At 72.7% G+C, this 57,671-nt stretch carries 44 protein-coding genes and 1 tRNA gene (2 of these 45 running past the window's edge); 20 read left to right on the top strand and 25 right to left on the bottom strand.

All coding sequences use genetic code 11. The features are described 5' to 3' along the window. The 3 genes in view from ACFWUZ_RS25530 to nth are tightly spaced (at most 58 nt apart) and all read right to left on the bottom strand, a layout consistent with a single transcriptional unit that may run on beyond the window. On the bottom strand, positions 1-290 hold the beginning of the coding sequence (locus ACFWUZ_RS25530) for a MarP family serine protease (protein WP_384377261.1). Its footprint begins 913 nt before the window's first position; the window shows 290 of its 1,203 coding nt (coding positions 1-290); the start codon lies at positions 288-290; the stop codon falls past the left edge of the window. A 13-nt stretch (positions 291-303) separates the two neighbouring features. Further along, the gene (locus tag ACFWUZ_RS25525) at positions 304-1,044 is read right to left on the bottom strand and encodes an NUDIX hydrolase (RefSeq protein ID WP_384377258.1); all 741 of its coding nucleotides are present in this window, start codon (positions 1,042-1,044) and stop codon (positions 304-306) included. A gap of 58 nt (positions 1,045-1,102) precedes the next feature. Further along, the gene (gene nth, locus ACFWUZ_RS25520) at positions 1,103-1,888 is read right to left on the bottom strand and encodes an endonuclease III (protein WP_384377341.1); all 786 of its coding nucleotides are present in this window, start codon (positions 1,886-1,888) and stop codon (positions 1,103-1,105) included. Positions 1,889-2,220: 332 nt separating this feature from the next. On the opposite strand from nth, the gene ACFWUZ_RS25515 reads away from it, so the two are divergent. Together ACFWUZ_RS25515 and ACFWUZ_RS25510 are read left to right on the top strand one after the other, a co-directional pair. Beyond that, entirely contained in the window at positions 2,221-2,895 is a 675-nt protein-coding gene (locus ACFWUZ_RS25515; RefSeq protein WP_003981529.1) for a Crp/Fnr family transcriptional regulator, read from the top strand. 141 nt (positions 2,896-3,036) lie between these two features. Then, positions 3,037-3,846 carry a nucleotidyltransferase gene (locus ACFWUZ_RS25510; protein ID WP_384377255.1) on the top strand — a complete coding sequence of 270 codons (810 nt, stop codon included), beginning with the start codon at positions 3,037-3,039 and terminating at the stop codon, positions 3,844-3,846. A gap of 63 nt (positions 3,847-3,909) precedes the next feature. Here the strand turns inward: ACFWUZ_RS25510 and ACFWUZ_RS25505 are convergent, their stop codons facing one another. From ACFWUZ_RS25505 to ACFWUZ_RS25485, 5 genes are all read right to left on the bottom strand, one after another. After that, positions 3,910-4,209 carry a hypothetical protein gene (locus tag ACFWUZ_RS25505; RefSeq protein WP_384377252.1) on the bottom strand — a complete coding sequence of 100 codons (300 nt, stop codon included), beginning with the start codon at positions 4,207-4,209 and terminating at the stop codon, positions 3,910-3,912. Further along, on the bottom strand, positions 4,206-5,051 hold the full coding sequence (locus tag ACFWUZ_RS25500; RefSeq protein ID WP_384377249.1) for an MBL fold metallo-hydrolase: 846 nt from the start codon (positions 5,049-5,051) through the stop codon (positions 4,206-4,208). The genes ACFWUZ_RS25505 and ACFWUZ_RS25500 overlap by 4 nt, the downstream gene beginning before the upstream one ends. Continuing rightward, entirely contained in the window at positions 5,048-5,974 is a 927-nt protein-coding gene (locus ACFWUZ_RS25495) for an NUDIX hydrolase (RefSeq protein ID WP_384377246.1), read from the bottom strand. The genes ACFWUZ_RS25500 and ACFWUZ_RS25495 overlap by 4 nt, the downstream gene beginning before the upstream one ends. A 320-nt stretch (positions 5,975-6,294) precedes the next feature. Further along, positions 6,295-6,768 (bottom strand): RidA family protein, encoded by a 474-nt coding sequence (locus tag ACFWUZ_RS25490; protein ID WP_384377243.1) that lies wholly within the window; start codon positions 6,766-6,768, stop codon positions 6,295-6,297. After that, positions 6,765-6,926 (bottom strand): DUF4177 domain-containing protein, encoded by a 162-nt coding sequence (locus tag ACFWUZ_RS25485; RefSeq protein WP_007264966.1) that lies wholly within the window; start codon positions 6,924-6,926, stop codon positions 6,765-6,767. Before ACFWUZ_RS25485 ends, ACFWUZ_RS25490 begins: the two co-directional genes overlap by 4 nt. A 72-nt stretch (positions 6,927-6,998) precedes the next feature. Between ACFWUZ_RS25485 and ACFWUZ_RS25480 the strand changes: the two genes are divergently transcribed. Together ACFWUZ_RS25480 and ACFWUZ_RS25475 are read left to right on the top strand one after the other, a co-directional pair. Beyond that, on the top strand, positions 6,999-7,982 hold the full coding sequence (locus ACFWUZ_RS25480; protein ID WP_384377240.1) for an ArsA-related P-loop ATPase: 984 nt from the start codon (positions 6,999-7,001) through the stop codon (positions 7,980-7,982). Beyond that, a complete protein-coding gene (locus ACFWUZ_RS25475; protein WP_384377237.1) occupies positions 7,979-9,283 on the top strand; it encodes an ArsA family ATPase in 1,305 nt (434 codons plus the stop codon). The genes ACFWUZ_RS25480 and ACFWUZ_RS25475 overlap by 4 nt, the downstream gene beginning before the upstream one ends. Positions 9,284-9,313: 30 nt before the next feature. On the opposite strand, the gene ACFWUZ_RS25470 is transcribed toward ACFWUZ_RS25475, so the two are convergent. Next, entirely contained in the window at positions 9,314-9,664 is a 351-nt protein-coding gene (locus ACFWUZ_RS25470) for a WhiB family transcriptional regulator (protein WP_030648100.1), read from the bottom strand. 476 nt (positions 9,665-10,140) lie between these two features. Between ACFWUZ_RS25470 and ACFWUZ_RS25465 the strand changes: the two genes are divergently transcribed. Then, positions 10,141-10,851 (top strand): hypothetical protein, encoded by a 711-nt coding sequence (locus ACFWUZ_RS25465; RefSeq protein ID WP_384377234.1) that lies wholly within the window; start codon positions 10,141-10,143, stop codon positions 10,849-10,851. Between the two features lie 5 nt (positions 10,852-10,856). Here the strand turns inward: ACFWUZ_RS25465 and ACFWUZ_RS25460 are convergent, their stop codons facing one another. Further along, complete coding sequence (locus ACFWUZ_RS25460) at positions 10,857-12,095, bottom strand: IS110 family transposase (RefSeq protein ID WP_384377231.1); 1,239 nt, start codon at positions 12,093-12,095, stop codon at positions 10,857-10,859. A gap of 491 nt (positions 12,096-12,586) precedes the next feature. Here ACFWUZ_RS25460 and ACFWUZ_RS25455 point away from each other — a divergent pair, with 491 nt between their 5' ends. After that, positions 12,587-14,911: a transglycosylase domain-containing protein gene (locus ACFWUZ_RS25455; RefSeq protein ID WP_384377228.1), complete on the top strand. Its 2,325-nt coding sequence runs from the start codon at positions 12,587-12,589 to the stop codon at positions 14,909-14,911. Between the two features lie 181 nt (positions 14,912-15,092). On the opposite strand, the gene ACFWUZ_RS25450 is transcribed toward ACFWUZ_RS25455, so the two are convergent. After that, a complete protein-coding gene (locus ACFWUZ_RS25450) occupies positions 15,093-15,557 on the bottom strand; it encodes a GatB/YqeY domain-containing protein (RefSeq protein WP_384377225.1) in 465 nt (154 codons plus the stop codon). Between the two features lie 68 nt (positions 15,558-15,625). Here ACFWUZ_RS25450 and ACFWUZ_RS25445 point away from each other — a divergent pair, with 68 nt between their 5' ends. From ACFWUZ_RS25445 to ACFWUZ_RS25400, 10 genes are all read left to right on the top strand, one after another. Continuing rightward, on the top strand, positions 15,626-16,564 hold the full coding sequence (locus tag ACFWUZ_RS25445) for a metallophosphoesterase (RefSeq protein ID WP_384377222.1): 939 nt from the start codon (positions 15,626-15,628) through the stop codon (positions 16,562-16,564). A 113-nt stretch (positions 16,565-16,677) separates the two neighbouring features. Beyond that, a tRNA-Pro gene (locus ACFWUZ_RS25440) sits at positions 16,678-16,751 on the top strand. Positions 16,752-17,416: 665 nt separating this feature from the next. Then, complete coding sequence (locus ACFWUZ_RS25435) at positions 17,417-18,424, top strand: NaeI family type II restriction endonuclease (protein ID WP_384377219.1); 1,008 nt, start codon at positions 17,417-17,419, stop codon at positions 18,422-18,424. Between the two features lie 142 nt (positions 18,425-18,566). Continuing rightward, the gene (locus tag ACFWUZ_RS25430) at positions 18,567-19,643 is read left to right on the top strand and encodes a DNA cytosine methyltransferase (protein ID WP_384377216.1); all 1,077 of its coding nucleotides are present in this window, start codon (positions 18,567-18,569) and stop codon (positions 19,641-19,643) included. 369 nt (positions 19,644-20,012) lie between these two features. After that, positions 20,013-20,729 (top strand): siderophore-interacting protein, encoded by a 717-nt coding sequence (locus tag ACFWUZ_RS25425; RefSeq protein WP_384377213.1) that lies wholly within the window; start codon positions 20,013-20,015, stop codon positions 20,727-20,729. Between the two features lie 112 nt (positions 20,730-20,841). Then, entirely contained in the window at positions 20,842-21,507 is a 666-nt protein-coding gene (locus ACFWUZ_RS25420) for an isochorismatase family protein (RefSeq protein ID WP_384377210.1), read from the top strand. A 75-nt stretch (positions 21,508-21,582) separates the two neighbouring features. Beyond that, the gene (argC, locus tag ACFWUZ_RS25415) at positions 21,583-22,623 is read left to right on the top strand and encodes an N-acetyl-gamma-glutamyl-phosphate reductase (RefSeq protein WP_384377207.1); all 1,041 of its coding nucleotides are present in this window, start codon (positions 21,583-21,585) and stop codon (positions 22,621-22,623) included. Continuing rightward, on the top strand, positions 22,620-23,771 hold the full coding sequence (argJ, locus tag ACFWUZ_RS25410; protein WP_384377205.1) for a bifunctional glutamate N-acetyltransferase/amino-acid acetyltransferase ArgJ: 1,152 nt from the start codon (positions 22,620-22,622) through the stop codon (positions 23,769-23,771). Before argC ends, argJ begins: the two co-directional genes overlap by 4 nt. A 182-nt stretch (positions 23,772-23,953) precedes the next feature. After that, complete coding sequence (gene argB, locus ACFWUZ_RS25405) at positions 23,954-24,781, top strand: acetylglutamate kinase (RefSeq protein ID WP_384377336.1); 828 nt, start codon at positions 23,954-23,956, stop codon at positions 24,779-24,781. Beyond that, positions 24,778-25,956 carry an acetylornithine transaminase gene (locus ACFWUZ_RS25400; protein WP_384377202.1) on the top strand — a complete coding sequence of 393 codons (1,179 nt, stop codon included), beginning with the start codon at positions 24,778-24,780 and terminating at the stop codon, positions 25,954-25,956. The genes argB and ACFWUZ_RS25400 overlap by 4 nt, the downstream gene beginning before the upstream one ends. A 62-nt stretch (positions 25,957-26,018) precedes the next feature. On the opposite strand, the gene ACFWUZ_RS25395 is transcribed toward ACFWUZ_RS25400, so the two are convergent. The 6 genes from ACFWUZ_RS25395 to ACFWUZ_RS25370 form a co-directional block, all read right to left on the bottom strand. Beyond that, complete coding sequence (locus ACFWUZ_RS25395) at positions 26,019-26,537, bottom strand: GNAT family N-acetyltransferase (RefSeq protein WP_384377199.1); 519 nt, start codon at positions 26,535-26,537, stop codon at positions 26,019-26,021. Positions 26,538-26,688: 151 nt separating this feature from the next. After that, on the bottom strand, positions 26,689-26,976 hold the full coding sequence (locus ACFWUZ_RS25390; RefSeq protein WP_384377196.1) for a hypothetical protein: 288 nt from the start codon (positions 26,974-26,976) through the stop codon (positions 26,689-26,691). Then, on the bottom strand, positions 26,973-28,550 hold the full coding sequence (locus ACFWUZ_RS25385) for an amidohydrolase (RefSeq protein ID WP_384377193.1): 1,578 nt from the start codon (positions 28,548-28,550) through the stop codon (positions 26,973-26,975). The genes ACFWUZ_RS25390 and ACFWUZ_RS25385 overlap by 4 nt, the downstream gene beginning before the upstream one ends. Positions 28,551-28,586: 36 nt before the next feature. Next, entirely contained in the window at positions 28,587-29,453 is an 867-nt protein-coding gene (locus ACFWUZ_RS25380) for an ABC transporter ATP-binding protein (protein WP_384377190.1), read from the bottom strand. Beyond that, positions 29,450-30,556, bottom strand: a complete 1,107-nt coding sequence (locus tag ACFWUZ_RS25375) for a FecCD family ABC transporter permease (RefSeq protein ID WP_384377186.1) — start codon at positions 30,554-30,556, stop codon at positions 29,450-29,452. The genes ACFWUZ_RS25380 and ACFWUZ_RS25375 overlap by 4 nt, the downstream gene beginning before the upstream one ends. Beyond that, positions 30,553-31,629 (bottom strand): FecCD family ABC transporter permease, encoded by a 1,077-nt coding sequence (locus ACFWUZ_RS25370; RefSeq protein WP_384377183.1) that lies wholly within the window; start codon positions 31,627-31,629, stop codon positions 30,553-30,555. Before ACFWUZ_RS25370 ends, ACFWUZ_RS25375 begins: the two co-directional genes overlap by 4 nt. 264 nt (positions 31,630-31,893) lie before the next feature. On the opposite strand from ACFWUZ_RS25370, the gene ACFWUZ_RS25365 reads away from it, so the two are divergent. Continuing rightward, positions 31,894-33,591, top strand: a complete 1,698-nt coding sequence (locus ACFWUZ_RS25365) for an ABC transporter ATP-binding protein (RefSeq protein WP_384377180.1) — start codon at positions 31,894-31,896, stop codon at positions 33,589-33,591. Then, positions 33,588-35,468 (top strand): ABC transporter ATP-binding protein, encoded by a 1,881-nt coding sequence (locus ACFWUZ_RS25360; protein WP_384377176.1) that lies wholly within the window; start codon positions 33,588-33,590, stop codon positions 35,466-35,468. The genes ACFWUZ_RS25365 and ACFWUZ_RS25360 overlap by 4 nt, the downstream gene beginning before the upstream one ends. Before the next feature lie 259 nt (positions 35,469-35,727). Here ACFWUZ_RS25360 and ACFWUZ_RS25355 read toward each other — a convergent pair whose 3' ends face one another. The 4 genes from ACFWUZ_RS25355 to ACFWUZ_RS25340 all read right to left on the bottom strand — a co-directional run bounded on the left by ACFWUZ_RS25355 (position 35,728) and on the right by ACFWUZ_RS25340 (position 52,854). Continuing rightward, on the bottom strand, positions 35,728-35,937 hold the full coding sequence (locus ACFWUZ_RS25355; protein ID WP_384377173.1) for an MbtH family protein: 210 nt from the start codon (positions 35,935-35,937) through the stop codon (positions 35,728-35,730). Next, a complete protein-coding gene (locus ACFWUZ_RS25350; protein WP_384377334.1) occupies positions 35,934-50,207 on the bottom strand; it encodes an amino acid adenylation domain-containing protein in 14,274 nt (4,757 codons plus the stop codon). Before ACFWUZ_RS25350 ends, ACFWUZ_RS25355 begins: the two co-directional genes overlap by 4 nt. A 127-nt stretch (positions 50,208-50,334) precedes the next feature. Beyond that, positions 50,335-51,384: an iron-siderophore ABC transporter substrate-binding protein gene (locus ACFWUZ_RS25345; protein ID WP_384377170.1), complete on the bottom strand. Its 1,050-nt coding sequence runs from the start codon at positions 51,382-51,384 to the stop codon at positions 50,335-50,337. A gap of 117 nt (positions 51,385-51,501) precedes the next feature. Then, positions 51,502-52,854: a lysine N(6)-hydroxylase/L-ornithine N(5)-oxygenase family protein gene (locus ACFWUZ_RS25340; RefSeq protein ID WP_384377167.1), complete on the bottom strand. Its 1,353-nt coding sequence runs from the start codon at positions 52,852-52,854 to the stop codon at positions 51,502-51,504. A gap of 260 nt (positions 52,855-53,114) precedes the next feature. On the opposite strand from ACFWUZ_RS25340, the gene ACFWUZ_RS25335 reads away from it, so the two are divergent. Both ACFWUZ_RS25335 and ACFWUZ_RS25330 read left to right on the top strand, forming a co-directional pair. After that, complete coding sequence (locus ACFWUZ_RS25335) at positions 53,115-54,062, top strand: methionyl-tRNA formyltransferase (protein WP_384377164.1); 948 nt, start codon at positions 53,115-53,117, stop codon at positions 54,060-54,062. A 292-nt stretch (positions 54,063-54,354) separates the two neighbouring features. Next, positions 54,355-55,860, top strand: a complete 1,506-nt coding sequence (locus tag ACFWUZ_RS25330; protein WP_384377161.1) for a SulP family inorganic anion transporter — start codon at positions 54,355-54,357, stop codon at positions 55,858-55,860. Positions 55,861-55,962: 102 nt separating this feature from the next. Here ACFWUZ_RS25330 and ACFWUZ_RS25325 read toward each other — a convergent pair whose 3' ends face one another. The 4 genes from ACFWUZ_RS25325 to codA form a co-directional block, all read right to left on the bottom strand. Further along, positions 55,963-56,241, bottom strand: coding sequence for a hypothetical protein (locus tag ACFWUZ_RS25325; protein WP_384377158.1), 279 nt, complete (start codon positions 56,239-56,241; stop codon positions 55,963-55,965). Between the two features lie 100 nt (positions 56,242-56,341). Continuing rightward, positions 56,342-56,854, bottom strand: a complete 513-nt coding sequence (locus ACFWUZ_RS25320) for a hypothetical protein (RefSeq protein WP_384377156.1) — start codon at positions 56,852-56,854, stop codon at positions 56,342-56,344. After that, positions 56,851-57,387, bottom strand: coding sequence for a DUF5956 family protein (locus ACFWUZ_RS25315; protein WP_384377153.1), 537 nt, complete (start codon positions 57,385-57,387; stop codon positions 56,851-56,853). The genes ACFWUZ_RS25320 and ACFWUZ_RS25315 overlap by 4 nt, the downstream gene beginning before the upstream one ends. Positions 57,388-57,477: 90 nt before the next feature. Further along, positions 57,478-57,671: the end of a cytosine deaminase gene (gene codA / locus ACFWUZ_RS25310; protein WP_384377150.1), read on the bottom strand. It continues 1,129 nt past the right edge of the window; 194 of the gene's 1,323 nt are visible here — the last part of the coding sequence; the start codon falls outside the window, past its right edge — the gene reads right to left on this strand; it ends in the stop codon at positions 57,478-57,480.

Here is a 57,671-nt window from a genome sequence, read left to right as displayed (position 1 = left end):
GGTGACCAGGTGATCTGGCGGCGGAGCCTGCTGCCCAGGTGGGTGGTGAGCGCCTGGCCGATCGAGGCGCAGACGATGATCACGACGACGGCGAGGACGACGACCGTGGAGGACGCCTGCTTCCCGTTGTCCGTCACGCGGTCCCAGATCAGCGGGATCAGGGACACGGCGATGAGACCGCCGCCGAGGAAGCCGATCACCGACAGGATGCCGACGACGAAGCCCTGGCGGTAGCCGATGATCGCGAACCATACGGCGGCGAGCAGCAACACGATGTCCAGCACGTTCACGTGGGTCACCGTCTCACGAGCGCCAGTCGAGCGGGACCTGCCGGGAGCGGTCCCAGGGGACCTCCCATCCCGCGAAGTGGAGCAGGCGGTCGATGACCCCGGCGGTGAAACCCCAGACCAGCGCCGATTCGACGGTGAAGGCGGGACCGTGGTGGCCGCTCGGATGGAGCGCGGTGACGCGGTGCCGGGGGTCCGTGAGATCGGCCACGGGCACCGTGAACACGCGGGCGGTCTCGGCCGGGTCCACCGCGCCGACGGGACTGGGGGCGCGCCACCAGCCGAGGACCGGGGTCACGACGAACTCGCTGACCGGGATGTAGAGCCGGGGCAGCACCCCGAAGAGCTGGACCCCGGCGGGATCCAGCCCGGTCTCCTCCTCGGCCTCGCGCAGGGCGGCCCGCAGCGGGCCCGTGGTGTGCGGGTCGCCGTCCTCGGGGTCGAGGGCGCCGCCGGGGAAGGAGGGCTGGCCCGCGTGCGAGCGGAGGCTGCCGGCCCGTTCCATCAGCAGCAGCTCGGGGCCGCGGGGGCCCTCGCCGAAGAGGATCAGCACGGCGGACTGCCGCCCGCGGCCGTCCTCGGGCGGCAGGAAGCGGCTGAGCTGCGTCGGCCGGATGGTCCGTACGGCCTCGACGACCGGGTCGAGCCAGCCGGGCAGGCCGTGCGTGCTCAGGACGGTGCTGCCGCCCGAGCCCGCGCGGGCCTCCGTATGCGCGCCGGCATCGGCCGCCGGGCGGTTCTGCGTAGCCCCAGTCATAGGCACCCCTGTCCGTGTTCCCCCGCACGGCAAACGCGGTACGGGTACCGATTCGTTCCTAAGGCCGGTCAGGCGCTCCGCCCAGCGGCTGGGCCGGGAGGCCCGGGTAGTCGGCCGGCGGGGTCAGCCGCTGGCCGGGCCGGCCGCCCTTCTCGTACTTGAGCAGCTTGCGCGCCTTCTCCGGGTCGGTCTCGCCCTCCCCGTACGCCGGGCAGAGCGGGGCGATCGGGCACGCCCCGCAGGCGGGCTTGCGGGCATGGCAGATCCGGCGGCCGTGGAAGACCACGCGGTGCGAGAGCATCGTCCACTCGCTCCTGGGGAAGATCGCGCAGATCTCCGCCTCGACCTTCTCCGGGTCCTCCTGGTCCGTCCACTTCCAGCGGCGGACCAGCCGGCCGAAGTGGGTGTCCACGGTGATCCCCGGGACGCCGAAGGCGTTGCCGAGGACCACGTTCGCCGTCTTGCGGCCCACTCCGGGCAGGGTCACCAGGTCCTCGATGCGGCCCGGCACCTCTCCGTCGAAGCGGTCCCGCAGGGCCTGCGAGAGGCCGAGCAGGGACCTGGACTTCGCCCGGAAGAACCCGGTCGGCCGGATCAGCTCCTCCAGATCCTCGGGAGCGGCCGCGGCCATGTCCTCGGGGGTCGGGTAGGCGGCGAAGAGGGCGGGGGTCGTCTGGTTCACGCGCAGGTCGGTGGTCTGTGCGGACAGCACGGTCGCGACCAGCAGCTCGAAGGGATTCCGGAAGTCGAGTTCCGGATGGGCGTACGGATAGATCTCGGCCAGTTCCCGGTTGATGCGGCGGGCCCGTCGCACCATGGCCAGACGCGATTCCGCCTTCGGCACCTTCGGTTTCTTGGCCGAAGCTTTGCCCTCGGGGCGGGGCGGGGCCTTCCGGGACACCTCCACCGAGGTTTGTTCGCCCACAGCTGAATCGGAGGCTGCCGTCACTCCCACGGACCCCTTGGCCTGTGCTCTCACCGGGTTATTGGACACCCGGCCAGCCTAAGGCCGGGCGCTGACACCCGCCCGGACCTCAGGTAACACCACTCCGATTGGCCTCTCGCCGCACAGCACACCCGTACGTCCGGCATCCTTGTGACTGATCGCACTGTTTGAGCCGTCCGGCAAAATGGGGACCACGGTCCCCTGAGCAGGTCGACATAGGAGAGAGACTCGTGGACGACGTTCTGCGGCGCGCCCCGCTCTTCGCGGCGCTCGATGACGAGCAGGCCGCGGAGCTCCGCGCCTCCATGGGCGAGGTGACCCTCGCACGCGGTGACGCCCTGTTCCACGAGGGCGACCCCGGAGACCGGCTGTACGTCGTGACCGAGGGCAAGGTGAAGCTGCACCGCACCTCCCCCGACGGTCGCGAGAACATGCTGGCCGTCCTCGGCCCCGGCGAGCTGATCGGCGAGCTGTCGCTGTTCGACCCGGGCCCGCGCACCGCCACCGCCACCGCGCTGACCGAGGTCAAGCTCCTCGGCCTCGGCCACGGTGACCTCCAGCCGTGGCTCAACGCCCGGCCCGAGGTCGCGACCGCGCTGCTGCGCGCCGTCGCCCGGCGCCTGCGCAAGACCAACGACCAGATGTCCGACCTGGTCTTCTCCGACGTTCCCGGCCGCGTGGCGCGGGCGCTCCTCGACCTGTCGCGCCGGTTCGGCGTGCAGTCGGAGGAGGGCATCCACGTGGTGCACGACCTGACGCAGGAAGAGCTCGCGCAGCTCGTCGGCGCCTCCCGCGAGACCGTGAACAAGGCCCTGGCCGACTTCGCGGGCCGCGGCTGGCTCCGCCTGGAGGCCCGCGCGGTGATCCTGCTCGACGTGGAGCGCCTCGCGAAGCGCTCCCGCTGACGCCGGTCCCAGCCGTTGGGGGCCCTGTCCGTACCTCGGGCGGGGCCCTTCGCGTCTTCCGCGGCGGCGCCGCTGCCGGGGCTCCGTCCCCCCTCGGCCGCCGACGGGGCTGGATTGCGCCGGAGCGTGCACAGTGGGGCCATGGAGCGCAGAGGCCTGGACGCGGACGGGTACGTCGACCGGGAGGGGTCCCTCGGCCGGGTGCAGGCGGAGTTCAGAGCCCTCGTGGCGGCCGCGCGGGCCCGGATCGCCGAGGCGTACGGGCCACGGCTGCACAGCGCGTACCTGTACGGCTCCGTGCCGCGCGGGACGGCCCGGCCCGGGCGGTCCGGCCTGGACCTGCTGCTCGTCCTGCACCGCGAGCCCGCCGGCGAGGACCGCGACACCGCCGAGGTGCTGGCGCGCGGCCTCGACGAGGACTTCCCCGAGGTCGACGGGGTCGGCATCCTGCTCCACGCCAAGGACACGGTGCTCGGCGATGAGCAGCGGTACGACGCCGGCTGGTTCCTGGCCTGCCTGTGCACCCCGCTGCTCGGCGCCGACCTGGCCGAGCACCTGCCGCGCTACCGTCCGGACAGCCGGCTCGCCCGCGAGACCAACGGGGACCTGTCCCTGCTGCTGCCCCGCTGGCGGGCCGCCGTGCGGGACGCCGCCCCGGAGGAGTACCGCGGCCTCAGCCGGGCCTTCGCACGGCGCCTCGTACGCACCGGCTTCACGCTGGTGATGCCGCTCTGGGGCGGCTGGACCAGCGATCTCACCGAGTCGGCGGAGATCTTCGGCCGCTACTACCCGGGACGCGCGTCGCAGATGCGGGCCGCGGCCGCCGTGGCCCTGGAGCCGGTCGGCGACCCGGAGGTGCTGCGCGGGTACACCGAGGACCTGGGCCCGTGGCTGGCCGCGGAGTACGCGGCCCGGCACGGCGTGAAGACGTCCCGCACGGGGCTCCCGTGACGCCCGCAGCCGCCGGGAGGGGTCCGGGGCGGGGGGTGTCCTGCCGGTCGGGCCTGACAGCCCCTAGAGGGATTCGGCGAGGGCGACGGCCTCGACCGCCTGCTTGGCTTCCACCAGGCTCGCGCCGGTGCTCTGCCGGTAGGCCTTGACGGCCTCGATCCGGCGGCCGTCGCGCAGGAGGGCCCGTACCTCCTCCAGCACCGGAAGCTCCGGCTCCGTGATGTCGAAGTGGCTCAGCACCAGGCCCAGCCGCCGCTCCAGCCGGTCCGCCCTGACCTCCAGGGCCTTCATCCGCAGGCTCACCGTCGAGGTGATCCAGCCGGCGGTGGCGACAAGGGCGAGCAGCAGGAAGAGAGTGGTCATTCGGGTCCCCCAGGAATCAGTCCGTGATCTTGAAGGTACTCGAGCTGCGCCCGGACGGACCATTCCGCGGCGGGCCACAGGGAGCGGTCCACGTCCGCGTAGACCTGGGCCACGACGGCCGCGGGGGTCACGAAACCGTTCTCGACGGCCGTCTCGACCTGCGCGAGCCGGTGCGCGCGGTGGGCCAGGTAGAACTCCACGGCGCCCTGTGCGTCCTCCAGGACCGGCCCGTGGCCCGGCAGGACGATGTGCACCCCGTCGTCGACGGTGAGCGAGCGCAGCCGGCGCAGGGAGTCCAGGTAGTCGCCCAGGCGGCCGTCGGGGTGCGCCACGACCGTGGTGCCCCGGCCGAGGACGGTGTCGCCGGTGATGACGGCCCGGTCGGCGGGGAGGTGGAAGCAGAGGGAGTCGGAGGTGTGGCCGGGGGTCGCGACGACGCGCAGCTCCAGGCCGCCGGTGCGGATCACGTCCCCGGCGGCCAGCCCCTCGTCGCCCAGGCGCAGCGCCGGGTCCAGGGCCCGCACCTTGGTGCCGGTGAGCTCCGCGAAGCGGCCGGCGCCCTCGGCGTGGTCCGGGTGGCCGTGCGTGAGCAGGGTGAGGGCGATCCGCTTGCCGGCCTGCTCGGCGGTGGCGATGACGGCCCGCAGGTGTACGTCGTCCAGCGGGCCGGGGTCGATGACGACGGCCAGGTCCGAACCGGGCTCGGAGACGAGCCAGGTGTTGGTGCCGTCCAGGGTCATGGCGGAGGCGTTGGGGGCCAGGACGTTGACCGCGCGGGCGGTGGCCGGCCCGGAGGTGACGACCCCGCGGGGCTGTCCGGGCAGTGCGGCGGCGTCGGTCATGCGGGGCCTCCCGGGCGGACGCGCTTGGTGAACTCGTCGTGGCCCGGCCAGCTGAGCACCAGCTCGCCGTTCTCCAGCGAGGCCTGGGCCAGGACCGGGGCGAGGTCCTGCTCCGCGGCGGCGGCGAGGGCCTCGGCGGCGCTGCCGTACGGCTCCAGGGAGCGGAGCGTGGCGATGGTGGGCGGCATCATCAACAGCTCGCCCTTGTCGTAGCCGGCGGCCGCGTCGGCCGGGCGGATCCAGACGGTCCGGTCGGCCTCGGTGGAGGCGTTGCGGGTGCGCTGCCCCTCGGGGAGGGCGGCGACGAAGAACCAGGTGTCGTAGCGGCGGGGCTCGAACTCCGGGGTGATCCAGCGCGCCCACGCCCCGAGCAGGTCGGAACGCAGCCGCAGGCCCCTGCGGTCGAGGAACTCGGCGAAGGACAGCTCGCGGGCCACCAGGGACTGCCGGTCGGCCTCCCAGTCGTCACCGGTGGTGTCGCCGACGACGGTGTCGGGGGTCTCGCCGGCGAGGAGGACGCCCGCCTCCTCGAAGGTCTCGCGGACGGCCCCGCAGACGATGGCCTGCGCGGCGCCGGCGTCCGTCCCGAGACGCGCGGCCCAGTCCCGCTGCGAGGGCCCGGCCCAGCCCACCTGGTGCTCCTCGTCGCGGGGGTCGACCCCGCCGCCCGGGTAGGCGTATGCGCCCCCGGCGAAGGCCATGGAGGACCTCCTGCGCAGCATGTGCACGGCAGGTCCGGCGGGGGTGTCGCGCAGCAGCATCACGGTGGCGGCGCGCCGGGGGTCCACCGGGGTGAGCGCACCGTCCGCGAGCGCGCGGATGCGGTCGGGCCACTCCGGCGGGTACCACTGGCCTCCGGCGGAGGGCTGCGACTGCGGTCGCGCCTGCTGCTGACCGCGCTGACCGTGCTGACCATTCGCCATGCCGGGATGCTACGGCCATCCGGCCCGATGTTCGAGGGGCCCCCTCCGCCGGTGGCCGCGCCGCGGGCCGGAGGCGGGGCTGCGCCCGGGCTCCGGGGGCTCCGCACCGGACACCACGCCCCGCACTCCGCCTGCTACCGCTGGGGGATGCCCGGGGCGGCGCGGCTTCGGGCGGGTTCCGGCAGGGCCAGCAGGTTCCGGCAGGGCCGGATCGCCTGCCGGGCGACTGCGGCCCCGCCGGCCTGTGCGGCGCGGGGGCCGGGCGGGGCCCCGGCAGTGGCGCCGCACCCGGTCCGGCCGGCGGAAACCGCCCTGTGGGGTCAGGCTCCGGCGACGAGCTCGACCTGGATCTCGATCTCGACCGGGGCGTCCAGCGGCAGGACCGCGACGCCGACCGCACTGCGGGCGTGGACGCCCTTGTCGCCGAGGACGGCGCCCAGGAGCTCACTGGCCCCGTTGAGCACGCCCGGCTGACCCGTGAAGTCGGGGGCCGAGGCGACGAACCCGACGACCTTCACGACACGCGCGATCAGGTCGAGGTCGCCGACGACCGACTTGACGGCGGCCAGCGCGTTGAGCGCGCAGGTGGCGGCCAGTTCCTTGGCCTGCTCCGGGGAGACCTCGGCACCGACCTTGCCGGTGACCGGCAGGCTGCCCTTGACCATCGGGAGCTGGCCCGCGGTGAACACGTACGCGCCCGAGCGCACGGCCGGCTGGTACGTGGCCAGCGGCGGGACGACCTCGGGCAGGGTCAGGCCGAGTTCGGCCAGCTTCGCGTCGACGACGCCGCTCATGCCTTCTCCCGCTTGAGGTAGGCCACGAGCTGTTCGGGGTTGTTCGGCCCGGGCACGACCTGGACGAGCTCCCAGCCGTCCTCGCCCCAGGTGTCCAGGATCTGCTTGGTGGCGTGAACCAGCAGCGGGACCGTCGCGTATTCGAACTTCTTGGTCATGGGAGCGAGGGTAGTGCCTCTCGTGCGGGGCTCATGCGCGCGCCGAGAGGCGAGTGGTTAGGCTCGGACGCTGTGAGCAGGCTCCAGGTGGTCAGCGGCAAGGGCGGCACCGGCAAGACCACGGTCGCCGCGGCACTCGCGCTCGCCCTCGCACGCGAGGGCAGGCGGACTCTACTGGTGGAGGTCGAGGGCAGGCAGGGGCTCGCGCAGCTCTTCGGCGCCGAAGCGCTCCCGTACGAGGAACGGAAGATCGCCGTCGCGCCCGGCGGGGGCGGTGAGGTCTTCGCGCTCGCCATCGACGCCGAGCGGGCGCTGCTCGACTACCTCCAGATGTTCTACAAGCTCGGCTCGGCCGGACGCGCGCTCAAGAAGCTGGGCGCCATCGACTTCGCGACGACCATCGCGCCGGGGCTGCGGGACGTCCTGCTGACCGGCAAGGCCTGCGAGGCGGTGCGCCGCAAGGACAGGTCCGGCCGGTACGTCTACGACCACGTGATCATGGACGCACCGCCGACCGGGCGCATCACCCGGTTCCTGAACGTCAACGACGAGGTGGCGGGCCTGGCCCGGTTCGGGCCCATCCACAACCAGGCCCAGGCCGTCATGAAGGTGCTCAAGTCTCCCGAGACGGCTGTCCACCTGGTCACCCTGCTGGAGGAGATGCCCGTCCAGGAGACCGCGGACGGCATCGCGGAGCTCCAGCAGGCCGGCCTGCCGGTTGGCCGGGTCGTGGTCAACATGGTGCGGCCGCACCACGTGGACGAGGACACCCTGCGCGCCGCGGCCGGCGGCCACCGCACCGAGGTGGCCAAGGCCCTGTCCCGGGCGGGGCTCGGCGGGGCCCGGCGGGGCGGGCTGGCCGAGCGGCTGGTGGAGCCGCTGCTCGCCCAGGCCGCGGAGCACGCGAGCCGGGTGGAGCTGGAGCGCGCGCAGCGCGCCGTACTGGAGGGGCTGCGGGTGCCGACGTACGAACTCCCCCTGCTCGGCACGGGGGTGGATCTGGCCGGGCTGTACGCGCTGGCCAAGGATCTGCGGAAGCAGTCGGTGGCCGAATGAGCGAGGGAGTGGACACCATGGGCCTGGACACTCCGCCGTGGCTGGCGGTCGACCGGCTGCTGGACGACCGGGAGAACCGGATCATCGTGTGCTGCGGCGCGGGCGGAGTCGGCAAGACCACCACGGCCGCGGCACTGGGCGTACGGGCGGCCGAACGCGGGCGGAAGGCGGTCGTGCTGACCATCGACCCGGCGCGGCGGCTCGCGCAGTCGATGGGGATCGATTCGCTGGACAACACCCCGCGCAAGGTCGGCGGGGTGGGCCGCGACGGCGGTGAACTGCACGCCATGATGCTGGACATGAAGCGGACCTTCGACGAGATCGTCGAGGCGCACGCGGACGGCGAGCGGGCCCGAGCCATCCTGGCGAACCCCTTCTACCAGTCCCTGTCGGCCGGCTTCGCGGGCACGCAGGAATACATGGCGATGGAGAAGCTGGGCCAGCTGAGGGCCCGGGACGACTGGGACCTGATCATCGTCGACACCCCGCCGAGCCGGTCCGCGCTGGACTTCCTCGACGCGCCGAAGCGGCTCGGGTCCTTCCTGGACGGGAAGTTCATCCGGGTACTGATGGCCCCGGCGAAGGTGGGCGGCCGGGCGGGGATGAAGTTCCTCAATGTCGGCATGTCGATGATGACGGGCACCCTCAGCAAGCTGATGGGTGCCTCGCTGCTGAAGGACGTGCAGACCTTCGTGGCGGCCATGGACACCATGTTCGGCGGCTTCCGCACCCGCGCGGACGCAACCTTCCGGCTGCTCCAGGCTCCCGGTACGGCCTTCCTGGTGGTCGCGGCGCCCGAGCCGGACGCCCTGCGCGAAGCGGCGTACTTCGTGGAGCGGCTGGCCGCCGAGGGCATGCCGCTGGCCGGGCTGGTGCTCAACAGGGTCCACGGGAGCGGCGCCGACCAGCTGTCCGCCGAACGGGCGTTGGCCGCCGCAGAGAATCTTGAAGAAGGCGGCATTGTCGATCAGGAGTCCGGGAAAGCTGGACTTCGTGACTCGGCCGCGGACACTTCCGGGACCGGCTCCCCCGGCGCCGAAAGCCGCACGGCCGACGCGGACGAGATCACGCCCGAACTGGACGAGACCACGGTGGACACGATCACGGCAGGACTGCTGCGCCTGCATGCGGAACGGATGCAGGTGATCGCGCGTGAGCAGCGCACACGCGATCGCTTCACCTCACTGCACCCCGAAGTGGCGGTCACCTCGGTGGCCGCCCTGCCCGGCGACGTACACGACCTCGCCGGGCTCAGGACGATCGGAGAGCGACTCGCGGCCGGGGTTCCGGCCGGAGCGTAGGCGTTCGTACGAGGTGGCGGGCGCGGGTGGTTACCCGGCCGCCGCGTACGTCTCGTACGGAACGTCGATCTCCGCATCGGCATCCATGGTGAGGATGCCCGTGCTGCGCTCGTACTCCGTGCGGGCGGTTTCGAGCAGCCGTCGCCACGAGGTGACGGTGGGACGCCGGCGCAGCAGCGCACGTCGTTCCCGCTCGGTCATTCCGCCCCACACACCGAACTCGACACGGTTGTCGAGCGCGTCGGCCAGGCATTCGGTCCGCACCGGACACCCGGTACACACCGCCTTGGCCCTGTTCTGCGCTGCTCCTTGTACGAACAGTTCATCCGGATCGGTAGTGCGGCAGGCTGCCTGCGCACTCCAGTCGGTAACCCAGCCCATCCCGGCGCCGTCCTCTCCCGAATCGAGGCTCCCCCACGGCGGAAGCGGCATATTCACCGCTGCCAGTTGAGGACGTTACGGAAGGCGAGCAGAGTGCAACACCCCCGACGGGCCCAATCTTGAATGGTCCGAACGGACTATGGGTAAGCGGCAGATCACCCGACGGAGTGATCCGGCGACATGCCCGACCATTCCGGCAATTCGGATGGAATCGGTAGGGCATCGACACGGTGCGATCAGTGTCGGCGGCGAGATTCGGACATGCGTCCACCCCATTCGGGAAGGGTGAAAATCAAGCCGTGGGGTTGAGGTCGCGCCGGACTGCTGTGACAGTTGGGGACAGCTTAGGCCAAGGCATTCGCGCGTGTCCGGCGAATGAGAACGTAGACACCTCACGATGCCAACGCGTCAAGCTGACCTTGGGTTGGCGCGGGGGTGGTCGAACGGACGGGATCATCCAGCGCGAGAATCAGGCCATGGTCATGGCAAGGCGCTTGTATGCCTCTTCTCCCGTTGTGGACGGTCTGGCGTTGCTGGAAGAGCCGGAGTTCTGGGCCGCCCACCTGGTCGAGATGTATGAAGGCTCGCAGGTTGAGTCCTTCGGCGTTGATCCGGCGGACGTCGAGGGCATGCTGGATCGCCTGAGCGACAAGGCCGCTTGGCCCATGTTCCGGATCCCCCTCGCGGGCGGGCACAGCATCGTCGTGCACTACAACAGCGGTGAGGAGTACACCTCCACCGACTACTTCATCGCCCACCCCGACTGGTGGACGAACGATCTGGTCCTGGCCAGCACTGATGAGGACCGGATCGGCCCGGGCCTGTGCTGGGCCGAACTCGCCGCTCTCCTGCCGGCTCCGGAGGGCGAGGACGGAGTCATCGACCCGCACGCACGGCTGCTTCTCCTGCTCCCTGTCCTGGGTGACACGAACATCCCGGCTGAAGCCGTCACCCTGGTGCAGGAGGCACTGACCGCTCAGGGCGCCCCGGACGACGGCGAGGCACTGGCCCGCCACCTTCTCCAGGGGCACCCGATGTGGGGAGCCGCGCCGTGGTCGTTCGACGAGGATGAGCGCGCCTGGATCTGCGCAGGCGAACACAGCCCGCGCAAGGAACCGCTCGGTGATCACCTGCCGGATACGCAGCGCAGGGCGCTGGATGCCTGCCTCACGCCGTTCGGCGGCTGATCCGGTCAGGCAGCACGGGCTTCCTGTGCCGGATCGGCCACGGGGAAGGCTTGGGTCTCGTCATACGCCTTGCCGTGCTGGAGACAGTGGTAGAGCTGGCCGATCATGCGGTTGAAGAGGTTGCGCTGGGCGGCGGCGTGCCAGTCTCCTTGGTCGCGTCGGCGCCGGTAGTGGGCGTTGGCCCCAGCGGAGGCACGGAGCGAGGAGAAGGCCCAGAGGTAGCCGGCGTGGTTGAGCCGGTCGTTCTTCACCCACCGTCCGGTGACGGCCGACTTCTTGCCGGAAGCCCTGGTAACAGGCGAGGAGCCCGCGTACGCCTTCAGGCCGCGGGCGTCAGAGAAACGGGCTCGGTCGTCCCCGATCTCAGCCAGAACCCGGGCGGCGAGCTGGATGCCGAGGCCGGGAAAGCTCAACAGGATCTCGGCGTCCGGGTGCTGAGGAAATGACTCTTCTACCGCCTCGGCGAGCTGGTCAGCAGCGGTGCAGGCGGCCTCCAACTGAATGAGGAGGGCAAGCATCTGCTTGCCAAGTGCGTCCTCGACCAGCGGCGGCTGGTGAGCCCAGTCGGCCCGAAAGACTTCGCGGAGGCGGTCGACCTCGGCTTCGATGCCGCGCTGCCTGCCGGCTCGCTTGAGGGCGGCCTGGATCTGGGTGCGGGTCAGCCGGGCAGCCCGGGCCGGAGTCGGCGCGGTCTTGAGGAGCTCGCGGGCCTCGGGACGGCACAGGCCGTTCGTCCAGGTGGCGAAGGCTGCCAGGGCGGAGGGGTAGTACTCGCGCAACAGAGACCGGAGCTGGTTGGCCAGCTGCTGCCGGTTCCACAGCGAGTCTTGCTGGGCCCGGGCCAGGACCATGATCGCGCGACCGAGGTCGGAGTCTTCAGGCAGAGGCCGGTGGGCGTGCAGGTCCGTGCGGAGGATGTTGGCCAGGACCAGGGCGTCGCCGGGGTCTGACTTCTTACGCGAGACGCTGTGCCGGTCGCGGTAGCGGGCGGCGGCCATCGGGTTGATCGCGAACACCTTGCGCTTGCCGGTCCGCAGGACGGCCACCAGCAGACCGCGGGAAGTCTCGATCGCTACCGGGATCGGATCCTCCGCGGTGTCGCCGTACTCGGCGAGCAGTTCCAGCAGGATCTTGTAGCCGGTCGCGTCGTCGGTGATGTGCCGCTTGGCCAGCAGCTGTCCGGTGTCGTCGACTAAGGCGACGTCGTGGGTTCGTTCCGCCCAGTCGATTCCGCAGTAGATCAAGGTTCCCTCCCCAATAGTTCGGTGTTTGCGCTGGTCACGAGCGCATGCGGGCCACGCAGCGACCTAATCCCAGGCCTCGACCGCACTGCGGCCGGGCCGCCACCTCACTAGCCGTTCGTGGCACCAGCGCACCCCACGGGCCTCGGTCTGCGCAGGAGCTCCAAAGACTCGGGCGTATCGAGAAGTCACCATGTGGCGGGCTCGCACCACCAACAGCAACGAGTAAGCGAAGGGGCGGATGTGACCCTCGACGGTGGCGGAGGCGAACAACAGGCGGCACCACTCTGAGTCGAGACCTCGCGGGCCGGGTCATCATGAGGTGTCCGTGCTGCGTCCACTCCCGCCACCACCACTCGCACCAGACTGCGCACCGATCTACGTTGAGGCCTCGACGGCCCGGCTGCACTTGGATGTCACGGTCTGGTACTCGAACATCCCGAGAGACCCCTGGTCCCGCGGAATGCCGCTAACAACGGATTAGGCTGCCCTCCATGGGAAAGAAGCGCTCGGGCGGCGGGCTCACGGGGAGCCAGCAGGCCGCCAAGTTCCTCGGGGTGTCCGTTCTCTCCGGAGTTGTGCTGGCCGGCATGGCGATTCCGGCCGCAGGCGCCCTGGGGCTCGCGGCCAAGGGCACGGTCGAGGGATTCGATGAGATCCCGGCCAATCTCAAGACTCCGCCGCTGAGTCAGCGGACCACCATTCTGGACGCGGAAGGTGGCTTGATCGCCACTGTCTATTCGCGCGACCGGCAGGTGGTCCCGCTCACGGCGATCTCCCCGTACATGCAGAAGGCGATCGTCGCGATCGAGGACTCCCGTTTCTACGAGCACGGCGCGGTCGACCTCAAGGGCATCCTCCGCGCCGTCAACCGCAACGCGCAGGAGGGCGGCGCCGCACAGGGCGCCTCCACGCTCACGCAGCAGTACGTGAAGAACGTGTTCGTCGAAGAGGCCGGCGACGACGAGACCAAGGTCCGCGAGGCCCAGGAGAAGAGCCTCGGCCGCAAGATCCGCGAGCTCAAGTACTCGATCCAGGTCGAGGAGGAGCTCGGGAAGAAGAAGATCCTCGAGAACTACCTGAACATCACCTTCTTCGGCCAGCAGGCCTACGGGATCGAATCCGCGGCCCAGCGCTACTTCAGCAAGCCGGCCAAGGACCTGACCCTGGAGGAGTCGGCGCTGCTGGCGGGCGTCGTGCAGTCACCGAGCCGGTACGACCCGGTCAACGACGTGACCGAGGCGACGAAGCGCCGCAACCTCGTCCTCCAGCGGATGGCCGACATCAAGGACGTCTCGCAGGCGGAGGCGGACGCGGCGAAGGCCAAGCCCGTCACCCTGAAGGCGACCCGCCCGAAGAACGGCTGCATCACCGCGGTCAAGGGCGCGGGCTTCTTCTGCGACTACGTGCGCAACTCCTTCCTGACCGACCCCGTCTTCGGCAAGACGCGGGAGGAACGGGCGAAGGTCTGGAACCAGGGCGGTCTGACGGTACGGACCACCCTCGACCCGCAGTCGCAGGACGCGGCCAACGAGTCGATCAAGGACCACGTCTACCAGGAGGACTCGATCGCCACGGCCGTGACGATGGTCCAGCCGGGTACCGGACGGGTCCTGGCGATGGGTCAGTCCAAGCCCTACGGCTTCGGCAAGAACGAGACGCAGATCAACTTCTCCGTCGACAAGCGGATGGGCGGCTCGAACTTCGGCTTCCAGGTCGGCTCGACCTTCAAGCCGTTCATCGCGGCCGCGGCACTGGAGCGGGGCATGCCGCCCACGAAGGTGTACGGCGCGCCGAACCGGATGGACTACCCGAGCCCGATCCCGAAGTGCGACGGCAGCCAGTGGCTGAACCTGCCCGACGGCAGTGGGAAGCTCGCGACGGCGGAGAACGAGACCGAGGACGAGATCGGTCCGTACGCGCTGCGGACGGCGATGGAGAAGTCCATCAACACCTACTTCGTCGAGATGATCGGCGAGATCGGGCTCTGCCCGGTGATCGAGATGACGCAGAAGCTCGGCGTCGTCCCGGCCGCCGGAACCAAGCTGCCCGAGGCGCCGTCCATCGCGCTCGGCTCCGCCGAGCTGTCCCCCCTGACCATGGCCAACGCGTACGCCACCTTCGCCAACCGCGGGGTCTACTGCACGCCGGTCGCCATCGAGTCGATCACCGACGCGCACGGCAAGGCCCTGGCGGTGCCGAAGTCCAAGTGCGACCGGGCCATGTCGCAGACGACGGCCGACACCATCAACACCCTGCTGCGCGGGGTCGTCGACTCCGGCACCGGTGAGCGGGCCGGCCTGACCGACCGCGACAACGCCGGCAAGACCGGTACGACGGACTCCCGCCACAACGCCTGGTTCGTGGGCTACACCCCGAACATCTCCGGCGCGGTGTGGGTCGGCTCCGGCGGCGCGAAGAAGATCTCGATGGAGAACATCGTGATCGGCGGCAAGCCCTACGACAAGGTCTTCGGCGGCGGCCTGCCGGGCCCGATCTGGAAGGACGCGATCACGGGCGCGCTGTCCGGGCGCCAGGGCGACAGCTTCACCACGGTCCACATCCCGGAGCCGGTGGTTCCGGGCGGCGGCAACAACGGCGGCCGCCCCGCCACCAGCCCGCCCAGGCCCGGGAAGCCCAACAAGCCGGGCGACAACAAGCCCGGCGGACGTCCCGGCGGGCAGACGGCCGCGGGAACCACCGTCGGCACCACGGTCGGAACCACCGGCGGCAGCCCGGGCGGCACCGGGGGCCACCCGGCCGACCCGTTCCCGGACTTCACGCTGGAGCCGGGCCTCATCGGCGGACGCGACGACTAGCGGGAAAGCAGACAGAGCAGAAGGGGAGGGCCCCCGCCGGATCCGGCGGGAGCCCTCCCCTTCTGCTTCGGCCGACGCGCGGCCAGGGCGTTCGCCGGCCGTGGCGCTTTCCGGCGGGCGCTTCCCCGGTGGCGGTGCGGTGCGCGGTGCGCGTCGCACCGTCCGCCGCGGTGCCGTCGCGTTACCGGGACAGCTGCTGCTTCACGGCGGCGGCGACGCGGCCGCCGTCCGCCAGCCCGGCGACCTTCGGGTTCACGATCTTCATGACGGCGCCCATGGCCCGCGGCCCCTCGGCACCCGCCGCCCTGGCCTCCTCGACGGCCTGCGCCACGATCGCGGCGAGCTCCTCGTCGCCGAGCTGCTTGGGCAGGTACGTGTCGAGGAACTCGCCCTCGGCGGTCTCCCGCGCGGCCTGCTCGGGACGGCCGCCCTGGGCGAAGGCATCCGCGGCCTCGCGGCGCTTCTTCGCCTCCTTGGCGATCACCTTGAGGACTTCCTCGTCGGAGAGGACGCGTGCCTCCTTGCCCGCGACCTCCTCCTTGGTGATGGCGGAGAGGGTCAGGCGCAGCGTGGACGAGTGCAGCTCGTTACGCTCCCTGATGGCGGTCGTGAGGTCGTCCTGGAGCTTGGCCTTCAGCGTGGTCATGCCCCCGAGTCTGCCAGGTACCGGGGCGCTGGCGCCCGTGCGTTTTCCGGGTCTGCGACGATGGGGCCATGCGTGCGCGTTACGGAGTACCCCTGAAGGCGGCCGCCGGGATCGCGGCGGTGGGGGCAGCGGGAGTGGCCTACGCCGCCGGTTTCGAGGCCCGGTCCTTCCGCCTGCGGCGGATCACCGTGCCCGTCCTGCCCCCTGGCATGCGCCCTCTGCGCGTACTCCAGGTCTCGGACATCCACATGGTCCGCGGGCAGCACAAGAAGCGGGCCTGGCTCCAGTCCCTGGCCGGGCTGCGCCCCGACTTCGTGGTGAACACGGGGGACAACCTCTCCGACACGGAGGGCGTGCCCGAGGTGCTGGACGCCCTCGGTCCGCTCATGGAGTTCCCCGGTGTGTACGTCTTCGGGTCGAACGACTACTACGGGCCGCGGCTGCGCAACCCCGGGCGGTACCTGCTGGAGAAGGCGCAGGGGCGGCACGGGCTGAACGGCAACAAGCCGGTCGTCGGCGCCGTCCACAACCCGTGGGAGGGCATGCGGGACGCCTTCGACGCGGCCGGCTGGCTGGACCTCACCAACACGCGGGCCCGCCTGAAGCTCGACGGGCTGGAGCTGGCCTTCACCGGACTGGACGACCCGCACATCAAGCGGGACCGCTACGAGCAGGTGGCGGGCGGCCCGGAGGCCGACGCGGACTTCTCCATGGCCGTGGTGCACGCCCCGTACCTGCGCACGCTGGATTCCTTCACGGCCGACGGGTACCCGCTGATCCTCGCCGGGCACACGCACGGCGGACAGCTGTGCATCCCCTTCTACGGCGCCCTGGTCACCAACTGCGACCTGGACACCGAGCGGGTCAAGGGCCTCTCCACGCACGAGAGCGGCGGCCACCGCGCGTACCTCCACGTCTCGGCGGGCTGCGGCACCAACCGCTTCACCCCGGTCCGCTTCGCCTGCCCGCCGGAGGCGACCCTCCTGACCCTGGCCCCGAAGCCCTAGCCCGCCGCACGGGCGGCGACGGGGCCGTCCGCGAAAACCGGATTTCGTCTCCGGCGAGAGGTCCGCTAAAGTAATCGATGTCGCCAGGGCAGCAAGTGCTGCAAGGCGGCGATCGGGGTGTAGCGCAGCTTGGCAGCGCGCTTCGTTCGGGACGAAGAGGTCGTGGGTTCAAATCCCGCCACCCCGACGCTGTAGTACCAGGTGAGGCACCTACCGTCACGGTAGGTGCCTCACCTGTTTCCGTATGTGCATCCGGTTGCCTCCCTGAGTGCTTCCGGCGCAGCTTCACGCAGCGCGAGGACGGAGCGATCGTCCGGCGTGATGGCGGGTGCACAGGCGAGCCTGGGTTCTCCCGGCACGAGCCGGATCGGGCCGGGAGCGCCGGTGTTCCCCGGGTCCGCTCGTGCCCGCGTGCGGCCGGAGCACGGTGCGGGCATGGACGACAGTGCAGACGTCGGGCGGTCGAGCCCTAGGAGTTCCAGCAGACGAACTCGCTCCTGCGCAGGTTCTGCACCCACGAGTTGGACCAGTGGGAGAGCATCCGGACCGATCTCCCCATACGGGCCGGTCTACGTGATGTCCGGTCGCGTGCGTCTCGCCGGCTTCGAGGACCACCCGTTCCGCCCGTGCTTACCCGGCTCATGCGCCGCGGGGGGGTGCGTCGGGCCCTGCGGTGCTCCAGCTGTGACCGCCGTACGCCTGCCGACCCGCGGCCTGGACCTCGTCGTCCTCGGGCCATCTGCTCGTACTTGAGCTTCGGCGGCGTCCGCAGCGTTACTCTTCGGCCACTGGATCTTTCTGACCAGGTGCACGTCGCCTTCAGGGAGGTTCCGAGGATCGGAGGGGTGGGCAGTGACCCAGGAATCGTTGGCGTGGGCTCTTCCGGGTCCGCGTCCAGCTCAGGTCGAGGGGCGGCCCGACACGGATCTGGAGAGGGTCCACTCGTGGTTCCTCCGCCAGAACAACTGTGCCGAGCGGTTCGGCGAGATCTTCCGGAAGTCCATCGACGAAGTCCTGGACGGCCAGCGGACCGGCAGGTACGACTTCTACAAGAAGGGTCAGGGGCGCGTCGAGAAGACGGAGAAGACGTACCTCGGAACCAAGGTGGAGATCGTGGCGAGGGAGGAATTCGACCTCGGGTACGGCCGATCGATGGACTACTCCATATCCGGGATCGAAGTGGACTCGAAATGGACGATCGGGAAAACCTGGACCATCCCGAAGGAGGCCATGGGCCACATCTGCCTTGTCATGCATGCGGACGACAGGACGAGGCACTTCGAAGTCGGTCTTGTCCGCATCACCCAGGAGCTCCTGACCGACGGTGAAAACGGCGACAAGAAGCGAACCATCGCGGCGCAGGCCAAGAAGCGGATCCGCTGGATCGTCGAGAACGGCACCCTCCCCAAGAACTTCCTTTTGAGCCTGGAGAAGGAGGACTCGAAGAAGGTCAAGGAGATCCTGGAGGCGTCCGACGGGTACAACGGATCAGGAAACGGCGGCCAGCGCCGAGTCAATGCCCTCTTCGAGAAGGTTCCTGGACAGCTCGTGGATCGAACGACCGTGGTGACCGTCGCCAGACAGGACGACGGACCCAAGCGTGCGCGCGACGCTCGTAAGCACCTCAGGTCGAAAGGCTTCGTGGTGCTGGGGCACCTGCATCCCGCCCCGCAGATCGCCACCGATCTGGGGCTGCCCGTTCCGAAGAAGGGGTCCTGGGTGTCGGCCAGGCTCGCGCTGCTTGCGGATGACGACGTCCGCGCTTCGACCGTCATCGGTCAGCGTCGGTACAGGCTCTGGCAGGAAGGGGACCCCGATACGGAGGCGCCCCTCATCAGGTCGGACCCTGACCCGTCCTGAACGCTGCCGCCTCGCCGTGTCAGTGAGGGGCGATATCCTTTGGGCTGCTGTCGGGCGCGGCCGGTAGGTACGCCGGAGCCTGCGGCGAGCCCCCACAGCCCTTGTGGTAACCCCTGGAGATCAAGTGCACCCCGTCCAGATCGTGGACCTGTTCGCCGGCCCCGGCGGGCTGGACGTCGCTGCCGAGAAGCTCGGTATCGCGACGGCCGGCGTCGAGTGGGATCCGGCAGCCTGCACCACGCGGCGCGCGGCCGGCCTTGAGACCTGGGAGGGTGACGTACGTCGCTTCGGCCCGTCGGATTTCCCCGACGCGGATGTCCTGGCGGGTGGACCCCCTTGCCAGACCTTCACCGTCGCCGGGACCGGCGCCGGCCGGCGGGCGTTGGACGACGTCCTGGCGTTCGTCGAGCGGATCATCGCCAGGGAGGACCGGGAAGAGATCCTCAAGGATCTCTCCAAGCTGGAGGACGAGCGGACCGGGTTGGTCCTGGAGCCCCTCCGCTGGGCACTGGAGGCCATCGACGAGCGCGACAAGCCGTATCGCGCGATCGTTCTGGAACAGGTCCCGGCGGTGCTGCCGGTGTGGGAAGCCTATGCCAGAGCTCTCGAAGGCGAGGGGTACTCAGTCGACTGCGGCCTGTTGCGCACGGAAGCATTCGGTGTCCCTCAGACGCGCAAGAGGGCTGTACTGATCGCCCGAATGGGGGGCGATTCCGTCACCCTCCCTTCGCCTACGCATCGCACATATCGGAAGGGCGTTTCCCGCGAATCGGGTGACAGCACCTTGAGTCCGTGGCGCACCATGGGCGAGGTACTCGACCGCGAGTCCCCCTTTTCCGTGATCTCCAACTACGGAACAGGCGGGGATCCCAAGGCGCGGGGCCGTCGAGGTTCATGGGAGCCTTCCGCCACCGTCACGGGAAAGATCTCGCGCAACCGTGTCGTGGGGCTCGACGGGGAGGAATTGGACCGCTTCTCCCCGTCCGAAGCCGGTCGCCTTCAGACCTTCCCCGCCGACTATCCGTGGTCCGGACGTGACGTGGGACAGCAGATCGGAAATGCCGTACCCCCGCGTTTGGCCATGCACGTGCTCTCGGCCGCATTCGGATGGGCTCCACCGTCCGAGGAGAAGCTGAGCACGCTTCGGACGTGGAAGGACAAGGAGCCCGCATCCGCTGTGCCGGACGGGAACTCCGAAGCCGTGGCCGCGTACGTCTGAGGCATTCGCTCCGGCCTGGATCCCCCTCCCCCGCGTCAGAGGACCCGCGCCCCCGGCCTCGTTCGGGACCAGGTCAAGGGCTTGATCCGCAGTGTGGATCAAGCCCTTCCTGCGTATCCGGGGGCGGCTGTCCCGCGTGGAGTTCTCCTGAACGCTGCCGCAGGCACCGCACTACCCGAGCTGTCGCCCGCCCACCGCGACCGCCGCCTCCGCTTCGCCGTCCCGGCACGGGACGTGGCCGGGGCCGGGGAGGGGGGCCGGGGAGGGGGTCCGGCGGCGGCTGGGGGCTCCCCGTCGGTGCGCCCGCCGGCGCCACTCCCCTGGGCGACACTGATCCTCGCCACCACACTCGAACACCAGGGGGAGAACATGGGACACGGCTGGCAGGGCGTCGCCCTCAAGCTCATGCGCGGCAAGGACTTCACCTTCACCGTCCGGTCCAACGAGCGGGTGTCGGACCACCTGCACCGGCTGGGCTTCACCGACGGGGGCATGCTCGCGGCGGCCGGCGTCCACCCCACGATGTGGGTGCGGCTCTGGTTCGAGCACGCAGGGCGGCCGCACCAGCGGGGCTACACCCTCGTCGACCCGGACCCCGGGACCGGCACCTTCACCGTGGAGTTCCTGCTGCACGACGGACCCGCCAGCGACTGGGCGCGCGGGGCCCGGCCCGGCGACACGATCGAAGCCACGCTCCAGGGAACGAACTTCGCCGCGCCGGACCCCCTGCCGTCGCGGCTGCTCGTCGTGGGCGACCCGGCTTCCAGACCCGCCATCAACTCCCTGCTCGAAGCGATGCCTTCGACCCCGGCGACCATCTGGTTCGAGTCCTCGGACCCCGCGGAGGCGCAGGGGACCCCGCGCGACGGCGCTCCGGGCCGCGAGGTCGTCCACGTTCCGCGCCGCGACGGCGGGGCGCACCTGGTCGAGACCGTGCGGGCGCAACTGCCCCGGCAGATGGACCCGGAGGCCTACATCTGGATCGCCTGCGACACGGTGACCACCCGGAACCTGGCCGCCTTCGCGCGCAAGGACCTCGGCGTGCCCAAGGAGCGGGTGCACGCGCTCGGGTACTGGCGACCCTGAGGGCCACCCCGGGGCGGGCACCTGGGCGGACGGGGTAAGTTAGGTTAGGCTAAGCTAAAATCTAGATCGAGTACGGGCGCATACGGGCGTCCTCAGGGGGAGGGAATTCACCATGGGCCTGCCGGCCATCGGCACCTACCCCATGCCGGACCGCTCCCTCCTGCCCGAGTCCTGCGCCTGGCCCATCGACCCCGACCGCGCCGCCCTGCTGATCCACGACATGCAGAACCACTTCGTGGGCCCGCTCCCCGCGCAGCGGTCCCCCGTCGTGGAACTCGTCGACAACATCACGGCGTTGCGCGCCCTCGCCGCAAGCCTGGGCATCCCGGTGGTCTTCAGTGCCGAGCCGGCCGCCCAGCCGCCGGGCCAGCGCGGCCTCGTCGCCGACGTGTGGGGCCCCGGCATCGAGGACGAGCCGGACGCCGCCGCGATCATCGGCCCCCTCGCGCCCCGGCCGGGCGAGCACCTGATGGCCAACGTGCGGCACAACGCCTTCCTCCGCAGCCACCTCGGGCGGCTCCTGCGCTCGGAGGGCCGCGACCAGCTGATCGTGTGCGGGGTGTACGCGCACCTCGGGATCCTCCTGACGGCCGCCGACGCCTTCATGAACGACATCCAGCCCTTCGTCGTCGCCGACGCGGTGGCCGACTTCTCCGCGGAGGAGCACGCCATGGCCCTGCGGTGGGCGGCGCGCAGCGGCGTGGTGTGCACGACCGAGACCCTCCTGCGCGACCTGCTGCTCGGAAGGGCGGCGCGAGACGTTCACCGGGACGCCTGAGGGCGTACCCGTGACGGGAACCCCGAGGGCGGACCCTGACGCCGCCCTCGCACGGATCGAGAGAGACGGAAGAACATGACCGTACGGGTCGCGGTGGCCGGTGCCAGCGGCTACGCGGGCGGGGAGGTCCTGCGCCTGCTGGCGGCGCATCCCGGCGTGGAGATCGGCGCGGTGACGGCCCACAGCAGCGCGGGCCGCCTGCTGGGTTCCGTACAGCCGCACCTGTCCGCCTTCGCCGACCGGGAGCTGGTGGAGACCACCCCGGCCGCGCTGAAGGGCCACGACGTGGTCTTCCTCGCCCTGCCGCACGGCCGGTCGGCCGAGCTGGCCCGGGAGCTGGAGCCGGACACCGTCGTCGTGGACTGCGGTGCGGACTTCCGGCTGCGGGAGGCGGCCGACTGGGAGCGCTTCTACGGATCCCCGCACGCCGGGACCTGGCCCTACGGCCTGCCCGAACTGCCGGGCGCACGGGAGGAGCTCAGGGGGGCGACCCGGATCGCCGTACCGGGCTGCTACCCGACCGCGGTCACCCTCGCGCTGTACCCCGCCTACGCGGCCGGCCTCGTCGAGCCGGAGGCGGTCGTCGTCGCGGCCAGCGGGACCTCGGGCGCCGGCAAGTCGCTCAAGGCCCACCTGCTCGGCGCCGAGGTGATGGGGTCCATGACCCCGTACGGGGTCGGCGGCGGCCACCGCCACACCCCCGAGATCGCGCAGAACCTCTCCCGGGTGGCGGGCGAACGCGTCACGGTCTCCTTCACGCCGACGCTGGCGCCCATGCCCCGGGGCATCCTGGCGACCTGTTCGGCCCGGCTGCGCCCGGAGGCGGCCGCTGCTGCCGCGGAAGCCGCGGCGCGGGCCGCGTACGAGGACGCGTACGCGCAGGAGCCGTTCGTACGGCTGCTGCCGCCCGGGCAGTGGCCCTCCACGGCAGCCGTCCTCGGCTCCAACACCGCGCAGGTGCAGATCGCCGTGGACCCGGACGCCCGCAGGCTGATCTGCGTGAGTGCCGTCGACAACCTGACGAAGGGCACCGCGGGTGGCGCGGTGCAGAGCATGAACGTCGCCCTCGGCCTGCCGGAACGGCTGGGCCTGCCCACGAATGGAGTGGCTCCGTGAGTGTGACCGCCGCCCGAGGATTCCTGGCCGCCGGAGTGGCCGCCGGGATCAAGGAATCCGGTGATCCCGACCTGGCCCTGGTGGTGAACCGGGGACCGTCCCGCGCCGCCGCCGGCGTCTTCACCTCCAACCGCGTGCAGGCGGCGCCCGTGCGCTGGTCCCGGCGCGTGCTCGCCGACGGCCGGATCTCGGCCGTCGTCCTCAACTCCGGCGGGGCCAACGCCTGTACGGGAGCGGCGGGCGCCGCGGACACCCGGGTGATGGCCGAGCGGACCGCGCTGGCCGTGGACACCGTCCCGGACGAGGTCGCGGTCTGCTCCACCGGCCTCATCGGCGTCCGGCTGCCCATGGACCGGATCACGGTCGGCATCGGCGGCGCCGCCGGTGCGCTGTCGGCCGAGGGCGGCGAGGACGCGGCCGTCGCGATCAAGACCACGGACTCCGTGCACAAGACCGCCGTCGCCGGCGGCGACGGATGGACGGTCGGCGGCATGGCCAAGGGCGCGGGCATGCTCGCGCCCGGTCTGGCCACCATGCTGGTCGTCCTCACCACGGACGCCGACGTGAGCGCCGAGGTCCTCGACGAGGTCCTGCGCGACGCCGTACGCACCACCTTCGACCGGGTGGACTCGGACGGCTGCATGTCCACCAACGACACGGTGCTGCTGCTCGCCTCCGGCGCCTCGGGCGTCGTCCCGGGCACCGGGGAGTTCACCGCGGCCGTGCGCGCCGTGTGCACGGACCTGGCCCGGCAGCTGGTGGCGGACGCCGAGGGCGCGTCCAAGGAGATCGAGGTGGCGGTCGTCGGCGCGGCCTCGGAGCAGGACGCGGTCGAGGTCGGCCGGTCCGTGGCCCGCAACAACCTCCTCAAGTGCGCCCTGCACGGCGAGGACCCGAACTGGGGACGGGTGCTGTCGGCGATCGGCACCACCGCCGCCGTCTTCGACCCCGACCGGCTGGACGTGGCGATCAACGGTGTCTGGGTCTGCCGCGACGGTGCGGCCGGCGAGTCCCGGGACAAGGCCGACCTGTCGGGGCGCACGATCACCGTCACCGTCGACCTGCGCTCCGGCGGTTCGGCCGCCACGATCTGGACGAACGACCTGACGGCCGAGTACGTGCACGAGAACAGCGCGTACAGCTCGTGAGCGGGGCGGGGATGACGGGTACGGGAACACTCCCCGGACAGCGCCGGGCACCCGGCCACGCGGCGGCCGGGGGGAGCACCCCGGCCGGGGGCGCCGCCTCGGCCGAACCGGCGGCGGCGGACCTGCCCTGGCTGGAGGAGCTCCAGGGGCGCACGGTCGTCGTCAAGTTCGGCGGGAACGCCATGGTGGACCCCTCGCTCCACCGGACCTTCGCCCAGGACGTCGTGGAACTGTGGCACGCGGGCCTGCGGCCCGTCGTGGTGCACGGCGGCGGGCCGCAGATCAGCGCCATGCTGGACCGGCTGGACCTGGAGGTCCGCTTCGAGGCCGGTCTGCGGGTGACCACGCCGGAGACGATGGACGTCGTCCGCATGGTGCTGACGGGGCAGGTCCAGCGGGAGCTGGTCGGCGCGCTCAACGCCCACGGCCCCTTCGCGGTGGGCCTGTCCGGTGAGGACGCGCACACCATGACCGCCGTCCGGCGGCCGGCGTGGGTGGACGGCCGGCCGGTGGACATCGGCCTGGTCGGGGACGTGGTGGACGTGGACCCCGGTACGGTCCGCACCCTGCTGGAGCAGGGCCGCATCCCCGTGATCTCCCCGATCGCGCGGGGCGCGGACGGCGAGGTCTACAACGTCAACGCCGATCTCGCGGCGTCGGCGCTGGCCGTGGCCCTCGGTGCGGAGCGGCTGGTGGTGCTGACCGACGTCGAGGGGCTGTACGCGGACTGGCCGCGCAGCACCGAGGTGATCGAACGCCTGACGGCGCGTGAACTGGACGCACTGCTGCCGGGGCTCGCCAGCGGCATGCTCCCCAAGATGGAGGGCTGTCTGCGGGCCGTACGGGCGGGCGTGGGCAGGGCCCAGGTCATAGACGGCCGGGTGCCGCACGCCCTGCTGGCCGGTGTCTTCACCGGGAGCGGCGTGGGAACCACGGTGCTGCCGGACGAGGAGCCCGGACACCCGCGCGGCCACGACCCGTACGAGGACGACGAGGAGCACACCGCGTGAGCCAGGCCCCCGCCCCACCGCTCGCCGACCGCTGGCGGGCGGTGATGATGGACACCTACGGCACTCCCCCGCTGGCGCTGGCCAGGGGCGAGGGCAGCACGGTCTGGGACGAGTCCGGGCGGGAGTACACGGACTTCACCGGCGGGATCGCGGTCAACACCCTCGGGCACGCCCACCCGGCGGTCGTCGAGGCCGTCCAGGGCCAGATCGCCCGGCTGGGCCACGTGTCGAACCTGTTCGTCTCCGAGCCGCCGGTCGCACTGGCGGAGCGCCTGCTGGGGCTGCTGGGCAGGCCCGGGCGGGTCTTCTTCGCGAACTCGGGCGCGGAGGCGGCCGAGGCCGCCTTCAAGATCGCCCGGCGGACCGGGCGGCCCCGTCTGGTGGCCGCCGAGGGCGGGTTCCACGGGCGCACCATGGGGGCACTGGCCCTCACCGGCCAGCCGGCGAAGCGCGACCCCTTCCTGCCGCTGCCGGGAGAGGTGACGCACGTCCCCTTCGGTGACGTGGAGGCGCTGCGCGGTGCCGTCACGGACCGGACGGCGGCGGTCTTCCTCGAACCGGTCCAGGGCGAGGCCGGCGTCATCCCGGCGCCCGAGGGCTACCTGCGGGCCGCCCGGGAGATCACCCGGGCCACGGGCACCCTGCTCGTACTGGACGAGGTGCAGACGGGGATCGGCCGTACCGGCCACTGGTTCGCGCACCAGGCGGAGCCGGGGGTGGACCCCGACGTGGTGACGCTGGCCAAGGGGCTGGGCGGCGGGCTGCCCATCGGCGCCGCGGTGGCGTTCGGGCCCGCCGCCGACCTGCTGACCCCCGGTCAGCACGGGACCACCTTCGGCGGCAGCCCGATCGCGTGCGCCGCCGGACTCGCCGTGCTGGAGGCCGTCGAGGCCGAAGGGCTGCTCGCGCACGTCGTACGGGTGGGCGAGCGGCTGCGGAGCGGCATCGAGGGCCTGAAGCACCCGCTGGTCCGTGAAGTGCGGGGCGCCGGCCTGCTCCTGGGGGTCGTGCTCGCCGAACCGGTCGCCGCACGGGTCCAGCGGGCCGCGCAGGACGCCGGGTTCCTCGTGAACGCGGCGGGGCCGTCCACCGTACGGCTGGCTCCCGCGCTGACGGTGACGGAGGATCAGGCCGACGCCCTGGTGGCCGCGCTGCCCGCGGTCCTCGACGCCTGAGCGGCGGGCGCGTCCGGTACGCGCACCGGGGCGGGTCCCTCCGGGGGCCCGCCCCTTTGCGTCTACAGGGTGCGGGCCAGGACGCGGGCGCCCCGGCGCGGGTCCAGGGACTCGGCCCAGACGGGCGGGGCCAGGCTCGCGGAGGCCGGCAGGAATCCGTGGCGCAGGAAGAGGCGGCCACTGCCGGTGGTCGCGGTGAACAGGGTGTCCAGCGAGCGGTTCCGCGCCCGGGCGAAGGCCGCGTGCAGCAGCCGGGCCCCCATGCCGGACCCCTGCCGGTGCCGGGCGACGCAGAAGTTGAACAGCACGCCGGCGGTGGGGTGGACGCGTACCCCGAGGCAGCCTTCCAGGGTGCCGTCGGGGGCCTGCGCGACGAGGAAGTCGGCCGCCTGGGCCACGTAGAGGGAGAGCGGGCGCTCCCGCAGTGCGCCCGCTCGGGCGAACGGCCGGGAGAGGGCCGCGAGCGCGGCGCCTTCGTCGGGGCGCGCGGGCCGCACGGTGAATCCGGGGGAGGCGGTCGTACGGGGTGCGAGGGGCGGCAGCGTGGCGAGCGCGGCAGGGCGCGGCGGGGCCGTGATCAAGGCGTTCCTTCCTCGGGTTCCATCGAGCGCGGGGGACGGCAGGATCGCCGCGTACCCGGTGGAACATTCGAAGTAAGGCTAGCCTCACCTAAGCGTGTGGCCAAGTCGCCGTCCCGGCAGCGGGGTTCGTACCCGTCGGCAGGACGCGGCCCTATCCGCAGGCCCGGCCCGGGTAGTCGGTGCTCTCCGGCGCCCCGGCCTCGCGCATCCGGCGCAGGACCTCCCCCAGTGCCGCGTCGTCGACGTGGACGGGGATGTTGTACTCCCGGTCGAAGACCATGACCTCGTCCACGGCCGCCCGCCAGATGACCCAGCGCGGCGGGTACTGCGGAGCCTGCCACAGCGGGAGCAGCCGCTCCAGCGCCCCGTCCGTGCCCACCGTGCCCGTGCCCACCGTGCCCGTGCCCACCGTGCCCGTGCCCACCGTGCCCGTGCTCACAGTTTCCCGCCTTCCGTCACTTCTCGTCCGTCCACGAAGGTCGCCACGATCTCGATGCCGGCGATCCGGGACGGGTCCACCTGCCGCGGATCGTCGGCCAGCACCACGAAGTCGGCGCGCTTGCCCGGCGTGAGGCTGCCCGCGCTGTCGTCCCACCGGCAGGCGTGGGCCCCGGCGACCGTGTAGGCCCGCAGCGCCTCCTCCACGGTGACGGCCTCGTCCGGGCCGACGGGCCGGCCGGAGGAGGAGGCCCGCTCGACCATGAACTGGACGGCCCGCAGCGGTGCTCCGTCCGTGACGGGCCGGTCCGAGCTGCCGACGAGCGTGACCCCGTGGTCCAGGAACCCCCTTCCCCGGTACATCCAGGGCGCCCGCTCCGCGCCCATCACGGTCGCGTAGTCGTCGCCGAAGGAGTAGAGGAAGGCGGGCTGCACCACGGCGCTGACGCCGAGTTCCGCGAAGCGCGGAAGCTGGTCCGGGCGGATCAGGCCGGCGTGTTCGATGCGGTGCCGCGCGTCCGGGCGCGGCCGCAGCTTCTGGGCCCGCGCCAGGCCGTCGAGCGCGAGGTCGGCGGCGCGGTCCCCGATGGCGTGCACGGCCAGCTGCCAGCCGGCGAGGTGGCCGTCCACGATGAGGTCGACGAGGCGGTCGGGGTCGTCCTGGAGCTCCCCGGTGTGGTCCATGCCCTCGTAGGGGGAGGTGAGGGCCGCGGTACGGGCCATCATGCCGCCGTCGGTGTAGATCTTCAGCGCGCCCAGGGACAGCCACTCGTCGCCGAAGCCGGTGCGCAGGCCCAGGTCGAGCGCGCGCGGAATGCCGTCCTCCTGGTGCGCGGTGAGCGGGCGGAGCGTGTCGCCGGCGGCCATGAGCTGGACCCGCAGGGGCAGCCTGCCCTGGTCCCGCAGCAGTTGGTAGGCGCCGAGCTCCACCGGGCTGTTGCCCAGCAGGCCGCCGCCGATGCCCGCTTCGGCGACGGCGGTCACGCCCTCGGAGAGGCAGACGCGCGCCGCGTGTTCGACGGCGTCGGCGATCTCCGTCTGCGCGTAGGGGAGCCGGAGCCGGCGGGCGGCGGTCATGGCGCTCTCGGCCAGGAAACCGTCCTGGTGGGGGAGATCGGCGGGCAGGAGGTCCAGTACGGCACTGCCCACGACGGCGCCGTGGCCCGAGTCGTGCATCAGGAAGACCTTGCGCCCGTGGCTGACCCGGTCGAGCTCGGCGGCGGTCAGGTGGCGGCCCAGGGCCCGCTGGTCGTACCCCATGACGTCGACCCAGGCGCCGGCGGGCCTGGCCAGGGCGGCCCCCTCGACGACCGCCAGGACGTCCTCGGCGCGCAGGCAGGGCGCGACGTTCGCGCTGCTCGCCCTGAGCCCGGTCCACGTCAGGTGGACGTGGCTGTCGATGAACCCGGGCAGCACGGTGGCGCCCTGCAGGTCGATGACCTCACGGGCCGGCAGCGAGGTCACGGCCTCGTCCAGGCCCACGATCCGGCCCCGCCAGATGCCCAGGTCGTGCGCGACCGGGTGGTCCGGGTCCATGGTCAGGATGCGGGCGTTCGTCAGCCTCGTGCACAGCATGGGGGTTCCCGTCGTCGTCGGAGGGTGCCCGGCCGGTCAGGTGCGTTCGGCGAGCACGGCGTCGTGGGGGACGGCTGCGGGGCCCTCGGGGGCGTACCGCCTGGGGGCGGCGGGGACCATCAGCGGGGTGCCGGTCTCCGGGTCCTCGATGATCCGGCAGGGCAGGCCGAACACGTCCTCCACCAGCTCGGCGGTCATGATGCTCGCCGGGTCGCCCTCGGCGGCGATCGTGCCGCCGGGCCGCATCACGATGAGGTGGGTGGCGTAACGGCAGGCCTGGTTGAGGTCATGGAGGACCGCCACGACCGTGTGCCCCTTGCGGGCGTGCAGTTCGGCGCACAGGTCCAGCACCTCGACCTGGTGGGCGATGTCGAGGAAGGTGGTGGGCTCGTCCAGCAGCAGGATGGAGGTCTGCTGGGCGAGGACCATGGCGAGCCAGACGCGCTGGCGCTGGCCGCCGGAGAGGTCGTCCACCGGCCGGTCGGCGAGTTCGAGCACGCCGGTCTGGCGCATCGACTCGGTGACGGCCTCCTCGTCCTCGGCGGACCACTGCTTGAGCAGCCGCTGGTGCGGGTAGCGGCCGCGCGCCACGAGGTCGCCGACGGTGATGCCGCCGGGCGCGTTCGAGGACTGCGGGAGCAGTCCGAGGCGGCGGGCCACCTCGCGCGAGCGGTACGAGGCGATGGCGGCCCCGTCCAGGTAGACCTGTCCGGCCCGGGGCTTCAGCATCCGCGCGAGCGCCGTGAGCAGCGTCGACTTGCCGCAGGCGTTCGGCCCGATGATCACGGTGAAGGACCGGTCGGGGATGTCGACGCTCAGGGACGTGGCCACCGTCCGCTGGTCGTAGGACAGCGTGAGGTCCTCTGCGCGCAGCCGGGACTGCGGGGAGTGGGTTCCAGTCATGCGCGGCTCTTTCGCGACTCGGTGATCAGCAGCCAGATGAGGTACAGCCCGCCGATGGCACCGGTCGCCGTGCCGACCGGGAGCAGCGCGGGCGCGAAGGCCCGCTGTACGACGAGGTCGCTCAGGAGGAGGAGGAAGGCGCCCATGAGGGCGGACGGCAGCAGCACGGGGCCGGACGAACCGGTGAGCCGGCGGACCACCTGGGGCGCGGCGAGGGCGATGAACCAGATGGGGCCGGTGACGGCGGTCGCGAACGCGGCGAGGGCGACGCTGATGACGAGGAGGGCCGTACGGGTGCGCCCCACCTCGACGCCGAGCGCTCCGGCGGTGGTGTCGCCCATCTCGACCACGGTGAGGCGGCGGGAGAGGAGGAAGGCCGGCGGCAGCAGGACGGCGAGGGCGATGCCGATGGTGTTGGCGTGCGTCCACAGCCGGTTGCCCAGGCTGCCGATCAGCCAGGCCTGTGCTTCCAGGGCTTCCTGGAAGGTCGCCCGGGTGATCAGGTAGGAGTTGAGGGCGAGCAGCAGGGCGCTGACGCCGATGCCGATGACGACCAGCCGGAAGCCCTGGATCCCGCGGCCGATCATCAGGAGGTGGACGACGAGGGCGGTGGCGAGGCCGCCGGCCAGGGCGCCCAGGGCGATCTGGGTCATGCTGCCGTGCAGCAGGATGATCACGATGAGCGCGCCCACGGCGGAGCCGTTGGTGAAGCCGATGATGTCGGGGCTGCCGAGGGAGTTGCGGGTCAGGCTCTGCAGGATCGCCCCGCTCACCGCGAGGGCCGCGCCGACGAACACCGCGGTCAGGATGCGCGGCATGCGCAGGGTGTTGACGACGAAGTCCGCGGCGCCGGAACCGCTGCCGGTCAGGGCCTGGAAGACCTCCCCGACGGAGAGCTTGAAGTCGCCGGTGGTCAGCGTGATGCCGACGAGCACGACGAGCGCGGCGAGCAGGAGGGCGGTCACGGCGGCGGTGCGGACCTGCACGCGCACCGAGAGACCGCCCAGCCGGACGATCCGGCCGCTGACGACGCGGGGGGCGGGGCTGTGCCCGGCTCCGGGCACGGAGGCGGCGGAGGCTTTCGTCTCCGGTACGGCGCTCACAGCATGACCAGCTTTCGACGGCGGCACAGCGCGATGAACAGGGGCGCGCCGATGAAGGCGGTGACGATGCCGACCTGCACCTCGCCCGGTGCGCCGAGCACCCGGCCCAGGACGTCCGAGCCGACGAGCAGGACCGGTGCGAGCACGATCGAGTACGCGAACACCCAGCGCTGGTCCGCGCCGACGATGAACCGGGCGACGTGCGGTACGGCCAGGCCGACGAAGCTGATCGGCCCGACGGCGGCGGTGGCGGCGCCGCACAGCAGCATCACGGCGAGGGCGGCCAGGACCCGGGTGCGGCCGACGTCCACGCCGAGGGAGCGCCCCATCTGGTCGCCCATGGCCAGGGCGTTGAGGGAGGGGGCGAGGAGGAAGGCGACGGTCAGGCCGACGGCGACGAACGGCAGGACGAGCAGCACGATGTCGTAGTACCGGCCCGCGAGGGAGCCGACCGTCCAGAAGCGGAACTGGTCGAAGGCTTCCGGGTCGAAGAGCAGGACGCCCCAGTTGAAGGCGTACAGCACGGCGGTCACCGCCGCTCCGGCGACGACGAGCCGGTCGGGGGTGGCCAGCTTCCGCCCGGAGGAACCGAGCAGGTAGACGCCGGCCGAGGCCAGGGCGGCCCCGGCGAGGGCGAACCACACGTAGCCGACGGGCGAGGCCACGCCCACGAAGGCGATGGCGACGACGACGCCCGTGGAGGCACCGAGGTTGACCCCGAGGAGTCCGGGGTCGGCGAGCGGGTTGCGCGTCAGGGCCTGCATCAGGGCGCCGGACAGTCCGAGCGCCGCCCCGACGAGGACGCCGAGCACGGTGCGGGGGATGCGGTACTCGTGGACGATGACGGAGGCCTGCGAGCCGTCGGGGTGCCACAGGAGGTCCCAGGTCGCGGCGAAGGGTATCCCCCGGGAGCCCACCCAGACGCTGACGAGGGAGACGAGGACGAGCACCCCGAGCGTCACGAGGAGGCCGAGACCGCGCAGGGCCGTGGCGGCCGGACGGGTAGTGGGCACGACGGGCTCGGCGGGGCCTCCGGTCTTGCTACCGGGCGCCGTCTGCGCTTCGACGGACAACGACCACTCCCCTGGCGGCGGATTCGGGTGCCCCGCGAGCCGCGCGAAGCGTGGACCAGAACATGACTGTGCCGCGGGCGACATGACATGCAATCATCGAACTTAGGTGAGCCTAACCGCACAGTCGCGCAGGGTCAACGCGGGCGCGACCTCGCCCCGATGCCCGCCCGCCGGGTGCGCGTGGGGGCTGCCGGGACCCTTGGCAGGCACCTAATTTAAGGTAGCCTTACCTAACTATCCAGCCCTGTCTTGTGGAGGCGCCGCGTGCCCGCTGGAAAACCAACGGGAGGCCCCGTCCTCCGGAGAGCACTCGCCGATCAGCGTCGCCGTGTCACCGGAGCATCGCTCCTCGGCATGGCGCACCAGGCGTGCGAAGCCCTCGTCCCGGTCGTCATCGGCCTGGTCATCGACGAGGCGGTGGGCACCGGTTCCACCGGAGCCCTCCTGCGCTGGCTGCTGGTCCTCGCCGCCCTGTTCTTCATCCTGTCCAATTGTTACCGCAACTCCGCACGGCTCGCCGAGGGTGCGGGCGAGAGCGCCGCGCACCGGATCCGGCAGGACCTCGCCGCCCGGGTGCTCGACCCGCGCGGCGGCGCCGACAGCGGCCGGCTGCCCGGCGCGCTGACGGCCGTCGCGACCGGTGACGCCCGGCGCGTCGGCTCGGTCGCGGCCGCCCTGCCGTACACGCTGTCCGCGGTCGCCGGTCTGGCCATCAGCGCGGTCGCCCTGCTGCGGATCTCCGTACCGCTCGGCCTGCTCGTCCTCCTCGGCGTACCACCGCTGCTGTGGCTCGGCCACGTCATCAGCCGTCCGCTGGAACGGCGCAGCGAGGCCGAGCAGGAGCACGCCGCCCACGCTTCGGGCGTCGCCGCCGACCTGGTCGCCGGCCTGCGCGTGCTGAAGGGCATCGGCGCCGAGGCCGCGGCGGTCTCCCGCTACCGCGAGACGAGCCGCAGCTCCCTGGCCTCCGCCCTGCGGGCGGCCGCCAGCCGGGCCTGGCACGACGGCGCGATCCTCGCCCTCACCGGCATCTTCATCGCGGCCATCGGGCTCGTCGGGGCCCACCTGGCGATGCGCGGCGACATCACCGTCGGTGAGCTGGTCGCGGCCGTCGGCCTCGCGCAGTACCTCCTCGGCCCCTTCCAGCTCCTCACCTACGTCAACGGCGAGTTCGCCCAGGGCCGGGCTTCGGCCGACCGGATCGCCGAGGTCCTCGCGTCGCCGCCCGCCGTCGCGGCCGGCACGGTCCCGCTGCCCGACCAGGTCGCCGGCGGGCTGCGGCTGCGCGGCGTCACCCAGGGCGCCCTGCGCGGTGTCGACCTCGACATCGCACCCGGCACCCTCGTCGGCGTCGTCGCCCGCGACGCGGCCGCCGCGAACGACCTGCTGCTCTGCCTCGGCCGCGAACTCGACCCGGCCGAGGGGACCGTCGAGCTCGACGGCGTAGCGCTGACCGACCTCGGCCCCGACGACGCCCGCCGCGCGATCCTGGTCGCCCACCACGACGCGGACCTCTTCGAGGACAGCCTGCTCGCCAACGTACGCGCCGCAACCGCCGCCGAAGCGGCGGACGTGGCACCGGCCCTGGCCGCCGCCACGGCGGACGAGGTCGCCCAGGCCCTGCCCGAGGGCGTCGACACCGTCCTCACCGAGCGCGGCCGTTCGCTGTCCGGCGGCCAGCGCCAGCGCGTGGCGCTCGCCCGCGCCCTGGCCGCGGACCCGCCGGTCCTCGTCGTCCACGACCCGACCACCGCGGTCGACACGGTCACCGAGGCCCGGATCGCCGCCCGCCTGCGGGACCTGCGCCGGGGACGCACCACGGTGCTCGTCACCACCAGCCCCGCGCTGCTCGCCGGGACCGACGTGGTGGTCATGCTCGACGACGGCCGGGTGGCCGCCGAGGGCAGTCACCCGGAGCTGGTCGCCGCCCACGCCTCGTACCGCTCGGCGGTGCTGGCATGACGGCCACCCAGGACCGGGACCCGCTGGACCCACGACCGCTGGACTCCCCGCCGCAGGACCGAGACGCGAAGGACCAAGGACCGACGATGAGCGGACCCGGCACACCCGAACGCGAGCTGCTGCCCACCGCCACCGGTGCCCGGACCTTCGCCGTCGTACGCGAACTGCTGCGCCGCCACCGGATGCTGTCCTTCGGCGCGATGTCCGTCCTCGTCCTCGGTACGGGCATCGGGCTGCTGACCGCCCCGCTGCTCGGCCGGATCGTGGACCTGGTGGTGGACAAGCGGGGCGAATCCGCCCTGACCGTGCCGATGATCCTCCTCCTGGTGGTCGCCGTCACCCGCGGCGTCGCCACGGCCATCGGCAAGTCCCTGGTGGCCACGCTCGGCGAGACGGTCCTCGCCGACCTGCGGGAACGGTTCATCGCGCGGGCGCTGCGGCTGCCGCTCGAACGGGTCGAGAAGGCCGGCTCGGGTGACCTGACCTCGCGCGTCACGGGTGACGTCACGCTGATCGCCAAGGCGGTGCGCCAGGCCCTGCCCGAGTTCGCCAACGCCTTCCTCACCATCGTGCTGACGCTGGTGGGCCTCGCCGTCCTCGACTGGCGCTTCCTGGCCGCCGTCCTGCTGGCCGTCCCGGTGCACGTCCTCACGGTCCGCTGGTACATCCCGCGCGCCGCGAGCATCTACTCCGCCCACCGGGTGGCGACCGGAGCACTCCAGCACCAGCTGCTCGACAGCATCGGCGGAGTCCGCACCGTACGGGCGTTCCGGCTGAACGGGCGCCACGAGGAGCTGCTCGAACAGCGGTCGCAGACCGCCGTCGACCTCGCGGCGCGCGGCATGCGCCTGGTCTCGGGCTTCTTCTCCCGGCTGAACATCGCCGAGTTCATCGGCATGACGGCGATCCTCGTCACCGGCTTCCACCTCGTCGACAACGGCTCGGTGAGCATCGGTACGGCGACCGCGGCCGCGCTCTACTTCCACGGCCTGTTCAACCCGATCAACGCCGCGCTGTTCCTCATCGACGACGCCCAGTCCGCCGGGGCGAGCCTCGCCCGTCTCGTCGGCGTGTCGAGCCTCCCCGCCGAGCGGGAGCCCGACGTCCGGGCCGCCGCGCCGGTCGACGGCTCGGTCAAGGTGTCCGGCCTCGGCCACGCGTACGTGGACGGCCACCCGGTGCTCAGCGGGGTCGACCTCGAGGTCCGCAACGGCGAACGCGTCGCCCTGGTGGGCGCCAGCGGCGCCGGCAAGACCACGCTCGCCAAGCTGATCGCGGGCGTCCACGACCCGGCGACCGGGGCGATAGCCCTGGGCGGCGTGGACTCCCGCGCGCTGGGCCCCGCCGGGATCCGGCAGGCGGTCACCCTGATCAGCCAGGAGGTCCACGTCTTCGCGGGCCCGCTCTCCGAGGACCTGCGGCTGGCCCGCCCCGGGGCGACGGACGAGGAACTGCGCGCCGCGCTGGCCCGCGTCGACGCCCTGCAGTGGGTCGACGCGCTGCCGGACGGGCCGGCCACGGTCGTGGGCGAGGGCGGCCACCGGCTCACGGTGACCCAGGCCCAGCACCTCGCGCTCGCGCGCCTCGTCCTCACGGACCCGCCCATCGCGATCCTGGACGAGGCCACCGCCGACGCCGGCAGCGCGGGCGCCCGCGTACTGGAGACCGCCGCGCTGCGCGCCCTGGAGGGCCGTACGGGTCTGATGGTCGCCCACCGGCTCCCGCAGGCGGCGACCGCGGACCGCGTCGTCGTCCTCGACCAGGGGCGGGTCGTCGAGACGGGCACCCACGCGGAACTCGTCGCGGCGGGCGGCCGGTACGCCGAACTCTGGTCGGCGTGGTCCGACAGCCGCCGCGAACCGGCGGTCCGGGGCTGACCCGTATCCCCGTACCTCCCCGCACAGAAGGCTCCCGCCCCGGCACTCCGGGCGGGAGCCTTCTGCCGTGTCCCTGCGGGGCTCGGCGGGATGGGTGGTGGCTCGCCTGCGGCGCCGCCGCACGGGGCTCTGCCCCGGCCCGCGCGCCTCATCGCCGGCGTGGCTTGATCCGGCCTGGCCGTGCCGGCCCGGGTGCGCGGACGCCGCCGCCCGTGGAGAAGGGTCTCCACGGGCGGCGGCGCGCAGGTACGGCCGGCGGTCAGCCCTGCTGGGCGACGAGGCTCGCCGGGCGCAGGTCCGTCCAGTTCTGCTCGACGTACGAGAGGCAGGCCTCCCGCGTGTCCTCGCCGAAGGCGGTCCGCCAGCCGGCGGGGACCTCCGCGAAGGACGGCCACAGCGAGTGCTGCATCTCGTCGTTGACCAGGACAAGGAAGCGGCCCTGCGGGTCCTCGAACGGGTTGGTGGTCATGCGTTGTCACTCCTCGTCGACAGTGCGGTCATGGCGGTGAACAGCTCCGAGAGCGGCTGTTCCGGGTCGGCTGCCACGGTGCGCAGCAGCCTCTGGAGTTCGTCGGCGAGCCGCCGTGCCTTGGCGGTGCCGAGCAGGTCGGTCGCGTGGATCAGGCCGCAGTGGACGGGGCCGTCCCCCTGCGGTTCGTAGAAGCTGAGGGTCAGCTGGGCCCGGGTCGATCCGGTGGGTACGGCGTCGAGGGAGCCGATGCCGCCCTCCAGCTGCTCCAGGTCCGCCTGTTCGTGGTGGATCACCATGACCTGCGGGCCCTGCGGAGGCAGGCCGGTCGCCCGGACGACCTCCTCGAAGGGGACCTCCTGGCGGTCGAGGGCGCTGAGCGTGGTCTCCCGTACGCGGGCCAGCAGTTCCGCGAACGTCGGATCGCCCGCCGTGTCGGTGCGCAGCACGACCGTGTTGAAGAAGCAGCCCACCAGGTCGGCCAGCTGGTCGTCCGTACGGCCGGCGACCATCGTACCGATGGGCAGGTCCGTGCCCGCACCGTGGGCGGTGAGCACCGCTGCCAGGGCGGAGTGCAGCACCATGAACATGCTCGTGCCGGTCGCCCGGGCGAGGTCGTCCACGGCCGCGTGCAGCTGCTCGTCGAGGACGAAGCCGACGTGGTCGGCGCCCGCGGAGGACGAGCGCGGGCCGTCCGCCGGGAGGGCCAGTGCGGCCGGGACGTCCTTGAGCGTCTCGCGCCACCAGGCGAGCTGCCGGCCGCCCCGGGTGTCCGGGTCGTCCAGGTCGCCCAGGACCTCGCGGGCCCACCGGGCGTAGTCGCCGTACGAGACCGGCAGCGGCTGCCAGGCCGGGGCCCGGCCGTCCGTCCGGGCCGCGTACGCCGCGGTCAGGTCGCGCAGCAGCGGGACGACCGACCACTCGTCGACCACCAGGTAGTGCATCGTCAGCAGCAGTGCCTGCTGCCCGCCGGGGGCCGTCAGCAGGTGGGCCGCGAGCGGTGCCGCACGGTCCGGCCGCGGGGCCCCGGCGGCCAGTTCCGCCAGGCGGCGCTCCAGGTCCTCGCACGTCTCCCGGGTCAGGGCCGGGGCCTCGGCGGTCCGGTGGTGCAGCGCCCCGTCCACTTCGGTGAACGCCGTGCGGAGCGGCTCGTGGCGGGCCGCCACGTCGGCGAGCGCGGCGGACAGGGCGTCCGCGTCCAGGCCGCCGGGCGAGCGCAGCACGAGCGCGTGGTCGAAGCCGCCGTGCCGGCCGAAGGCGTCCCAGTGCCAGCGCTGGACGGGCGCCGCGAGCGGCGCGTCCGGGCGCTCGGCCGCCGGGTGCAGGGCCGGGCGGGCCGACTCGGCACCCGTCAGCTTGCCCTCGATGCCGGCGACGGTCAGCGCGTCGAAGACGTCGCGGATGCTCAGCTCGGCGCCGAACTCGGCGCGGATGCGGCCCAGGAGCCGCATCGAGGCCATGGAGTGGCCGCCGAGCGCGAAGAAGTTGTCGTGGATGCCGACCTTCTCCAGCTTGAGGATCTCGCAGAACAGCTCGGCGAGCCGCGCCTGCGTCGCGTTGGCCGGGAGCGCGTCGCCGGTCATCGCGGCCCAGTCCGGCGCCGGCAGCGCCTTGCGGTCCAGCTTGCCGTTGGGCGTCAGCGGCAGCGGGCCGTCCAGGGGGACGACGAGGGCCGGGACCATGTACTCGGGCAGCAGCTCGGCCACGTGGGCGCGCAGCGCCTGCGGGTCGAGCACCTCGCCCGGCTCCGGTACGGCGTAGCCGACCAGGCGGACGATGTCGCCGTCGCGGTCGGGGACCACGGCGGCCTGCGCGAGCGCCGGGTGGCCGGCCAGGGCCGCCTCGATCTCGCCCAGCTCGATGCGGAAGCCGCGGACCTTCACCTGGGTGTCGACGCGCCCGAGGAAGTCGAGGTTGCCGTCGGCGAGCCAGCGGGCGCGGTCACCGGTGCGGTACATGCGGCTGCCGGGGGCGCCGAACGGGTCCGCGACGAAGCGTTCCGAGGTCAGCCCCGTCCTGCCGAGGTAGCCGCGGGCGAGGCCGCGGCCGGACACGTACAGCTCGCCCACCACGCCCGGCGGGACCGGGCGCAGCGTGTCGTCCAGGACGTAGCAGCGGGTGTTGGGGTCGGGCCGGCCGATGGGGACCCGGCTGCCGGGGCGGCCGCCGTGGTCGCGGGCGGGCCACAGCGTGGAGTTGACCGTCGCCTCGGTGAGCCCGTACGCGCAGATCAGGTGGGCCGTGGCGCCGAACCGCTCGAACAGGTCCGGCGGCACCGTCTCCGTACCGACGAGGACGGTGGAACCCTCCGGCAGCTCGCAGCCGTGCGGCAGGGCCGAGACCAGCGACGGCGGCAGGATCATGTGGGTGATCCGCTGCTCGGCGAGGAAGTCGGTGAGCGCGGGCCCGGCGACGCGGGCCCCGTCCGTGATGAGGACGAGCCGGCCGCCGTGGCACAGGGCCATCGACAGCTCGAAGGCGAAGACGTCGAAACCGATGGACGCGAACTGCAGCACGTGGCTGTCGCGTTCCAGGCCCATCCGGTCGACGGCGGTGGCGACGAGGCTGGCGATGCCCTCGTGCGGCACGGCCACGCCCTTGGGGCGGCCCGTCGAACCGGACGTGTAGATGACGTACGCGGTCTGGTCGAGGCCGACGGGCGCGCCGTCGACCGGGGTCTGCGGCAGGCTGTCCAGCTCGTCGGCCACCGAGGACTCGTCGAGCAGGACCACCGGGACGCCCGCGACGTCGGGGATCTTCCCCGCGATCTGCTCGGTGCCGACCAGGAGCACGGCGCCCGAGTCCTCGATCATGTACGTGAGGCGGTCGGCCGGGTGGACCAGGTCCAGCGGCAGGAACGCCGCGCCGAGCTTGAGCGCCGCGAGCACCGTGGCGACCATGTCGGCCGAGCGGGGCACGGCCACGCCGACCACGCTCTCGGTGCGCACGCCGCGCGCCGCCATCAGCCGGGCGAGGCGGTTGGCGCGGGCGTCCAGCTGCGCGTACGTGAGGGTGCGGCCGTCGTCCACGACGGCGACGGCATCGGGCCGCTCGGCGAGGCGCCGGGCGAAGAGGGCCGGGAAGGACTCCTCCTCGACCTCGCGGGAAGTGGCGTTGAAGCCCTCCAGGACCAGCCGGCGCTCGTCGTCCGCGAGGATCTCCGCCTGGGAGACGGGGCGTCCGGGTGCGGCGACCAGGGCCGCGACGAGCTTGCGGAGGCGCTCGCCGAGGCGCTCGGCGGTGGCGTGGTCGAACAACTCGGTGGCGAACTCCAGGCGGCAGCCCAGGGAGCCGGCGCCGCCGTCGGCGGGCGTGTGCTCGGTGAAGCTGAACACCAGGTCGAACTTGGCCGAGGCGATGCGGAACGGCACGTAGTCGGCGCGCAGGCCGGGCAGTTCCAGGGCGTCGCCGGTGCGGGCGTGGTAGCCGACCATCACCTGGAACAGCGGGTTCCGGGACAGTGAGCGGGTCGGGTTGAGCTTCTCCACGACCGACTCGAACGGCACGTCCGCGTGCGAGAACGCCGCGAGGTCGGTCTCCCGGACCCGGCCGAGCAGCTCGGTGAAGCTGGGGTCGCCGCTCAGGTCGGTGCGCAGTACGAGGGTGTTGACGAAGAAACCGACGAGGTCGTCCAGCGCTTCGTCGCCGCGGCCCGCGATGGGCGAGCCGAGGGGGATGTCCGTACCGGCGCCCATGCGGTGGAGCAGGGCGGCCACGGCCGCGTGCACCACCATGAACATGCTGGCGCCGGTCTCGCGGGCGAGCCGCTTGAGGCCCTCGTGGACGTCGCCGTCGAAGGCGATGTCCAGTTCGGCTCCGGTGAACGCCGGCCGGGCCGGGCGCGGCCGGTCCGTGGGCAGTTCCAGCTCCTCGGGGGCGCCGTCCAGGGTGGTGTGCCAGAAGTCCAGCTGCCGGGCGGCGAGGCTGTCCGCGTCCGCCGGGTCGCCGAGCAGGCGCTGCTGCCACAGGGCGTAGTCGGCGTACTGGACGGGCAGCGGCTCCCACTCCGGGGCGCTGCCGCCGGTGCGGGCCGCGTAGGCGGCGGCCAGGTCGCGCAGGAACGGACGGTCCGACCACTCGTCGGTGGTGATGTGGTGCAGCAGCAGGACGGCGACGTGCTCCTGCGGGGACAGCTCCACGACCGTGGCCCGCAGCGGGAGTTCGGTGGCGAGGTCGAACGGCCGGTTGACGGCGGCGTCGACGATGCCGGGCACCTCGTCCTCGGTGGCGCGCAGCCGTTCCACGACGGGCCGCGCCCGCTCGGCGGGCAGCACCCGCTGGACGGTCTGGGTCTCGCCCTCCACGAACACCGTCCGCAGGGCTTCGTGCCGGGCCGTGACGTCGGCGAGGGCGACTTCCCACGCGTCGGTGTCGAGGGTCCCGTGCAGGCGCATGACGAGCGGGAAGTTGTACGCGGCGGAGGTGTTCTCCAGCTGCTGGATGACCCACAGCCGCTGCTGGGCGTGGGACAGCGGCAGCTCGTCGGGGCGCTCGCCGGCGGTCAGGGCCGGGCGGGCGGCGCCCCCGGAGCGGGCCGTGCGCTCGACCAGTTCGGCGACGGTGGGTGCCTCGAACAGGTCGCGGATCGCGAGTTCGGCGTCGAGGGCGGTACGGGCCCGGCTGACGAGCCGGGTGGCCAGCAGCGAGTGGCCGCCCAGCTCGAAGAAGTCGCTGTCGATGCCGACGCTGCCCCCGGGCAGGCCGAGCACCTCGGCGTAGAGGGCGCAGAGCGTCTCCTCCCGCGGGGTGCGGGGGGCCCGGCTGGTGCCCGTACCGGCGAAGTCGGGGGCGGGCAGGGCGCGGACGTCCAGCTTGCCGTTGACGGTGAGCGGCAGGGTGGCGACGGGGACGAGCGCCGACGGGACCATGTAGTCGGGCAGTTTGGCCTTCAGGTGCTCGCGCAGCCGCTGGAGCAGGTCCTCCCCGGCCTCCCCGGCCGCCGCGGCGTCCTCCGGTGCGAAGTAGCCGACCAGGCGCTTGGTCCCGGTGCTCTCGTTGACGACGACGGCCGCGTGGGCGACCTCGGGGTGCGCGGAGAGGGCGGCGGCGATCTCGCCCAGTTCGATGCGGTAGCCGCGGATCTTCACCTGGTCGTCGGTGCGGCCCAGGAAGTCGAGCAGGCCGTCGGGCCGCTGCCGGACGAGGTCACCGGTGCGGTACATCCGCTCGCCCGGCTCGCCGAAGGGGTCCGCGACGAACCGTTCGGAACTCAGCGCGGGTCGGTCGTGGTAGCCGCGGGCCAGACCGGTGCCGGCGATGTAGAGCTCGCCGGGGCAGCCGGGCGGGACCGGACGCAGCATGGCGTCCAGGACGTAGGCACGGGTGTTGCGGATGGGCAGGCCGACCGTGGGGGTGGCGCTGTCCGCCGTCGAGCCGCCGAGGGTGTTGATGGTGTACTCGGTCGGGCCGTACAGGTTGTAGCCGTAGGTGCCCTCGGTCCGGCGCAGCGTCGTCCACACGGTGTCGGACACGGCCTCGCCGCCGAGCAGGACCAGCGCGGGGCGGTGCCTGCCCGCCGGCTCGTCCCGCTCCAGGAGGCCCTCCTCGATGAGGAGCTGGGCGTACGTCGGGGTCACGTTGACCACGTCGACGCGGTTCCGGTCGCAGTAGGCGACCAGTGCCTCCGCGTCGCGGCGCAGTTCCTCGTCGCAGACGTGGACCTCGTGGCCCTCGACGAGCCACAGCAGCTCTTCCCACGACATGTCGAAGGCGAAGGACACGGTGTGCGCGATGCGCAGCCGGCGCCCGCCTGCCGAGGCGATGGCCGGGTCGAAGATCTCCTTCTGGTGGTTGAGCTGCATGTTGGTCAGGCCCCGGTAGGGGGTGACGACGCCCTTGGGCCGGCCGGTGGAGCCGGAGGTGTAGATGACGTACGCCGGGTGGTCCAGGCGGCCCGGCACGTCGTGGGCGAACAGGGGTCGCTCGGCGTCGGTGATCTCCCCGCCGGGCAGGGCGGCCAGTTCGGCGGCGACGGCCTCGTCGTCCAGGAGGAGTTCGGGCGCCGCCGGACCGCTGTCGCCGCGCAGGGTCGGGGCGACGGCCACGGTGGACACCAGGCACAGGGGGCCGGTGTCCTCGGCCATCATCCGCAGCCGGTCGGCCGGGTGGTCGAGGTCGAGCGGCAGGTAGGCGGCGCCGGTCCGCAGGACGGCGAACAGCGCCGCCACCATGTCGATGGACCGGGGCAGGGCCAGCGCGACGACCTGCTCCGGGCCCGCGCCGCGGGCCAGGAGCAGCCGGGCGATCCGGTTGATGTGCGCGTCCAGCTCGGCGTACGTCAGGGCGCGCTCGCCGAAGACCAGCGCGACCTCGTCCGGGGTACGGGCGACCTGGGCCGTCAGCATGTCGGCGATGGTCTCGTCCGGCACGGTCTCGCGGCTGCCGGCCCACACGGCCGTCAGGGCGGCGCGCTCCGGGGGCAGCAGCAGGTCCACGCCGACGGTACGGGCGGACGCGGCGTCCGGGGCGGCGAGGAGCTCGCCGAGCCGCTCCAGGACGGTCGTGAACCGGGCCAGGATCGTGGTCGCGGCCTGCGCGTCGAACAGGTCGGGCCGGGCCGCCAGGGTGACGCGCAGGCTGGTCTCGGGCGTGACGATCAGGGTGAGCGGGAAGTGCGTCCCGTCGACGTTCGAGACGTCGGTGATGCCGTAGCGCTGGCGGAGCGCCGCGGCGCGGTCCTCGCCGTCCGCGGAGCGCAGCACGAAGAGCGTGTCGAACAGACGGCGGTGGCCCGTCTCCTGCTGGAGGGTGCCGAGGCCGACGTACTCGTACGGCATGACGCCGGCGCGCTCGGACTGCATGCGGCGCAGGAGGGCGAGCAGCGGCTCGTCCGGGGTGAAGGCGACCCGGGCGGGGATGGTGTTGAGGAACATGCCGATGATGCCGGCGACGTTCGGTACGTCCGCGGGGCGGCCCGCGACGGCGGTGCCGAAGACGACGTCGCCGCGGCCGGTCATCGCGGACAGGACCAGGCCCCAGGCGGCGTTGAGGAGGGTGTTCAGGGTCAGGCCCTGTTGCCGCGCCAGGGTGCGCAGCCGGTCGCTGCTCTCCCGGGACAGGACGGCGTCGAAGTCGGCCGGGATGACCGGGCCCGCGTCGCGGCCCGTGGGGGCGACGAGGGTGGGCTCGTCGAAGCCCGCGAGCGCGTCGCGCCAGGCGCCGACGGCCTGGGCCGTGTCCTGCTGGTCCAGCCACTCCAGGTAGTCGCGGTACGAGCCGGGGGCGGGCAGGCCGGCGGTCTCGCCGGACCGCTCGTACAGCGTGAACAGCTCCTCCAGGAACAGCCACGCGGACCAGCCGTCCCACAGGATGAGGTGGTGGGTGACGACGAGCCGGTCGCGGCCGCCGGCGAGCCGGATCAGCTGGAGGCGGCACAGCGGCGGAGCCGACAGGTCGAAGCGCTTGCGGCGGTCGGCGGCGAGCAGCTCCTCCACCCGGGCGTGCTGCTCGTCGGCGGGCAGCCCGGACAGGTCGGTCTCCACGACGGGGATCTCGGCGCCGTCCGCGATGAACTGCACGGGCCGGGGCAGGCCGTCGCTGGTGAAGCCGGCGCGCAGGCTGGCGTTGCGCTCCAGGATCGCCCGGCAGGCGGCGCGGAGCCGGTCCGCGTCCAGGCGGCGGTCGAAGTCCAGCGTCTCCTGGGAGAGGTAGACGTCGAGGGCGTCGCCCGCGTCGTAGGTGGCGTGGAAGTACATGCCCTCCTGGAGCGGGGAGAGCGGCCAGATGTCGGCGACGGGCAGCCCTGCGGCGGCCTCGACGCGGGCGCGCTCCTGCGCGGAAAGCTCCAGTCCGCCGAGCGGAGCGGGGGCCGGGGGCGCCTCCGCCGGGGCGCCGGCGGTCAGCTGGGCCAGCAGCGCCTGCAGGGCCGGGTCGACCGCCGCGCCGGACTGCTGCTGGAGGGCGAGCACCGCCTGCAGGGCCGCGGCTGCCTGCCCGGCCTCGGCGGCGGACACGGTCACGCCGGCGGCGGGTTGCGCGGCACCGGCCGCGGCGGGAGCGGTCTCCTCGGGCACGCTCGCGGCCGCCGCGGCGAGCGCGGCGGGCGTGCGGTGCTCGAACACATCGCGCGGGCTGATGGCCAGTCCCCTTTCACGGGCCCGGGTGGCGACGGAGATCGAGGTGAGGCTGTCGCCGCCGAGTACGAAGAAGTCGTCGTCGGCACCGATCCCGGTCATGCCGAGGACGTCGGTGAAGATCTCGCACAGGGCGCTCTCCCGCTCGTCGCGGGGGGCGCGGCCACCGGCTCGGGGGGCGACGGACGGCGAGGGCAGGGCGTTCTGGTCGAGCTTGCCGCTGGGCGTCAGCGGGACCTCGTCGAGGGCCGTGAGGGCCGCCGGAACCATCGCCGCGGGCAGCGCCGCGGTGAGCTCCCGGTGCAGGGCCCCGGCGTCCAGGACGGTGCCCGCGGCGGGGACGGCGTAGCCGAGGAGGGCACCGTCGCGGACGATCACGGCGGCGCGGGCGACGCCGGGCAGGGCGGCCACGGCCGCCTCGATCTCGCCGAGTTCGATGCGGTTGCCGCGGATCTTGACCTGCCGGTCGGTGCGGCCGAGGTACTCGACGGCGCCGTCGGCGCGGCGCCGGACCAGGTCGCCGGTGCGGTACATGCGCTCGCCGGGCCCGCCGAACGGGTCGGCGACGAACCGCTCGGCGGTCAGGCCGAGCCGGTCGTGGTAGCCGCGGGCCAGCTGGACGCCGGCGAGGTACAGCTCGCCCGGTACGTCCTGCGGTACGGGGCGCAGGAAGGAGTCCAGCACGTACAGCCGGGTGTTCCACACGGGCCTGCCGATCGGCACGGCGAGCCCGGTGCCCCCCTCGTAGGGGAAGTACGTCACGTCGACGGCCGCCTCGGTGGGCCCGTACAGATTGTGCAGCGGTACGGCGGAGCCGCCCTGGCGGGAGGTCAGCTCGTGCCAGCGGCCGGCGTCGGGGCCGGTGAGGGCCTCGCCGCTGCAGAACACGCGGCGCAGGCTCGCCGCCCACGCCGGGGCGCCGGGGGCCGCCTCCATGACCTGGACGAACGCCGCCAGCATCGACGGCACGAAGTGCAGGGTGGTGATCCGCCGGGTGCGGATCAGGTCGGCGAGGTAGGCGGGGTCGCGGTGCCCGTCCGGGCGGGCGAGGACGACGGTCGCGCCCTCGACGAGGGCCCAGAAGAACTCCCAGACGGACACGTCGAAGCTCGACGGGGTCTTCTGCAGCACCCGGTCGTCGGCGGTGAGCCCGTACTCGCCCTGCATCCAGGCCAGGCGGTTGACGATCGCCCGGTGGGTGACGGCGACGCCCTTGGGGCGCCCGGTGGAGCCGGAGGTGTAGATCAGGTAGGCGGGGTGGTCCGGTCCGGCGGGCGTGACCGCCGGACCGGCGGCGTCCGCGGTGGCGGCGGCTTCTTCGTCGCGGTCCACCAGGACGTGCGCGAGACCGGGCACGGCGGGCAGCCGGCCGGCCGCGTCGGCGGTGGTCACGACGGTGCGGGCACCCGAGTCGGCGAGCATGAACGCGACCCGGTCGGCGGGGTAGTCGAGGTCCAGCGGCAGATAGGCGGCGCCGGCCTTGTGCACGCCGAGCAGGGCGACCATCAGCTCCGCGGAACGGGGCACCGCGACCGCGACGAACTGCTCGGGGCCGGCGCCGCGGGCCCGCAGGCGCCGGGCCAGCGCCTCGGCGCGCCGGTCCAGTTCGGCGTAGTCGAGGGTGGTGTCCTCGAAGACGACGGCCGGGGCGCCGGGGGTCCGCGCCACCTGGGCGGCGAAGAGCGAGGCGAGGGTGGCGTCCGCGGCGGGCAGGGTGCGAGCGGTGGCGTTCAGCGCGGTGAGCTGCTCCTGCTCCCGGCCGGACAGCACCGCGACCCGGGCGACCGGGCGGGCGGGGTCGGACACGAGGGTCCGGAGCAGCGCCTCGAAGCGGTCGGCGACGGCCGCGACGGACTGCTGGTCGATCCGGGACGCGTCGTACTTGAACCGCAGCGACAGGCGGCCGCCGCCGGGTTCGACGATCAGCGCGAGCGGGTAGTGCACGGCGTCGAAGACCTCGGCACCGGTGACGCGCAGCGCCTGCGCGTCCCGCTCGGCGGCGGACAGGTCGCCGCAGGGGTAGTTCTCGAAGACCACGAGCGTGTCGAAGAGTTCCCCGCCGCCCGCGATCCGCTGGATCTCGGCGAGGCCGAGGTGCTGGTGGTCCAGCAGGGCCGCGTGCTCGTCCTGGACGCGCAGCAGCAGCTCGGAGAGGGCCTCGCCCGGGCGCAGGGAGACCCGGACGGGAACGGTGTTGATGAACAGGCCGACGGCCGCGTCCAGGCCCTCGACCTCGGTGGTGCGGCCGGAGACGGTGGTGCCGAAGACGACGTCCCGGCTGCCGGTCAGGCCGCCGAGGAGCAGGGCCCAGGCGCCGTGCACGACGGTGCTGAGGGTGAGGCCGTGGCGGCGGGCGCTCGCGGTCAGGCCGGCGGTGAGCGCCTCGGGCAGGCGCACGTCGACGTCCTGGGGGGCGGCGGCGGGCTCGGGGCCCTCGTCGTCCGGGCGGGCGGACGTGCCGAGCAGGCGGGTGGGCTCGTCCAGACCGGCGAGCGCCCGCTGCCAGGCGCTGCGCGCGGCGTCGCGGTCCCGGCCGGCCAGCCACGCCAGGTAGGGCTGCGGGGCGGGCGGCTCGGGCAGCGTCCCGCCCTGGTAGGCGGCGGTCAGCTCGCGCAGCAGGACGGAGACCGACCAGCCGTCGGCGATGATGTGGTGGAGGGTCAGCAGCAGCCGGCTGCGCTGCCCGTCCTTGATCAGGGTGGCGCGCATCAGCGGCGGCCGGCCGAGGTCGAAGCGCTCGGCGCGGTCCTGGCGCAGGACGTCGTCGAGCGGGGTGCGGGCCGTGTCGGCCTCGCGCCAGGGCAGGGCCGCCCGGCCCGGTATCCGCTGGACGACCTGGCCGCCGGGCAGCTGGCGGAACTCCGCGCGCAGCAGCGGGTGCCGGTCGAGCAGCAGCTGGAGGGAGCTGCGCAGCCGCTCGGCGTCGACCGTGCCCTCCAGGTCGAGGAGCTCCTGGACGACGTACAGGTCGCCGGCGTCCTGGTCGAACTCCGCGTGGAAGAAGAAACCTTCCTGTAGCGGCGAGACGGGCAGCGCGTCCTCGTCGAGCTCCACCGCCGGGGCCGCCTGCGCGGCGGCCGGGGCCTCGCCCGCCGTCCTGGCGAGCGCCGCGACGGTGCGCTGGCGGAACACGTCGCGCGGGGTGATCGCCAGCCCGGCCTCGCGGGCGCGGTTGACCAGCTGGATGGCGACGATGCTGTCGCCGCCCAGCTCGAAGAAGCTGTCGTGGACGCCGACCGACGGCAGGCCGAGCACGTCGCCGAAGAGCCCGGCGAGCGCGGTCTCCGCGGGGGTGGTGGGCGCGTCGCCGCCGGCGGTCGCGGTCCACCGGGGCTCGGGCAGGGCCCGGGTGTCGAGCTTGCCGTTGGGCGTCAGCGGCAGCGGTCCGTCGAGGCGGACGACCGCGGACGGGACCATGTAGTCGGGCAGCGCCTCGGAGATCAGGGTGCGCGCCTGGGCCACGGAGGCGTCGGCGTCCGTACCGGCTTCCGCGACGAGGTAGGCCACGAGCCGCTTGGCGCTGCGGTGGTCCTCGCGGACCAGTACGGCGGCCTGGGCGATGCCCGGGCAGGCCATCAGGAAGCTCTCGACCTCGCCGGGCTCGATGCGGTGGCCGCGGATCTTGATCTGGCCGTCGGAGCGGCCCAGGAACTCCAGGTTGCCGTCGGCGGCCCAGCGGACGCGGTCGCCCGTGCGGTACATGCGCGCGCCGGGCTCGGCGGCGTACGGGTCGGCGACGAAGCGCTCGGAGGTGAGCCCGTGCCGGCCGAGGTAGCCGCGGGCCAGGCCGCGCCCGGCGACGTACAGCTCGCCCTCGGCGCCGACGGGCACCGGGCGCAGGGCCGCGTCGAGCACGTAGGCCCGGGTGTTGGGGTCGGGCTCGCCGATGGGCGCGGGGCCCGGGCGGTCCGCCTCGGCCACCCACAGGGTGGAGTTGACGGTCGCCTCGGTGAGGCCGTACGCGACGACGACCTGGAGCCGGCCGGCCCAGCGGGCGATGAGTTCGCTGGGCACCGCTTCGGTGCCGACGATCAGGACGGCGCCGTCGGGCAGGTCGCAGTCCTGCGGCAGCGCCGAGACGAGCGACGGCGGCAGGATCATGTGGGTGGCGCGGTGGCCCGCGATGTAGTCGGTGAGGGCGGCCCCGGCGACGCGTCGCTCGGTGGGGACGACGATGATCCGGCCGCCGACGCACAGCGACATGATCAGGTCCCAGACCGTCACGTCGAAACCGACGGACGCGAACTGCACCACCCGGCTGTCGGCGGTGATGCCGATGCGGTCGGTGGCCGTGGCGACGAGGCTGCCGACGCCGTCGTGGGAGACGACGACGCCCTTGGGCCGGCCGGTGGAGCCCGAGGTGTAGATGACGTACGCGGCCTGGTCGAGCGCGATGGGCAGGTCCGGGTCACCGGCGTCGAGCGCGGCGCGCTCGGCCGCCACGGCCGGGTCGTCGAGCAGCAGGCGGGTGACGCCGGGGGCGTCCGGCAGCGCGGCGCCGAGCTCGCGGGTGGTGACGACGGTGCGCGCGCCGGCGTCGTCGAGCATGTAGAGGATGCGGTCCTGCGGGTGGTCGGCGTCCAGCGGCAGGTAGGCCGCGCCGGTCTTCATGACGGCGAGCAGGGCCACGACGAGTTCGGGGGACCGGGGAACGGCCACGGCGACGACGTCCTCGGCGCCCGCGCCGCGGGCGGCGAGGAGCCGGGCGAGCCGGTTGGCCTCGGCGTTCAGTTCCGCGTACGTGAGCTCGCGCTCCTCGCAGACGAGGGCGACGGCGTCGGGGGTGCGCCGTACCTGCTGCTCGAAGGCGGCGGGCCAGGAGAGGTCGGCCGTCTCGCGGGGGGACACGCCGAACTCGCCGAGGAGCTGGGCGCGTTCCGCGGCGGAGGTCAGTTCGATGCGGCCGACGGGACGGTCCAGCTCGTCGGCGAAGGCGCCGAGCAGGGCCAGAAAGCGGCGCTCGTGGTCGCGCAGTGCCTGCTCGTCGCAGACGTCGGCGTCGACGTCGAGGTGGACCCGGATGCCGAGGCCGCCGTCGGTTTCGACGAAGCTGAGGGCGAGGTCGCTGACGGGGCCGAGCCAGACGGCGTCGAGTTCGCTGCCGAGGTCGCCGAAGCGCATGCCGTCGGGGCGGGGCAGGATGTTGACGGTCGGGCCGACGAGTTCGGACACGCCGTCGGCCAGGCCCAGTTCCCGGGCGAGGTCCTCGGCGCGGTAGCGCCCGTGGTCGACGGCGCCGGCGACGGCCGTGCGGACCTCGGCGAGGAGTTCGGTACCGGTCGTACCGGGGCGGACGGTCAGCCGCAGCGGGACGATGTTGGACACCATGCCGGGGATGTCGGCCGACTCGGCGTCCTGGCGGGCGGCGACCGGCAGGCCGAGGACGAGGTCCTGCTCGCCGCTGACCCGGTGCAGGTAGGCGGCGACGGCCGCGATCAGCAGCCGGGAGGGGCGGGTGCCGGCGCGCTCGGCGGCGGCGTGCAGCCGGCCGGTGTCGGCGGCGGACAGCTCCGACGTCCGGCGCAGCCGGCGCGTCATGGGCACCGCGGCCCGCTCGACGAGGCGGACGGGCTCGGGCCGGGCTGCCATGCGCGCGAGCCAGTAGGCGCGGTCCTCCTGGTGGCGGTCCGAGGCGCGGTAGGCCTCGTCGGCCGCCACGAGGCGGGAGATCCGGCGCTCGCGGGGGGCGGGGTCCGCGCCGCCCGCGGTGTAGAGCGCACCGGCGCGGCGGGTGATCAGGGCGACGCCCATGCCGTCGGTGACGATGTGGTGGTAGCGCTGGTACCAGCGGACGCGGTCGTCCGCGAGCCGCAGCAGCGCCTGCGCGAAGAGAGGGCCGCGGGCCAGGTCGGCGGGCCGGTCGCGCTCGGAGTCGATCCAGCCGGCGGCGGCCGCCTCGGGGTCGGCGGCGCCGCGCAGGTCCACGACGGGTACGTCGAAAGCGGCGGGCAGGACCGTCTGCCGGGGGCCGTCCTCGCCGTCGGCGAAGCGCACGTGCAGGCCTTCGGCCTCCTCCACGGCCCGCCGCACGGAGGCGGCCAGGAGGTCCAGGTCGACGTCGCCGCGCAGGTCCAGGGAGAACACGATGTTGTAGGCGGAGCTGTCCGGGTCGATCTGCTGGGCGAGCCAGATGCCGGATTGCCCACCCGTGACGGGTGTGCCGGAGGCGGACGTCCGGTCCGACGCGTCGTCAAACATCGTTCGCATGGGCCTTTCCCTGGTGAAGCGTCAGTGAGGTGTGTCCCGGCCGGCCGGGCTGGGGCGCACCGGGCCCGCCCGTCCGCGACGAGGTCGGCGGACGGGCGGGATGCCGGAGGACCGGCGGTTACTTGACGGCCGAGATCAGCGGCTCGACCTGGTCGATGGCGTACGGGATCGACAGGACCGTGTTGAAGGAGAACGCGGCGCCGATGTCCGGGTTCTGGTAGGGCACGAACAGGTCGCGCTTCTCCTGGTGGACCTTCAGCTTGCTGTAGAGCGCCTCGGCCTTGATGCGGTCGTTGGCCTCGGTGCTGGAGGTGACCCACACCAGGCGGTCGACGTCGAGGACGTCGAGCTTCTCGGCGCTCAGCTCGGCGACGTTGAAGCCCGGCTTCGCCAGGGTGTCGATCTCGGGCTTCAGCTTGAAGCCGAGCTCGGAGAAGAAGATCGCCTTGGGGTCGATCTTCGTGAAGGCCGAGTACTTTCCGGCCTCGAAGCTGTCGGCGACGGCGAGGGTCTTCTGGGAGAACTCGGGGTGCTTCTCACGGACGGCCTTGAAGCGGGCGTCGATGTCCGAGATCAGCTTCTCGGTCTCGGTGTCCTTGCCGAGGGACTTGCCGATCTGCCGGGTCATCACCTGCCAGGAGGCGCCGTAGTCGGGCAGGTCCTTGGGCTGGGCGACGACCTTGGTGAACTTCGAGAGCGTGTCGTACTGCTCCTTCTTCATCCCCGAGTACTGGGCGATGACGAGGTCGGGCTTCAGCGCCGCGATCTTCTCGATGTTGTACTCGTCGCGCTCACCGACGATCTCCGGCGTGGTGGTGCCCCACTTGTCCTTCGACCACGGCCACTTGCCGTACGGCGTCTCCTTGAACCAGTCCACCGCGCCGACGGGCTTGATGCCGAGGGCGAGCACGGCGTCCTGGTCGGACAGGCCGAGCGTGACGACCCGCTTGGGCTCCGCGTCGATCGTGGTGCTGCCGTACTTGTGGTCGACGGTGACCGGGAAGGCTGCCGACTTGGTGCTGCCGGTGTCGCCCGAGGGGGCGGCGTCGTCCTTCTTGTCCGCACCGCCGCCGCAGGCGGCGAGGGCGAGGGCGGCGGCGGCTGCGACGGCCACGCGGGGGACGGTTCTGCCGAAGCGGGTCAGCGCGGAGCGCGTACCAGTGAACACGGTTGTTCCTTTCACGGGGGTTTCACGTTGCGCACCCGGGCAGCCGGGGCAGGGCGGGACTGCCTGGCGGCCGGGCGACATGGGGCTGGACGGATCGCGGGTCCCTGAGCGGGGGACTCAGTGGGCGGACGGGACTCCGCCGGCGACCGGGCGGACCTCGTCCGGTGCGGACTTCAGGGCGCGGTCGAGGATGGAGTCCAGGATCTCGCCGACCCGGATCGCGGTGTTGGAGAGCAGGGAGGACGTGATGCCGTGGGTGTGCTCGGTGCCGCCCTGCATGTAGATGCCGCAGCGCAGTGCGGCATCGGTCGCGATGCGGTAGTCGCGCTCGACGCGCACGCGCCCCTGCTCGTCGCGGAGGCAGCGGTCGGCCACCTCGCCGAGGAGACCGAGGGCGTCGGCCTGCCGGTAGCCGGTGGCGCAGACGACGACGTCGGCCTCCAGCGGCGTTTCTTCACCGGTGACCAGGGACTTGATCGTCGCCGTGACGCCGTCGGCGGTCTCCTCGACACCCATGAGGCGCGAGACGTTCAGGAAGCGCAGGCGCTCGGTGCCGAGGACCTTCTCCTGGTACGCCTGGCGGTACAGGTCGTCGATGAGGTCGATGTCCACCACGGAGTAGTTGGTGTTCCCGTGGTAGTCCATCAGCTTGCGCTTGATGTCGTCCGGGGCCGTGTAGTACTCGTCGACGGCCTGCGGGTCGAAGATGCGGTTGGCGAAGCTGCTGTCGTCCGCGGGGCTGTAGCCGTAGCGGGAGAAGACGGCGCAGACCTCGGCGCGGGGGAAACGCCGGTGCAGGTAGGCGACGTTCTCGGCGGCGCTCTGTCCGGCGCCGACGACGATGAAGCGGGAGGGGTCGGTGCCCTCCAGACCCTCCACCTTGGCGAGGAGGTCGGAGTTGTGCCACACCCGGTCGGTCCGCTCGGCACCCTCGGGCATCGTCGGGCGCAGGCCCGTGCTGATGACCAGGTTGCGGGCGCGGTGGGTGACCACCTCGCCGCCGGAACGGGCCGTCACGTCCAGGTACTCCACGACGCCGTCCCGCACGACGGGCTGCACGGCTATGACCTCGTGGCCGTACGAGACCATGTCGTCGACCTTCGCGGCCGCCCACTCGAAGTACTCGTGGAACTCGACCCGCAGCGGGAAGAGGTTCTTGTGGTTGACGAAGTCGATCAGGCGGCCCTTGCTCTGCAGGAACCGGAGGAAGGTGTACTCACTGCTCGGGTTCCGGAGCGTCACCAGGTCCTTCATGAAGGAGACCTGCATGGTCGCGTCGTCGATGAGCATGCCCCGGTGCCAGCCGAACCGCGGCTGCTTCTCGAAGAAGTGAGCGGTGACCGCCTCTTGCCTTCCGACGCTCGCGTTGTGCTCGCTGAGCGCGATCGCCATGGCCACGTTGGACGGCCCGAAGCCGATTCCGATCAGGTCGTGGATCAGCGGTGCGTCGCCAGGAAGGCCCTGAGACATGTCACTCCCATCGTGCGGGACAGCCGCCTGCCAGGAGTCCTGCCAGGCGCGGGGGGAAAACGGAAGTCCAGGCACACCGGTGACCGGCAGCCGAGCTGAACTTAGGTAAAGCTAACCTGATCCAGCCACCCTGTCGACAAGGCAAACCGGGCAATTCGTCGGTCTTCTGGTCAACCGGCCCCAGAAATGGGGCCCGTTGCACCCTTAGGTAAGGCTTGCTTTACTTGTCCAGGTCATTCGCTCTTCTGAGGAGGAACCCCATGCGGGTCGTCATGTTCGGTTATCAGACCTGGGGCCATCGCACCCTGCAGGCTCTCCTGGACTCCGAGCACGACGTGGTGATGGTCGTCACGCACCCCAAGAGCGAGCACGCCTACGAGAAGATCTGGAGCGATTCGGTCGCGGACCTGGCCGAGGAGCACGGTGTCCCCGTCGTCATCCGCAACCGGCCGGACGACGAGGAGCTGTTCCAGCTCCTGGAGGAGGCCGCCCCGGACATCCTCGTCGCCAACAACTGGCGCACCTGGATCCCGCCGCGCATCTACAACCTTCCCAAGCACGGCACCCTGAACGTGCACGACTCGCTGCTCCCCAAGTACGCCGGGTTCTCCCCGCTGATCTGGGCCCTCATCAACGGCGAGTCCGAGGTCGGCGTCACCGCGCACATGATGGACGAGGTGCTCGACGCCGGCGACATCGTCCTCCAGCGCTCGGTCGCCGTCGGCCCGAAGGACACCACCACCGACCTCTTCCACAAGACGGTCGACCTCATCGCCCCGGTCACCATCGGCGCACTCGACCTCATCGCCTCCGGGCAGGCCGAGTTCACCCAGCAGGACCGCTCCCAGGCCAGCTTCTTCCACAAGCGGTCCGAGGAGGACATCCGCGTGGACTGGAACTGGCCCGCGGAGGACCTGGAGCGCCTGATCCGCGCCCAGTCCGCCCCGTACCCGAGCGCCTTCGCCTTCCACAAGGGCAAGCGCCTGGAGATACTCACCGCCGTCGTGTCCGAGGGCCGCTACGGCGGCACCCCCGGCCGCATCTTCTACCGGGAGGGCGAGGGAGTGGTGATCGTCGCCGGAGCCGACGCCCGCACGGGACGCAACCACGGCCTCGCCATCACCCGCGTACGCACCGAGGACGGCCGGGAGATGCCCGCGTCCGAGTACTTCACCTCCATGGGCGGCTACCTGACGAGCCGTCCCTGACGCCGGGGGCGGCCCCCGGGGCCGCCACGGCCACCTGATCCGCCGATCCGGCCGCCCCGGACGGTCCCCGGGCGGGCGGATCGGCACGAAGGGCGCCAGGGCGTGACCCGTACACGGGTCACGCCCTGTGCGTTCCCCGGGACACCGGAGGGCGTCCTGCCGCGCGGGCCGGACGGCCCGGGACCGGACGGCCGGACCCGGGACCGGGACAGGAGCCGGACGGCCGGACCCCCCGGGAGGGGAGCCCGTAGACTCCTCCTCCGCACCCACGACACGACAGGTCCGCTCCGCCATGCCCTCCCCCGCCCTCCCCCCGACGCCCGGACTGCGCTTCCCCCGCCGCCCGTCGTGGCTCTCGCCGAAGGTGCTGCGGACCGAGGTGCTCGGCGGGCTCGTCGTCGCGCTCGCGCTGATCCCCGAGGCCATCTCCTTCTCGGTCATCGCGGGCGTGGACCCGGCGATCGGCCTGTTCGCCTCCTTCACCATGGCCGTGACCATCGCCGTCGTCGGCGGGCGGCCGGCGATGATCTCCGCGGCGACCGGGGCGGTCGCCCTCGTCATCGCCCCGCTCAACCGGGAGCACGGCTTCGGCTACCTGGTGGCCGCGGTCATCCTGGCGGGCGCCTTCCAGATCCTGCTCGGCGCGCTCGGGGTGGCCCGGCTGCTGCGCTTCGTACCGCGCTCGGTGATGGTCGGCTTCGTCAACGCCCTCGCCATCCTGGTCTTCATGGCGCAGGTGGACGAGGTACGGGACGTGCCGTGGGCGGTGTACCCGCTGCTCGCGGCCGGCCTGGCGCTGATGGTCCTCTTCCCGAGGATCACCAAGGCGGTCCCGGCGCCGCTGGTCTCCATCGCCGTCCTGACCACGGTCACCGTGGCCGCCGGGATCGCGGTGCCGACCGTCGGCGACAAGGGGGCGCTGCCGTCGGCCCTGCCCGTACCGGGGCTGCCGGACGTGCCGTTCACCCTGGACACGCTGACGACGATCGCCCCGTACGCCTTCGCCATGGCCCTCGTCGGGCTGATGGAGTCGCTGATGACGGCGAAGCTCGTCGACGAGATCACCGACACCCGCTCCAGCAAGACCCGCGAATCCGTCGGGCAGGGCATCGCCAACATCGTCACCGGATTCCTCGGCGGCATGGGCGGCTGCGCGATGATCGGCCAGACGATGATCAACGTGAAGGTCTCGGGGGCGCGCACCCGCCTGTCGACCTTCCTCGCCGGCGTCTTCCTGATGGTGCTGTGCATCGTCTGCGGCCCGCTCGTCTCGCAGATACCGATGGCCGCGCTCGTGGCGGTCATGGTGATGGTCTGCTTCGCGACCTTCGACTGGCACTCGCTGGCACCGAGGACGCTCAGGCGGATGCCCGCCGGGGAGACCACCGTCATGGTCGTCACCGTGGTGTGCGTGGTGGCGACCCACAACCTGGCCGTCGGCGTCGTCGCGGGCACGGTCACCGCCATGGTCGTCTTCGCCAAGCGGGTCGCCCGCCTGGCGGACGTCACCTCGGTCACCGACCCCGACGGGACCGCCGTCGTGTACTGCGTCACCGGCGAGCTGTTCTTCGCCTCCTCCAACGAGCTGGTGACGCGCTTCGACTACGCGGGAGACCCGGACAGGGTCGTCATCGACCTCTCCGCGGCCCACATCTGGGACGCCTCGACCGTCGCCGTCCTCGACGCCGTCGAGACCAAGTACGCCGCGCGCGGCAAGACCGTCGAGATCACCGGCCTGAACGAGGACAGCGCCCGCATCCACCGCACGCTGAGCGGGGAACTCACCCCCGGCCACTGACCGGCGGCCCACCGGCCCGCGTACGGGCTACCCGGTGATGGTGACCCTTGCCCGTCACCGGCCATGTTCACGCGCCTTCGGCGCATGCGTGCGGCCCCGACGTCAGTACGCGCGCGGCGACATGACCCGCGGCTCGATGGCCTCGGTCTCGAAGACGCAGCGGGGGACGCCCGGGCCCGGGGTCGCGCGGACCGAGGCCGTGGTCGGGGGATCCGTGGGCAGCTCCACCTGGACGGTCACGGGGTGGTCGTCGTGCGTCGTCGCATGGCCGGTCGCCTTCCCGTCGACCAGCACCTCCACGACGGCGGAGTGACCCGTCTGGACGGTGGCGCTCACCGAATGGCCGGCGTGGTCGATGTGGAAGTGATGGCGTCGGCCCATGAAGTCGCCTCCCGTAGGTCCCCCTCCTGCCCAGCGTAGCCACGGGGCGGCCGGACGGCAGGACGGCGGCAGGCGGCAGGCGGCAGGCGGCAGGCGGCTGCTAGGGGAGCGCGTCGGTGATCGCGTCGGTGAGCATCATCCACAGGGGCTGGGCGCCCGTGCCGAAGGCCGAGGCCAGGGCGTAGCCCACCGAGGCGTCCACCGGCTCGACCTCGACGCCCTCCTTCCATTCGGCGATGACCATCTCGTCGCCGTCGCAGGAGAAGTCACCGAGGTGCACGCCGTCCCGGGTCAGCCGGCTGCTCGGCACGGAGTCCGGGACGAGGCGGTAGCGCGCTCCCTCGTACTCCACGTCCACCCGGTACGAGCGCCTGGTCAGAGTGGCCTTCGCCGGTGTCAGCCGGGCCTCGCGCCCGTCGATCCGCAGCGTGAGGAGGCCGGGGTCGCGGGTGCCGATGGCGATCTGCGGGTCCGCCTCCGCGGCGGGGTCGCGTTCGAGGGTCACGCGGGGTATCCCCCCGCCGTCGACCTCGATGCGGGCCTGGCCCTCCTGGCGGACGGTTATCCCGCCGAAGCGGGTGTCCTCGACGGGGGTCCGGTCCGGGTCGTTCATGTGCCGGGTCCTTCGGTGCGTTCGGTACGGGTGCCTGCCAGGGCGGCGAGTTCGTCACGGGCCAGGGCGAGGAAGGCCGGAGAGGGCCGCTCCTCCACCCCGCGTCCGGCCGCGACCGCGCGGAGGTGGCCGAGGACCGCCTCCACCGTGGGGAGGTCCCCGACCGGGCGGAGCAGCCACAGCCGCCCCCGGGGGCGCGGCGGGAGGCCCAGGCCGGCGAGGATCGCGTCGGTCTCGCCGTCGAGGAGGTCCACGTCGGCCTCGGAGAGCGGGGCGCACTCCACGCCGGTGACGTGGCCCTCGCCGTCGAGGCCGGTCTCCACCGCCCAGTGGGTGGAGCGGTCGGGGATCCAGGTCCGGTCCCGCACGGGCCACACGTACGGCAGGAACGCCCAGAGCGTGCTCGCGGGCGCCTGCTCCCAGCCGAGCACCTCCAGCTCCCGGACCTCGGGCAGCCGGTCCGGCTCCTGCTCGCTGCGGCCCGTACGGCGCTGTGCGAGCGGGTGCGGCGCTCCGTCCTCGTCCCACGACATGCGGGCACGCTATCCGACGCGGTCGCGGAGGACGGGCAACGCCGCCCGGGCGGAGGCGGTGTCGAGGGTCCACGCCGTGGTCGGGGGACGTCAGGTCGGGCGCGGGGTGAAGTCGACCTCCGCCGGGGGTTCACCCGGCCAGGAGAGCACGGTCGCAGCGGGCGGGGTCTGCGCGAGGACGCTGCCGTGCGCGACGACGTACCGGGGGCGGACCTGCCGGCGGATCGCCTCCTCGGGCGACGGCGCGGGCAGCAGGACGAAGGAGGCGGGGGCGCCCTCGGTGA

Source organism: Streptomyces sp. NPDC058646 (assembly GCF_042716875.1).
GTDB lineage: Bacteria > Actinomycetota > Actinomycetes > Streptomycetales > Streptomycetaceae > Streptomyces.
The sequence above is the reverse complement of the archived record's forward strand: the minus strand, read 5'-3'. Positions and strand labels throughout refer to the sequence as shown.

Excerpts from the sequence above, each read along its gene's own strand:
- ACFWUZ_RS25525 (WP_384377258.1), bottom strand. The coding sequence starts at position 1,044 with ATGACTGGGGCTACGCAGAACCGCCCGGCGGCCGATGCCGGCGCGCAT.
- ACFWUZ_RS25510 (WP_384377255.1), top strand. The coding sequence starts at position 3,037 with ATGGAGCGCAGAGGCCTGGACGCGGACGGGTACGTCGACCGGGAGGGG.
- ACFWUZ_RS25505 (WP_384377252.1), bottom strand. The coding sequence starts at position 4,209 with ATGACCACTCTCTTCCTGCTGCTCGCCCTTGTCGCCACCGCCGGCTGG.
- ACFWUZ_RS25500 (WP_384377249.1), bottom strand. The coding sequence starts at position 5,051 with ATGACCGACGCCGCCGCACTGCCCGGACAGCCCCGCGGGGTCGTCACC.
- ACFWUZ_RS25495 (WP_384377246.1), bottom strand. The coding sequence starts at position 5,974 with ATGGCGAATGGTCAGCACGGTCAGCGCGGTCAGCAGCAGGCGCGACCG.
- ACFWUZ_RS25490 (WP_384377243.1), bottom strand. The coding sequence starts at position 6,768 with ATGAGCGGCGTCGTCGACGCGAAGCTGGCCGAACTCGGCCTGACCCTG.
- ACFWUZ_RS25485 (WP_007264966.1), bottom strand. The coding sequence starts at position 6,926 with ATGACCAAGAAGTTCGAATACGCGACGGTCCCGCTGCTGGTTCACGCC.
- ACFWUZ_RS25475 (WP_384377237.1), top strand. The coding sequence starts at position 7,979 with ATGAGCGAGGGAGTGGACACCATGGGCCTGGACACTCCGCCGTGGCTG.
- ACFWUZ_RS25470 (WP_030648100.1), bottom strand. The coding sequence starts at position 9,664 with ATGGGCTGGGTTACCGACTGGAGTGCGCAGGCAGCCTGCCGCACTACC.
- ACFWUZ_RS25465 (WP_384377234.1), top strand. The coding sequence starts at position 10,141 with ATGGTCATGGCAAGGCGCTTGTATGCCTCTTCTCCCGTTGTGGACGGT.
- ACFWUZ_RS25455 (WP_384377228.1), top strand. The coding sequence starts at position 12,587 with ATGGGAAAGAAGCGCTCGGGCGGCGGGCTCACGGGGAGCCAGCAGGCC.
- ACFWUZ_RS25450 (WP_384377225.1), bottom strand. The coding sequence starts at position 15,557 with ATGACCACGCTGAAGGCCAAGCTCCAGGACGACCTCACGACCGCCATC.
- ACFWUZ_RS25445 (WP_384377222.1), top strand. The coding sequence starts at position 15,626 with ATGCGTGCGCGTTACGGAGTACCCCTGAAGGCGGCCGCCGGGATCGCG.
- ACFWUZ_RS25425 (WP_384377213.1), top strand. The coding sequence starts at position 20,013 with ATGGGACACGGCTGGCAGGGCGTCGCCCTCAAGCTCATGCGCGGCAAG.
- ACFWUZ_RS25420 (WP_384377210.1), top strand. The coding sequence starts at position 20,842 with ATGGGCCTGCCGGCCATCGGCACCTACCCCATGCCGGACCGCTCCCTC.
- argC (WP_384377207.1), top strand. The coding sequence starts at position 21,583 with ATGACCGTACGGGTCGCGGTGGCCGGTGCCAGCGGCTACGCGGGCGGG.
- argB (WP_384377336.1), top strand. The coding sequence starts at position 23,954 with ATGGTGGACCCCTCGCTCCACCGGACCTTCGCCCAGGACGTCGTGGAA.
- ACFWUZ_RS25385 (WP_384377193.1), bottom strand. The coding sequence starts at position 28,550 with ATGCTGTGCACGAGGCTGACGAACGCCCGCATCCTGACCATGGACCCG.
- ACFWUZ_RS25380 (WP_384377190.1), bottom strand. The coding sequence starts at position 29,453 with ATGACTGGAACCCACTCCCCGCAGTCCCGGCTGCGCGCAGAGGACCTC.
- ACFWUZ_RS25360 (WP_384377176.1), top strand. The coding sequence starts at position 33,588 with ATGACGGCCACCCAGGACCGGGACCCGCTGGACCCACGACCGCTGGAC.
- ACFWUZ_RS25355 (WP_384377173.1), bottom strand. The coding sequence starts at position 35,937 with ATGACCACCAACCCGTTCGAGGACCCGCAGGGCCGCTTCCTTGTCCTG.
- ACFWUZ_RS25350 (WP_384377334.1), bottom strand. The coding sequence starts at position 50,207 with ATGTTTGACGACGCGTCGGACCGGACGTCCGCCTCCGGCACACCCGTC.
- ACFWUZ_RS25340 (WP_384377167.1), bottom strand. The coding sequence starts at position 52,854 with ATGTCTCAGGGCCTTCCTGGCGACGCACCGCTGATCCACGACCTGATC.
- ACFWUZ_RS25335 (WP_384377164.1), top strand. The coding sequence starts at position 53,115 with ATGCGGGTCGTCATGTTCGGTTATCAGACCTGGGGCCATCGCACCCTG.
- ACFWUZ_RS25330 (WP_384377161.1), top strand. The coding sequence starts at position 54,355 with ATGCCCTCCCCCGCCCTCCCCCCGACGCCCGGACTGCGCTTCCCCCGC.
- ACFWUZ_RS25325 (WP_384377158.1), bottom strand. The coding sequence starts at position 56,241 with ATGGGCCGACGCCATCACTTCCACATCGACCACGCCGGCCATTCGGTG.
- ACFWUZ_RS25320 (WP_384377156.1), bottom strand. The coding sequence starts at position 56,854 with ATGAACGACCCGGACCGGACCCCCGTCGAGGACACCCGCTTCGGCGGG.
- ACFWUZ_RS25315 (WP_384377153.1), bottom strand. The coding sequence starts at position 57,387 with ATGTCGTGGGACGAGGACGGAGCGCCGCACCCGCTCGCACAGCGCCGT.